At 64.1% G+C, this 56,137-nt stretch carries 62 protein-coding genes (1 of these 62 cut by a window edge); 39 read left to right on the top strand and 23 right to left on the bottom strand.

The window, feature by feature from the left end; all coding sequences use genetic code 11:
* The 4 genes from F600_RS29960 to F600_RS0101275 form a co-directional block, all read right to left on the bottom strand.
* Positions 1-423, bottom strand: partial view of a DUF2510 domain-containing protein gene (locus tag F600_RS29960; RefSeq protein ID WP_018158768.1) — the 5' portion only. The gene continues 174 nt to the left of window position 1, outside the view; 423 of the gene's 597 nt are visible here — the first part of the coding sequence; the start codon lies at positions 421-423; the stop codon falls past the left edge of the window.
* Between the two features lie 56 nt (positions 424-479).
* Positions 480-1,100 (bottom strand): hypothetical protein, encoded by a 621-nt coding sequence (locus F600_RS0101285; RefSeq protein ID WP_040629958.1) that lies wholly within the window; start codon positions 1,098-1,100, stop codon positions 480-482.
* Positions 1,101-1,330: 230 nt separating this feature from the next.
* Positions 1,331-2,161 (bottom strand): ABC-2 transporter permease, encoded by an 831-nt coding sequence (locus F600_RS0101280; RefSeq protein WP_018158766.1) that lies wholly within the window; start codon positions 2,159-2,161, stop codon positions 1,331-1,333.
* Positions 2,158-3,063 (bottom strand): ABC transporter ATP-binding protein, encoded by a 906-nt coding sequence (locus F600_RS0101275; RefSeq protein WP_026306039.1) that lies wholly within the window; start codon positions 3,061-3,063, stop codon positions 2,158-2,160. The genes F600_RS0101280 and F600_RS0101275 overlap by 4 nt, the downstream gene beginning before the upstream one ends.
* A gap of 119 nt (positions 3,064-3,182) precedes the next feature.
* Between F600_RS0101275 and F600_RS0101270 the strand changes: the two genes are divergently transcribed.
* Complete coding sequence (locus tag F600_RS0101270; RefSeq protein ID WP_156024349.1) at positions 3,183-4,346, top strand: sensor histidine kinase; 1,164 nt, start codon at positions 3,183-3,185, stop codon at positions 4,344-4,346.
* Positions 4,343-4,993: a response regulator gene (locus F600_RS0101265; RefSeq protein ID WP_040629980.1), complete on the top strand. Its 651-nt coding sequence runs from the start codon at positions 4,343-4,345 to the stop codon at positions 4,991-4,993. Before F600_RS0101270 ends, F600_RS0101265 begins: the two co-directional genes overlap by 4 nt.
* Positions 4,994-5,000: 7 nt before the next feature.
* On the opposite strand, the gene F600_RS0101260 is transcribed toward F600_RS0101265, so the two are convergent.
* Both F600_RS0101260 and F600_RS29955 read right to left on the bottom strand, forming a co-directional pair.
* On the bottom strand, positions 5,001-5,591 hold the full coding sequence (locus F600_RS0101260) for a DUF2510 domain-containing protein (protein WP_060934598.1): 591 nt from the start codon (positions 5,589-5,591) through the stop codon (positions 5,001-5,003).
* Positions 5,592-5,644: 53 nt separating this feature from the next.
* Complete coding sequence (locus F600_RS29955; protein WP_156024348.1) at positions 5,645-6,466, bottom strand: amidohydrolase family protein; 822 nt, start codon at positions 6,464-6,466, stop codon at positions 5,645-5,647.
* 568 nt (positions 6,467-7,034) lie between these two features.
* On the opposite strand from F600_RS29955, the gene aceA reads away from it, so the two are divergent.
* The 4 genes from aceA (at position 7,035) to F600_RS0101235 (ending at position 12,771) form a co-directional block, all read left to right on the top strand.
* Positions 7,035-8,324 (top strand): isocitrate lyase, encoded by a 1,290-nt coding sequence (aceA, locus tag F600_RS0101250; protein WP_018158760.1) that lies wholly within the window; start codon positions 7,035-7,037, stop codon positions 8,322-8,324.
* A 125-nt stretch (positions 8,325-8,449) separates the two neighbouring features.
* Positions 8,450-9,340 (top strand): 3-hydroxybutyryl-CoA dehydrogenase, encoded by an 891-nt coding sequence (locus F600_RS0101245; RefSeq protein WP_018158759.1) that lies wholly within the window; start codon positions 8,450-8,452, stop codon positions 9,338-9,340.
* A 75-nt stretch (positions 9,341-9,415) separates the two neighbouring features.
* Entirely contained in the window at positions 9,416-11,737 is a 2,322-nt protein-coding gene (gene metE / locus F600_RS0101240) for a 5-methyltetrahydropteroyltriglutamate--homocysteine S-methyltransferase (RefSeq protein ID WP_018158758.1), read from the top strand.
* Positions 11,734-12,771 carry an NAD(P)-dependent alcohol dehydrogenase gene (locus F600_RS0101235; protein ID WP_018158757.1) on the top strand — a complete coding sequence of 346 codons (1,038 nt, stop codon included), beginning with the start codon at positions 11,734-11,736 and terminating at the stop codon, positions 12,769-12,771. The genes metE and F600_RS0101235 overlap by 4 nt, the downstream gene beginning before the upstream one ends.
* Here the strand turns inward: F600_RS0101235 and F600_RS0101230 are convergent.
* Positions 12,764-13,561, bottom strand: coding sequence for an ABC transporter substrate-binding protein (locus F600_RS0101230; RefSeq protein ID WP_018158756.1), 798 nt, complete (start codon positions 13,559-13,561; stop codon positions 12,764-12,766). The genes F600_RS0101235 and F600_RS0101230 overlap by 8 nt on opposite strands.
* Positions 13,562-13,673: 112 nt before the next feature.
* On the opposite strand from F600_RS0101230, the gene F600_RS0101225 reads away from it, so the two are divergent.
* Together F600_RS0101225 and F600_RS0101220 are read left to right on the top strand one after the other, a co-directional pair.
* Complete coding sequence (locus F600_RS0101225) at positions 13,674-13,895, top strand: hypothetical protein (protein WP_018158755.1); 222 nt, start codon at positions 13,674-13,676, stop codon at positions 13,893-13,895.
* 101 nt (positions 13,896-13,996) lie between these two features.
* Positions 13,997-14,221: a hypothetical protein gene (locus F600_RS0101220; RefSeq protein WP_018158754.1), complete on the top strand. Its 225-nt coding sequence runs from the start codon at positions 13,997-13,999 to the stop codon at positions 14,219-14,221.
* 62 nt (positions 14,222-14,283) lie between these two features.
* On the opposite strand, the gene F600_RS0101215 is transcribed toward F600_RS0101220, so the two are convergent.
* A complete protein-coding gene (locus F600_RS0101215) occupies positions 14,284-15,543 on the bottom strand; it encodes a saccharopine dehydrogenase family protein (protein ID WP_040629955.1) in 1,260 nt (419 codons plus the stop codon).
* A complete protein-coding gene (locus F600_RS0101210) occupies positions 15,513-16,895 on the bottom strand; it encodes an ABC1 kinase family protein (RefSeq protein ID WP_026306037.1) in 1,383 nt (460 codons plus the stop codon). Before F600_RS0101210 ends, F600_RS0101215 begins: the two co-directional genes overlap by 31 nt.
* 113 nt (positions 16,896-17,008) lie before the next feature.
* On the opposite strand from F600_RS0101210, the gene F600_RS0101205 reads away from it, so the two are divergent.
* The 5 genes from F600_RS0101205 (at position 17,009) to F600_RS0101185 (ending at position 21,178) form a co-directional block, all read left to right on the top strand.
* Positions 17,009-18,274 (top strand): DUF445 domain-containing protein, encoded by a 1,266-nt coding sequence (locus F600_RS0101205; RefSeq protein WP_018158751.1) that lies wholly within the window; start codon positions 17,009-17,011, stop codon positions 18,272-18,274.
* 141 nt (positions 18,275-18,415) lie between these two features.
* Entirely contained in the window at positions 18,416-18,850 is a 435-nt protein-coding gene (locus F600_RS26345) for a helix-turn-helix domain-containing protein (protein WP_081628658.1), read from the top strand.
* Between the two features lie 90 nt (positions 18,851-18,940).
* Positions 18,941-19,708, top strand: coding sequence for a hypothetical protein (locus F600_RS0101195; protein WP_018158749.1), 768 nt, complete (start codon positions 18,941-18,943; stop codon positions 19,706-19,708).
* Positions 19,709-19,801: 93 nt separating this feature from the next.
* Complete coding sequence (locus F600_RS0101190; protein WP_018158748.1) at positions 19,802-20,104, top strand: DUF2516 family protein; 303 nt, start codon at positions 19,802-19,804, stop codon at positions 20,102-20,104.
* Between the two features lie 105 nt (positions 20,105-20,209).
* Positions 20,210-21,178, top strand: coding sequence for an alpha/beta fold hydrolase (locus F600_RS0101185; RefSeq protein ID WP_018158747.1), 969 nt, complete (start codon positions 20,210-20,212; stop codon positions 21,176-21,178).
* A 69-nt stretch (positions 21,179-21,247) separates the two neighbouring features.
* On the opposite strand, the gene purU is transcribed toward F600_RS0101185, so the two are convergent.
* Positions 21,248-22,138: a formyltetrahydrofolate deformylase gene (gene purU / locus F600_RS0101180; protein ID WP_026306036.1), complete on the bottom strand. Its 891-nt coding sequence runs from the start codon at positions 22,136-22,138 to the stop codon at positions 21,248-21,250.
* Positions 22,139-22,214: 76 nt separating this feature from the next.
* On the opposite strand from purU, the gene deoC reads away from it, so the two are divergent.
* Positions 22,215-22,859, top strand: coding sequence for a deoxyribose-phosphate aldolase (deoC, locus tag F600_RS0101170; protein ID WP_018158744.1), 645 nt, complete (start codon positions 22,215-22,217; stop codon positions 22,857-22,859).
* Positions 22,860-22,925: 66 nt separating this feature from the next.
* Here the strand turns inward: deoC and F600_RS0101165 are convergent, their stop codons facing one another.
* Genes F600_RS0101165 through F600_RS0101140 form a run of 6 tightly spaced genes read right to left on the bottom strand, consistent with a single transcriptional unit; the run spans position 22,926 to position 28,319 of the window.
* Entirely contained in the window at positions 22,926-23,768 is an 843-nt protein-coding gene (locus F600_RS0101165) for an LmeA family phospholipid-binding protein (protein WP_156024347.1), read from the bottom strand.
* A 37-nt stretch (positions 23,769-23,805) separates the two neighbouring features.
* Complete coding sequence (locus F600_RS0101160; protein ID WP_245541448.1) at positions 23,806-24,606, bottom strand: class I SAM-dependent methyltransferase; 801 nt, start codon at positions 24,604-24,606, stop codon at positions 23,806-23,808.
* 7 nt (positions 24,607-24,613) lie between these two features.
* Positions 24,614-25,159, bottom strand: a complete 546-nt coding sequence (locus F600_RS0101155; RefSeq protein WP_245541447.1) for a DUF2505 domain-containing protein — start codon at positions 25,157-25,159, stop codon at positions 24,614-24,616.
* Between the two features lie 37 nt (positions 25,160-25,196).
* Positions 25,197-25,697, bottom strand: a complete 501-nt coding sequence (locus F600_RS0101150; RefSeq protein ID WP_018158740.1) for a DUF2505 domain-containing protein — start codon at positions 25,695-25,697, stop codon at positions 25,197-25,199.
* A gap of 36 nt (positions 25,698-25,733) precedes the next feature.
* Entirely contained in the window at positions 25,734-26,741 is a 1,008-nt protein-coding gene (locus F600_RS0101145; RefSeq protein ID WP_018158739.1) for a UDP-N-acetylmuramate dehydrogenase, read from the bottom strand.
* Positions 26,742-26,750: 9 nt separating this feature from the next.
* Positions 26,751-28,319, bottom strand: coding sequence for an MBL fold metallo-hydrolase (locus F600_RS0101140; protein ID WP_018158738.1), 1,569 nt, complete (start codon positions 28,317-28,319; stop codon positions 26,751-26,753).
* A gap of 151 nt (positions 28,320-28,470) precedes the next feature.
* Here F600_RS0101140 and F600_RS32530 point away from each other — a divergent pair, with 151 nt between their 5' ends.
* The 3 genes from F600_RS32530 to F600_RS0101125 all read left to right on the top strand — a co-directional run bounded on the left by F600_RS32530 (position 28,471) and on the right by F600_RS0101125 (position 31,541).
* On the top strand, positions 28,471-29,217 hold the full coding sequence (locus F600_RS32530) for a peptidylprolyl isomerase (RefSeq protein WP_018158737.1): 747 nt from the start codon (positions 28,471-28,473) through the stop codon (positions 29,215-29,217).
* A 192-nt stretch (positions 29,218-29,409) separates the two neighbouring features.
* Positions 29,410-30,615, top strand: a complete 1,206-nt coding sequence (locus F600_RS0101130) for a L,D-transpeptidase (RefSeq protein WP_040629952.1) — start codon at positions 29,410-29,412, stop codon at positions 30,613-30,615.
* A 116-nt stretch (positions 30,616-30,731) separates the two neighbouring features.
* Positions 30,732-31,541: a MerR family transcriptional regulator gene (locus tag F600_RS0101125; protein WP_018158735.1), complete on the top strand. Its 810-nt coding sequence runs from the start codon at positions 30,732-30,734 to the stop codon at positions 31,539-31,541.
* A gap of 59 nt (positions 31,542-31,600) precedes the next feature.
* Here F600_RS0101125 and F600_RS0101120 read toward each other — a convergent pair whose 3' ends face one another.
* Together F600_RS0101120 and F600_RS0101115 are read right to left on the bottom strand one after the other, a co-directional pair.
* Complete coding sequence (locus F600_RS0101120; RefSeq protein WP_018158734.1) at positions 31,601-31,828, bottom strand: hypothetical protein; 228 nt, start codon at positions 31,826-31,828, stop codon at positions 31,601-31,603.
* Between the two features lie 123 nt (positions 31,829-31,951).
* Positions 31,952-32,731: an SDR family NAD(P)-dependent oxidoreductase gene (locus F600_RS0101115; protein ID WP_051090701.1), complete on the bottom strand. Its 780-nt coding sequence runs from the start codon at positions 32,729-32,731 to the stop codon at positions 31,952-31,954.
* Between the two features lie 130 nt (positions 32,732-32,861).
* On the opposite strand from F600_RS0101115, the gene mshA reads away from it, so the two are divergent.
* The 5 genes from mshA to F600_RS0101090 all read left to right on the top strand — a co-directional run bounded on the left by mshA (position 32,862) and on the right by F600_RS0101090 (position 37,586).
* On the top strand, positions 32,862-34,148 hold the full coding sequence (mshA, locus tag F600_RS26335) for a D-inositol-3-phosphate glycosyltransferase (protein ID WP_051090700.1): 1,287 nt from the start codon (positions 32,862-32,864) through the stop codon (positions 34,146-34,148).
* A 2-nt stretch (positions 34,149-34,150) separates the two neighbouring features.
* On the top strand, positions 34,151-34,666 hold the full coding sequence (locus F600_RS0101105) for a type III secretion system chaperone family protein (protein ID WP_018158731.1): 516 nt from the start codon (positions 34,151-34,153) through the stop codon (positions 34,664-34,666).
* Positions 34,667-34,671: 5 nt separating this feature from the next.
* On the top strand, positions 34,672-35,424 hold the full coding sequence (locus tag F600_RS0101100; RefSeq protein WP_026306035.1) for a phosphoglyceromutase: 753 nt from the start codon (positions 34,672-34,674) through the stop codon (positions 35,422-35,424).
* A 189-nt stretch (positions 35,425-35,613) separates the two neighbouring features.
* Positions 35,614-36,900: a sensor histidine kinase gene (locus F600_RS0101095; RefSeq protein WP_026306034.1), complete on the top strand. Its 1,287-nt coding sequence runs from the start codon at positions 35,614-35,616 to the stop codon at positions 36,898-36,900.
* A complete protein-coding gene (locus F600_RS0101090; RefSeq protein WP_018158728.1) occupies positions 36,897-37,586 on the top strand; it encodes a response regulator transcription factor in 690 nt (229 codons plus the stop codon). The genes F600_RS0101095 and F600_RS0101090 overlap by 4 nt, the downstream gene beginning before the upstream one ends.
* Before the next feature lie 33 nt (positions 37,587-37,619).
* On the opposite strand, the gene F600_RS0101085 is transcribed toward F600_RS0101090, so the two are convergent.
* Positions 37,620-38,435 (bottom strand): DUF3109 family protein, encoded by an 816-nt coding sequence (locus tag F600_RS0101085; RefSeq protein ID WP_018158727.1) that lies wholly within the window; start codon positions 38,433-38,435, stop codon positions 37,620-37,622.
* Between the two features lie 32 nt (positions 38,436-38,467).
* Here F600_RS0101085 and F600_RS0101080 point away from each other — a divergent pair, with 32 nt between their 5' ends.
* From F600_RS0101080 to F600_RS0101040, 9 genes are all read left to right on the top strand, one after another.
* Complete coding sequence (locus F600_RS0101080) at positions 38,468-39,421, top strand: Ppx/GppA family phosphatase (protein ID WP_026306033.1); 954 nt, start codon at positions 38,468-38,470, stop codon at positions 39,419-39,421.
* 93 nt (positions 39,422-39,514) lie between these two features.
* A complete protein-coding gene (locus F600_RS0101075; protein WP_051090699.1) occupies positions 39,515-40,426 on the top strand; it encodes a sugar phosphate isomerase/epimerase family protein in 912 nt (303 codons plus the stop codon).
* Positions 40,419-41,255 (top strand): thioesterase family protein, encoded by an 837-nt coding sequence (locus F600_RS0101070; protein WP_018158724.1) that lies wholly within the window; start codon positions 40,419-40,421, stop codon positions 41,253-41,255. The genes F600_RS0101075 and F600_RS0101070 overlap by 8 nt, the downstream gene beginning before the upstream one ends.
* 25 nt (positions 41,256-41,280) lie before the next feature.
* A complete protein-coding gene (gene proC / locus F600_RS0101065; protein WP_018158723.1) occupies positions 41,281-42,096 on the top strand; it encodes a pyrroline-5-carboxylate reductase in 816 nt (271 codons plus the stop codon).
* A 120-nt stretch (positions 42,097-42,216) separates the two neighbouring features.
* The gene (locus tag F600_RS0101060) at positions 42,217-42,444 is read left to right on the top strand and encodes a helix-turn-helix domain-containing protein (protein ID WP_051090707.1); all 228 of its coding nucleotides are present in this window, start codon (positions 42,217-42,219) and stop codon (positions 42,442-42,444) included.
* 149 nt (positions 42,445-42,593) lie between these two features.
* A complete protein-coding gene (locus F600_RS30965) occupies positions 42,594-42,695 on the top strand; it encodes a 30S ribosomal protein bS22 (RefSeq protein WP_003402602.1) in 102 nt (33 codons plus the stop codon).
* A 111-nt stretch (positions 42,696-42,806) separates the two neighbouring features.
* Complete coding sequence (locus F600_RS0101050) at positions 42,807-43,877, top strand: NAD-dependent epimerase/dehydratase family protein (RefSeq protein WP_018158721.1); 1,071 nt, start codon at positions 42,807-42,809, stop codon at positions 43,875-43,877.
* Positions 43,874-44,896 (top strand): lysophospholipid acyltransferase family protein, encoded by a 1,023-nt coding sequence (locus F600_RS0101045; protein ID WP_018158720.1) that lies wholly within the window; start codon positions 43,874-43,876, stop codon positions 44,894-44,896. Before F600_RS0101050 ends, F600_RS0101045 begins: the two co-directional genes overlap by 4 nt.
* 23 nt (positions 44,897-44,919) lie before the next feature.
* Positions 44,920-45,420: an SRPBCC family protein gene (locus tag F600_RS0101040; protein WP_018158719.1), complete on the top strand. Its 501-nt coding sequence runs from the start codon at positions 44,920-44,922 to the stop codon at positions 45,418-45,420.
* Here F600_RS0101040 and F600_RS0101035 read toward each other — a convergent pair.
* On the bottom strand, positions 45,417-46,319 hold the full coding sequence (locus F600_RS0101035) for an HAD family hydrolase (RefSeq protein ID WP_081628657.1): 903 nt from the start codon (positions 46,317-46,319) through the stop codon (positions 45,417-45,419). The two genes, F600_RS0101040 and F600_RS0101035, sit on opposite strands and share 4 nt — an antisense overlap.
* A 284-nt stretch (positions 46,320-46,603) precedes the next feature.
* Between F600_RS0101035 and F600_RS0101030 the strand changes: the two genes are divergently transcribed.
* The 7 genes from F600_RS0101030 (at position 46,604) to F600_RS0100995 (ending at position 53,223) form a co-directional block, all read left to right on the top strand.
* Positions 46,604-46,864: a glutaredoxin family protein gene (locus F600_RS0101030; RefSeq protein WP_018158717.1), complete on the top strand. Its 261-nt coding sequence runs from the start codon at positions 46,604-46,606 to the stop codon at positions 46,862-46,864.
* 146 nt (positions 46,865-47,010) lie between these two features.
* Positions 47,011-47,712: a redox-sensing transcriptional repressor Rex gene (locus F600_RS0101025; protein WP_018158716.1), complete on the top strand. Its 702-nt coding sequence runs from the start codon at positions 47,011-47,013 to the stop codon at positions 47,710-47,712.
* Positions 47,709-49,094 carry a glutamyl-tRNA reductase gene (locus tag F600_RS0101020; protein ID WP_018158715.1) on the top strand — a complete coding sequence of 462 codons (1,386 nt, stop codon included), beginning with the start codon at positions 47,709-47,711 and terminating at the stop codon, positions 49,092-49,094. Before F600_RS0101025 ends, F600_RS0101020 begins: the two co-directional genes overlap by 4 nt.
* Positions 49,091-50,032, top strand: a complete 942-nt coding sequence (gene hemC / locus F600_RS0101015; RefSeq protein ID WP_018158714.1) for a hydroxymethylbilane synthase — start codon at positions 49,091-49,093, stop codon at positions 50,030-50,032. The genes F600_RS0101020 and hemC overlap by 4 nt, the downstream gene beginning before the upstream one ends.
* Before the next feature lie 56 nt (positions 50,033-50,088).
* Complete coding sequence (locus tag F600_RS0101010) at positions 50,089-51,630, top strand: bifunctional uroporphyrinogen-III C-methyltransferase/uroporphyrinogen-III synthase (protein ID WP_026306031.1); 1,542 nt, start codon at positions 50,089-50,091, stop codon at positions 51,628-51,630.
* Positions 51,631-51,681: 51 nt separating this feature from the next.
* A complete protein-coding gene (gene hemB, locus F600_RS0101005; protein ID WP_018158712.1) occupies positions 51,682-52,656 on the top strand; it encodes a porphobilinogen synthase in 975 nt (324 codons plus the stop codon).
* A gap of 282 nt (positions 52,657-52,938) precedes the next feature.
* Complete coding sequence (locus tag F600_RS0100995; protein WP_026306030.1) at positions 52,939-53,223, top strand: metal-sensitive transcriptional regulator; 285 nt, start codon at positions 52,939-52,941, stop codon at positions 53,221-53,223.
* Here the strand turns inward: F600_RS0100995 and F600_RS0100990 are convergent.
* Positions 53,220-53,798: a DUF4126 domain-containing protein gene (locus F600_RS0100990; RefSeq protein ID WP_018158709.1), complete on the bottom strand. Its 579-nt coding sequence runs from the start codon at positions 53,796-53,798 to the stop codon at positions 53,220-53,222. The two genes, F600_RS0100995 and F600_RS0100990, sit on opposite strands and share 4 nt — an antisense overlap.
* A 106-nt stretch (positions 53,799-53,904) precedes the next feature.
* Here F600_RS0100990 and F600_RS0100985 point away from each other — a divergent pair, with 106 nt between their 5' ends.
* A complete protein-coding gene (locus F600_RS0100985; RefSeq protein WP_156024345.1) occupies positions 53,905-54,192 on the top strand; it encodes a hypothetical protein in 288 nt (95 codons plus the stop codon).
* Here F600_RS0100985 and F600_RS0100980 read toward each other — a convergent pair whose 3' ends face one another.
* Both F600_RS0100980 and F600_RS0100975 read right to left on the bottom strand, forming a co-directional pair.
* Positions 54,193-54,603 (bottom strand): NAD(P)/FAD-dependent oxidoreductase, encoded by a 411-nt coding sequence (locus F600_RS0100980; protein ID WP_018158707.1) that lies wholly within the window; start codon positions 54,601-54,603, stop codon positions 54,193-54,195.
* A gap of 30 nt (positions 54,604-54,633) precedes the next feature.
* Positions 54,634-55,866 carry an IS110 family RNA-guided transposase gene (locus F600_RS0100975; RefSeq protein ID WP_018158706.1) on the bottom strand — a complete coding sequence of 411 codons (1,233 nt, stop codon included), beginning with the start codon at positions 55,864-55,866 and terminating at the stop codon, positions 54,634-54,636.
* Positions 55,867-56,137: the final 271 nt, after the last annotated feature.

Here is a 56,137-nt window from a genome sequence, read left to right as displayed (position 1 = left end):
GTCGGAACCGTCGATGTTCGAGGAGTCCACCGTGTAGTCCGAATAGTCCCAATCGGAGTAGTCGCAGGTGATCTCGTCGTCGTGCGAATTGAGGTTTGCCTGCACGCGATCGAGTTCTTTACCGGTGACGAGTTTCTTCTCTTCTTCGCAGGTCTTCGCGACGAGCCATTGCTGGACGACGTCCTCGGGGGACGGGCCGCGCGTCAAGAGATACGCGGCCGCGCCGCCGCCGATGCCGACCATCGCCACGACCGCTGCGACGAGTCCCAGGATGAGCGGCAGACGACGCGGGCGTTTGGGCTGCGGAACGAACTGAGTCTGGGCCTGAACGTGGTCGGTCCAGGCGTATCCGTCCCACCAGCGCTGCTGGCCGTACTGGTCCGGGTACCAACCGGGAGGCGTTGTTCCGCCGGCAAAAGTCACGCAAGGAGCGTAGCGGCAGTGCCCGATTTGTTCCGAACGGCCGGAAACTGGACCGGCTAGCTCTTTCCCTGCTCTAGTTCGGTAATGGCATTGCGAACATGTTCGGCGAGGCCTACATCTGGATTGGTTTCGAAAGCTGCTCTCGCCTTGTTGAGAACTCTGTTGACGGTGGCAACGCTCCGTTGAAGTCTGAGACTGCGGCGTAACGGCGGAACCTTGAGTAGGGGTGGGTCAGCCGGACAATCCAGTTCGATATATAGGCGCCGATTCCACAGCACTGTCCGATGTCGCACCAATCCGCGCAGCGTGAACCACAAACCGGCGTAGACCAAGACCCAGTAGAACGGACTGTGTCCTCCGTGGTGTTCAAAATCCCGGACCACGATCGGCAGCAGCGCCGCCCCGATCACCAGCCACGTAATGCCCAGGGAGAGGTCGACCATCGCGCGGGGGTCCGACGGAACTGCGTAGACGGATGCGAGCTGTTTGCCTAGATCGGCGCCCTTGTCGAGAAGTACCTGTCTTGGCCCGTCGGCTGCCTTGTCCGCGATTCGCTGGATGCCTTCAAACTTTCTCTGAATGCGCGCCGTATTCGTCACGTCGTCCAGAATTTTTGGAAGCCCGAGAAAACCGGCTGCGGCGCTTATGCAAATTCCGATGCTCTGGTAGACCGGCATCGACACGTCTGTCTCGACCCACCTTCCTGAGCACGAACAGCCCGGACCTGGCTCAACGTTTCGGACGGCGCAGGTCCATAGGGAAACACTACCGAGTAGATGGATTTATGGTCTAGATCACATCGTTGGGCGGATCGGGACTCTGGGCTCTTGAAAATGAGCACAAGCAGACACCGGAAACCGGCGGCCGTCAAACGGCCGCCGGTTTCCTCCACACCCCCCGGGGTGGCTTATTTCACTTCGGCGCGAAGCACCCGCCAGAGTCCGATGACCAGCGGCAGAACAAGCCAGATCAAGCCGGCAACGGCCAGGTGAGCCCAGTCCGCGCCGTGCATCGTGCCCGCGGCCAGCGGCGCCTGCGCACCACCGAAGTCGATCCACTTCGCAACGTCGGCGAACCAGCTCAGGAACTGTGCGCCAATGGCGAACAGGGCCGGCAGGACGAAGCTGTAGACGAAGTACACGACGATCGCGGCCGGCGTGCTGAGCAGCAGCGTCGCCAGGCCGAAGCCCGTGATCATGCCGAGAACCTGGATGGCGACGAAGCCGAAGAACATCGCGGCGCCGAACTCCCATGACGCGGGGGTTCCTTCGATTGCGGCGTAGATCAGGTTCGCAATCGCGCCCGTCACGACTGCGTACAGCGATGCGGCGAATGCCAGGATCAACCCGGCGACGAGCTTGGCACCGATCACACGGCTGCGGTTCGGCTCGAGAGTGAACGACACCATCGCGGTGCGCTGACCCCATTCGCTCGTCACGACCAGGATGCCGAGGATCGGCAGCAGGATCGACGTCGTGTACGCCGTCGTCGCGATGAACGTGCCGTAGTTCATGTCGATGTTCTGAACGGTGCTGACCGCGAGGGCGATGCCCATGACGACCGTCGTCAGGATGCCGATCGTGATGAGGAGCCAGCGGCCCGCGGCGGTGTCGTAGGTCTTGCGGACCTCGACGCTCACGAGTCGCTCGAACGGGGTCCGCTTGGTGCCGGAGATGTCGATGACACCGAGTCCGGGGTTCTCAACGGGAGGATTCTGCGTGATGACTGCGGTGGTCATGCCGCCGCTCCTTTCAGAACGGTTTCGCGCTGCGTGTCAGCGGTGAGCTCGAGGAACAGGTCCTCGAGGCCGCCGTCGGCGGGGCGCAATTCGAGAAGTGGGATCTGAGCGGACGCGGTGATCCGGCCGATCTTCGCGGCGTTAGCGTCGGCGCGGAAGCCGTCGCCCACCGGGTTGGCGGAGATGTCGTGCTTGGCGAGCGCCTGGAGCAGAACGGCGTTGTCGGCAGCGCGGACGAACGTGCCGGTGGTCTGCATGAGCTCGGCGGGAGTGCCCTGCGCGACGATCTTGCCGCGGCCGATCATGATGATGTCGTCCGCGACCTGCTGGACTTCGGTGAGCAGGTGGCTCGACAGCAGAACCGCACCGCCGCGGTCGGCGTATTCGCGCAGGAGGCCGCGCATCCACCGGATACCGGCGGGGTCGAGGCCGTTTGCCGGTTCGTCGAGGATCAACACCGACGGGTCGCCGAGCAGCGCGTGGGCGATGCCCAGACGCTGGCGCATGCCGAGCGAGTAGTTGCGGATTCGGCGGTCGCCCTCCTTGCCGGACAGGCTCACGAGTTCGAGCATCTCGTCGACGCGGGACAGTGGCAGGCCCATCGTCTTCGCGCCAAGCGTCAGCACCTCGCGGCCGGTGCGGCCGGCGTGCTGGGCGGAGGCGTCGAGCAGGATGCCGACGTGACGTCCCGGGTTCGGGATGTCTTGGTACAGGTGGCCACCGATGGTGACGCGACCGCTCGTGGGTGTCGTGAGTCCGACCATCATGCGCATCGTGGTCGTCTTGCCGGCACCGTTGGGTCCGAGGAATCCAGTGACGCGTCCCGGCCGGCAGACGAAGTTCACGTTGTCGACAGCAGTGAACCCGTCATAGGACTTTGTGAGTGCTTCGACGTTGATCATGTTCTCAACCCTGCCGGTCGGGCCCGTGGTCACGCATCGGTCACGAGTAGGGAAATCGATAGACGAAAGTCGGGGTCGCGACAGCCGTGGGACTGCACGCGGCCGTTTACGCTGGTCAGGTGTCCGAATCTGTGGCTCCCGACCGCTATCAGCCGGTCCTGACCTGGCGGTTGCAGGCTGCGCGGTACGTGACGTGCGTCGCCATTTCGGCCTTCGTCTTCCTGACGACGTGGCACGACCGGGGGTCAGCCGCGCCCGTGGCGCTGTCGGTCGACTTCGTTTTCGGTCTCGCCGCCTATGCTGCAGTGCCCTTCCGCCGCCGCTGGCCGCTGTCCGTCGCCGTGTTCACCACGGCGGCGAATGCCGTCTCGAGCATTGCGAGCGGACCGTCCTCCCTGGCGTCCGTGTCGTTGGCGACGCGTCGGGTGTGGTGGCAGGTCTTTCTCATCGGTGTGCTCGGCATCGGCAGCAGCCTGATCTTCGTTTCGAGTCTTGCGGTGCAGAACTCTCCGTTCTGGCTGGTCGTGATGTGGAACGCAGGTGTCACGGCCGCGATGCTCGGGTGGGGAATGTTCATCGGCTCGCGCCGAGAGCTCATCTTCACGCTGCACGAACGCGCCCTGAAGGCCGAACAAGAGCGCGATCTGCGGGTCGACTCGGCGAAGTCCACGGAGCGGGCACGCATCGCACGCGAAATGCATGACGTTCTCGCACACCGCATCTCGCAGGTTTCGATGTTCGCTGGCGCGCTCGCCTTCCGCGACAACCTGACGGTTCGGGAGATGCGCGACAGCGCCGCGGTCATTCAGGCCCAGGCGAACGAGGCCCTCGCTGACCTACGCAGTGTTCTCGGCGTCCTTCGGGACGCGGACGGACAGATCTTGGACAAGCCGCAGCCCACGATCGCCGACCTCGAGGAGCTCGTCGAGTCCACGGCGAAGGGCGGACTGAATGTCGCGTTCGACAACTCGATCACCGATCCCGGTGACCTGTCGCAGAGTGCGGGCCGCGCGATCTACCGAATCGTTCAAGAAGGCCTCACGAATGCGCGCAAACATGCGCCCGGCGCCAAGGTGACCGTCCAGATCACCGGCTCCGAATCGTACGGAGTCGATATCTACGTTCGAAACAAGACGGGATTCGCCTCGACCCCGGGGGCGCCTGGATCGGGTCTCGGACTGGTTGGAATGGAAGAACGGGCGCAATTGGCGGGAGGTCGTCTCGAACACCATGTCCAGAAGGGCGAATTTGTTCTGCACGCCTGGATACCGTGGTCCTCATGATTCGGGTGCTGCTCGTCGATGACGATCCTCTGGTGCGTTCCGCACTCGCGCTGATGCTCGGCGGCGACAGCGATCTGACGGTCGTCGGGCAGGCGAGCGATGGCCGCGAGGCCATAGCGATGGTCGAGACCGAACGTCCCGACGTCGTCCTCATGGACATTCGCATGCCGCACATGAATGGGCTGGAAGCGACCAAGGTATTGCACTCGCAGGCGTCTCCGCCGCGCGTCATCGTGCTGACGACCTTCGACGCCGACGACTACGTGATCGGGGCGATTGCCGCCGGTGCGGATGGTTTTCTCCTTAAGGACACCCCTCCTGCGGAGATCGTCGAGGCCGTCAAGAAGGTCTCCTCGGGAGAGCCGATGCTGTCACCATCGGCGGCCGGGATTCTCATCAAGCAGATCCGCGAGAACCGCGGCGACAGTCGCGGAGCGGACGCCGCTAGACGCCTCGAGATCCTCACCGAGCGGGAGCTCGAAGTTGCGGTCGCGATCGGGCGTGGACTGAGCAATGCCGACATCGCGACCGATTTGTACATGTCGGTGCCGACGGTGAAAGCGCACGTTTCGCGGCTGTTCGACAAGCTCGGTGCAACCAACCGCGTGCAGATCGCCATCACCGTGCATGACGGCGGGCTGATTTAGCTCCTGGTCAGGCGGTGCGCGCGATCCACCGGTGTGTACGCGGACCGCATGCCAAGCAGAGCGTGACGAGCGGAAAGACCAGCAGCGCGAGCCCGATGCCTGTTCCCGCAGTCAACGCAGTGTTGTTCACGTGATTGCCCGCCGTGGCGGCCGGCAGGACTACCGCGGCATCGACCAGCCGGAACACGACAAAGCTCACACATCCGATCGCGGTGAGCACCGGTCCGCTGCGCCGTCGCTTGAGGAGAGCCAGCCCACCGAGGAGAAGCAACACCGCTACCGCCAGGCAGAAGACGACGGTGAAGGTCTCGTAGGCCATGAACCAGCTGGGAAGCAGGCGGCGCCGAGACGCGGGCGCGGCGCCGACGACCGCCAGCGATATGCCGTTTACGGCAGCCGCAACGCCCGTCGACAGCACGCCCCCGAACGCGAGGATCGCGGCCACCGTGGTGAGAGCAGGCCGAGCATTGCGCGGGTCGACAGGCGGGAACGATGCGATGGGCATCTGTTGCACGTGCGCGGTCCAGGTGTTGCCGTCCCACCAGCGCATCTGGGCGTAGTCGTCGAGATACCAGCCCGGAGGGGTAGGGGCAGTCATCCTGCAACGGTAGACGTCGGTCCTACCAGCGAACTATCAGTTAAGCGAAGGACCTATAGCCCGACGGCTTCCGACCAGCTTCCCGATGCGGGCTCGTCGAGCCAGACCCCGTCGCGCATGACGCGCTCGAGTGAGATGTCTTCGTCCACGATAAGAATGTCCGCGCGGCGACCCGCCACGATCGACCCCACGTGAGCATCGATGCCGGCGTCGACCGCTGGGCGAAGACTGGCTGCCCGGACGGCTTCGATCAGGCTGATGGGAGACCCGGTCACCTGTTCGCGGACCTTCTCCAGGAGGCTGGGGCCGTCTTCCGAGAGGGTGGCCCGGGTTTCGATGCACACCCTGCTCAGATCGAGAAGGTGCACGATCTCGGTGAAGTGCTCCGAGTTTTGATCGAGGGTGACCAAGCAGACCGTGCCTTCACCCTGCTCGACGAGCATGCGTGCGGTCGGCAGGCTGTCGAGCCCAGGCAGGTCCAAATGGATGCCCGCGATGTCGCCACTGAGGGCCAGGGGATAGAGCGTCGCGATCTGCTGCAGCAGGAGACCGAGCGGCGCGGGGGTGAGGCTTGCGACGACGGACGTTGTGCCCTGCGCGTGGTGGAAAGCGGCGGCCCGCTCAGCTTCAGCGACATCGGTGGTCGCGAAGGAGTTCCGAGCGGTCCCGTGGCAGTGGCTGTCGACCATGCCGGGGAGAAGCGTCCCGGAGAACCGGGGAAGCGTGGCGCCGGGATGTTTTGCCCGCCACTCATGTGGTGTTGCGACGGCGGTGATGAGGCCGTCGCGGATGGTGACGACGGCGTCGTCATGAATATGGTCGGGTCCTACGACTCGTCCCCGGAGGAATTGCGCTGGACCGGGTGCGTTGGTCACGTTCTCAGAATGCTCGGTCACGAGGACATAACCGGGGAGGCGAGGCGGTCGGCACGCCGATGAGTTCCGAAAGCCGTTCACATCCGCACCCCAAACGCACCGATGCACCCCGGCTGGCGCGCGGAAGGGGGCGCGGCTGACCAAAAAGGGTGCGGCTGCGGACCGTCAGCGCGCTGTGAATGCGCTCACAACCTGACGGCAAGTTAAACGCCAGTTGAACCGTGAGTGCTTTGGGACACGTTGTACCGCTTGAGGCGGGCCGCAGGAATGTCCGATAACGAACTTCCCAGGTCAACTCCACAATCCCCAGTCGTCGGGGTAGCATGCAAACCGGACGATTGTACTGTTTATTCAGGACCTCGGACGAGCGGCTTCGCAAAGTTAGCAATGAAGCGTCCCAATGTGGCGAATCTTGGCATTTGCAAAGGCTGGACGTGCGATTTCTGTTGTGCAATCGTTTCAACGTACACACGAAGTGCCTCGCAAAATTGCGAAGGCCAAGTCGGCGACGAGGCTGACCGGATGGTCTCCTCGCCCGACTCACTTCAATAAGGGAGAGAACCAGAGCATGTCGACTGTCGGCACTCCGAAGACCGCGGAAGAGATCCAGAAGGATTGGGACACCAACCCGCGCTGGAAGGGCATCACCCGTGACTACACGGCTGATCAGGTCGTTGCGCTCCAGGGCAACGTTGTCGAGGAGCACACGCTCGCTCGCCGCGGCGCCGAAATCCTCTGGGAAGGTGTCAACCGCCCGGATGACTACATCCACTCGCTCGGTGCCCTGACCGGTAACCAGGCCGTCCAGTACGTCCGCGCTGGTCTGCGCGCCATCTACCTGTCGGGTTGGCAGGTCGCTGGTGACGCGAACCTCTCGGGTCACACCTACCCGGACCAGAGCCTCTACCCGGCCAACTCGGTGCCGAACGTCGTTCGCCGCATCAACAACGCGCTGCTCCGCGCGGACGAGATCTCCAAGGTCGAGGGCGACACGTCGGTCCCGAACTGGCTCGTCCCGATCGTCGCTGACGGTGAGGCCGGCTTCGGTGGTGCGCTCAACGTCTACGAGCTCCAGAAGGCCATGATTGCCGCTGGTGCCGCTGGCACCCACTGGGAAGACCAGCTCGCATCGGAAAAGAAGTGCGGCCACCTCGGTGGAAAGGTCCTCATCCCGACCCAGCAGCACATCCGCACCCTGACCTCGGCTCGTCTCGCAGCTGACGTCGCCGGTGTGCCGACCGTCGTCATCGCACGTACCGACGCTGAGGCTGCCACGCTCCTCACCACCGACGTCGACGAGCGCGACAAGCCGTTCCTCGATGGCACCCGCACCGCGGAAGGCTTCTTCGGCATCAAGAACGGCCTCGAGCCCTGCATCGCTCGTGCCAAGGCCTACGCGCCGTACTCGGACCTGATCTGGATGGAGACCGGCAAGCCGGACCTCGAGCTCGCCAAGGCGTTCGCCGATGGCGTTCACTCTGAGTTCCCGGACCAGCTCCTGGCCTACAACTGCTCGCCTTCCTTCAACTGGAAGCAGCACCTGGACGACGACACCATCGCCAAGTTCCAGAAGGAACTGTCGGCCATGGGCTTCAAGTTCCAGTTCATCACGCTGGCCGGCTTCCACTCGCTCAACTACTCGGCGTTCGACCTGGCACACGGCTACGCTCGCGAGGGCATGACCGCCTACGTCGACCTCCAGGAGCGCGAGTTCGCTGCCGAGGCGCGTGGCTACACCGCCACCAAGCACCAGCGTGAGGTCGGTGCCGGCTACTTCGACACCATCGCCACCACCGTCGACCCGAACACCAGCACCGCTGCGCTCAAGGGTTCGACCGAAGAGGGCCAGTTCCACTAGGAACTGGGCTGACCGCCGTACCGCGCCGCCGCGGGATTCGATTCGGGTCCCGCGGCGTCGTATTTCCCACCACAAGTGGAAGCCCCACCAATTTCCCACCACGGAAGTAACGAGCAGGAGCGTAAGTGTCCGAGAAGATTCAGCGAGTCGGCATCATCGGTGCAGGCCAGATGGGCGCCGGTATTGCGGAGGTGTGTGCCCGTGCGCACGTCGACGTGCTCGTGTACGAAACCACTCGTGAGCTCGCAGCTGCCGGTCGCGCGCGCGTTATGCGCTCGCTGGATCGCGGTGTGAGCAGCGGAAAGATCACTTCCCGTGAGCGCGAGCAGGCTGCCTGGCGCTTGCGGTTCACCTCCGACCTCGGAGACTTCGCCGACCGTCAGCTCGTCGTCGAGGCCATCCTCGAGAGCGAAGAGATCAAGACCAAGGTCTTCCGTGAGCTCGACAAGGTCGTCAACGACGCCGATGCCGTGCTCGCCTCCAACACGTCTTCGATTCCGATCATGAAGCTCGCGATGGCCACCACCCGGCCCGAGCGCGTCGTCGGAATGCACTTCTTCAACCCGGTCCCGGTGCTGCCGCTCACCGAGCTCATCACGACGCTGCGCACGAGCCCCGAGGTTTCCGCGCGCGCCGAGCACTTCGCGAGCGAGGTCTTGGGCAAGCAGGTCGTTCGCTCGGCCGACCGCTCCGGATTCGTCGTCAACGCCCTGCTTGTTCCGTACCTGCTCTCGGCCATCCGCATGGTCGAGTCGGGCTTTGCGAGCAAGGAGGACATCGACAAGGCGATGGTCCTCGGTTGTGCGCACCCGATGGGCCCGCTGGCCCTCACCGACCTCGTCGGCCTGGACACCGTGAAGTCCATCGCAGACTCGATGTACGCCGAGTTCAAGGAGCCGCTGTACTCGGCGCCGCCGCTGCTTCTTCGAATGGTTGAAGCCGGACTCGTCGGGAAGAAGGCTGGTTCGGGCTTCTACCAGTACCCTGACAAGAGCGCGGCCAAGCCCAAGTCGTAGGGCCCGGCGCACTGGCTCCGCTTTCGAGCGGATTGCACTGTCAGGACTGGTGTTTGACAGGAAGGTCGAACGCGAATGGCGAACGTCGCCGACGGTTTCGGATCGAGCATTCTGGGCTATCCCCGGATCGGTTCCCGTCGCGAACTGAAGTGGGCTCTCGAGCACTACTGGCACGGGACGGGAACGCGCGAGGACCTCGAACGCGTAGCCCGGGAGATCGTGGACGATCAGATCAACGAGCTACACGCCGCTGGTCTGACGCAGGTGCCGGGCAACACCTTCAGCTACTACGACCACATCCTCGACAACGCGCTGCTGTTCGGCGCGGTGCCGCAGCGATTCAAAAGTATTCAGGCGGACATGCATCCGCTCGACTTCTACTTCGCGATGTGCCGTGGTTCCGGCGATTTGCCGCCGCTCGAACTCGTGCGTTTCTGCAGCACGCCGTACCACTACCGGCAGCCCGAACTCGATCCGAACACGGAGTTCTCGCTGCACGCGGAAGCACTCCTCGACGAGTTCGATCGTTCGCTGGCCCGGGGCATCGAACTGCGTCCGGTCGTGGTCGGACCGGTGTCGCTGTTGCTGCTGTCGAAGAAGGGCCCGTCGACATCCGACCAGGATTACTCCCGCCTCGATCTCCTCGATCGTCTGCTGCCCGTCTACGAGGAACTGTTCGAAATCCTCGCCAAGCGTGGTGCCACGTGCGTGCAACTCGATGAGCCGATGTTCACGCAGGATCGCCGGGACGTCGACCTCGAGGCATTCAAGCGTGCCTACGAGCGGCTGACCAACGCTCCCATGCGCCCGCGCATGCTCGTGACCGGCCAATACGACGACTTCGGCGAGGCGCTCCGCATCCTCGCTGCGACCAAGGTCGAAGCGATCGGTCTCGACCTTGCGTCGTTCCGGATGAAGCCGGACAAGCTCGCCGAGATTCCGGGAATCAAGCGCAAGCGTCTTTACGCCGGTGTCATCAACGGGCGCAACGTGTGGAAGTCGGACCGGTACGTCACGCTGAAGTACCTCAGCGAACTCGCCGAAGTCTGCCCCGACATGGTTGTCTCGACCGGCTGCTCGCTGCTGCACGTTCCGTACGACACGCTCATCGAGTACGAGATCGACGGAAACCTCGCAGACCGTCTGTCCTTTGCGAAGCAGAAGGTCGGCGAGGTCGTCTCGTTGGCGCGTGCACTCACCGAGGGGCCGTCGGAGAACTGGCGCCGGAGGCCGTCCTCGGTGCACTTCAAGCAGAAGCACGACGTACGCCAACGCGTCTACGCGGTCACCCCGATCATGCGCGAACGCGAGCCCTACGCCGAGCGACAGGCGGCGCAGCAGGAGCGCCTGAACCTGCCTCTCGTGCCGTCGACCACCCTGGGCTCGTTCCCGCAGACCAATGAAATCCGGCATCTGCGCTACGAACTCGGTCAAGGTCGTCTCGACTACGACACGTACGTCGCGAAGATCAAGGAAGAGATCGAGCGCACGATTCGCCTGCAGGAAGACATCGGCCTCGATGTCTTGGTGCACGGCGAGCACGAGCGCAACGACATGATCCAGTACTTCGCGGAGTTGCTCGAGGGCTTCGCGACAACGCATCAGGGCTGGGTCCAGGTCTACGGCTCGCGCTGCGTGCGTCCGCCGATTCTCTACGGTGACGTGCGCCGACCCAAGCCGATGACGGTCGAGTGGATCACCTACGCGCAGTCGCTCACCGACAAGCCCGTCAAGGGCATGGTCACTGGTCCGGTGACGATGATCGCCCGGTCGTTCGTACGCCAGGACCAACCGCTGTTCGACACAGCGGACCAGGTCGCGCTCGCGATTCGCGACGAGGTGACCGATCTCGACCGCGCCGGGATCGCGATCATCCAGGTCGACGAACCATCAATCCGCGAACTCATGCCGTTGCGTGAGGGCAAGGAACGCGACGAGTATCTGCGCTGGTCAGTCGATGCGTTCAAGCTCGCGACGTCGAGTGTGCGTAAAGAAACCCAGATTCACACGCACATCAATTATTCGAGCAAGCACTCGGTGGTCGACGCGATCGAGCGCCTCGACGCGGACGTCACGGCGCTGGTCGCGACCCGCTCGATCAAGTGGGTGCTCGAAGCGCTGGAGGAAGATGCCAGCCACGGCGAGGGACTGACGCACGGCGTTGGACCGGGCGTCTACGAAAGCCGTTCGGCACGCATCCCGGACATTGATGAGTTCGACGACCTTCTCACGCTGGCGTCGAAGTCGATCGCCATCGACCGCCTGTGGGCGAACCCGGACGGCGGTCTCAAGACGCGTCACCAGTGGCAACTCGAGCCTTCCCTCCGGAACCTGGTTGCGGCCGCCCGCCGCTTGCGTCGACGAGCAGCTCAGCAGCAGGAGCAGGAGCAGCAGTGAATGCAGTAGCGGCACGTGGGATGACCGCGTCGGATTCGGACTTCGAGAAGTTGACGATCGACCGGCGAGAACCCGCCGGCCGCGATGTCGTCATCGACGTGAAGTTCGCCGGCATCTGCCACTCGGACATTCACACCGCGCGCAACGAATGGCCGGGAACGGTCTACCCCTGCGTACCGGGACACGAGATCGCGGGCATCGTCTCCGCGGTCGGCCCGGAGGTCACCAAGTACCGGGTCGGCGACCGCGTCGGCGTCGGTTGCCTGGTGAACTCGTGCGGCAAGTGCGAGCCCTGCGTCGCGGGCGAGGAACAGTTCTGCAAGAACGCCGTCTGGACCTACAACTCGCGCGACGTCGACGGCACGATCACGTACGGCGGTTACTCGCAGCAGGTCGTCGTCAATGAGGGCTTCGTTCTTCGCATCCCGGACGCACTCGAACTCGACGTCGCGGCTCCGCTGCTCTGCGCGGGCGTCACGCTGTACTCACCGCTGCGGCACTGGAATGCCGGGCCCGGCAAACGCGTCGCCATCGTCGGCATGGGCGGTCTCGGGCACGTCGGTGTGCAGATCGCGGCGGCGCTGGGTGCCGAGGTTTCGGTGCTGAGCCAGACGCTGTCAAAGCAGGAAGACGGACTCAAGCTCGGTGCTTCGGCGTACTACGCGACGTCCGACCCGGCCACGTTCAGCGCGCTCCGCGGAAAATTCGACCTGATCCTCAACACGGTGTCGGCGGATCTGAACATCGATCGATACATGTCGCTGCTCCGGCTCGACGGCTCGCTCGTGATGCTCGGTCTGCCGACCAAGCCGCTCAGTATCCGCGCCGGAGTGCTCACGAGTCAGCGCCGCAGCCTCAGCGGCTCGTCGATCGGTGGCATCCGCGAAACCCAGGAGATGCTCGACTTCTGCGCCGAGCACAAGATCGCGCCGTTGATCGAACTCATCACCGGCGACGACATCACGGGTGCCTATGATCGCGTGCTGCGCAGCGATGTGCGGTACCGCTTCGTGATCGATGCCGGGACTATTTAGGGTTCTGATCCAGTTCGCGTGATCCGAGCCAACGTTCGCGTAGCTCAGACAGGCGTCCGTCGCGTTCCAGCGACGCCTGCGCGGCATTGATTTGTGCGAGCAATGCGCGATTCGAGCGGCTTACTGCGATGGCGATTTTCTCGGTATCGAGTCCGCGTTGCACGATCTCGACGCCGGGGACGGGCTTGACGAGTTCGGCCAACACCGGCGCCAGCTTCATGAATGCATCGCATCTGCCGGTCGTCAGGTCTGTAATAGCCGTGCGAACGTCGCCATAGTCGTACACGCGTACTGATTTCGCCTTGCCCTGGGCGACGAGATCGTTGGCGATCGGTTGGCTGGTATTTCCGCTCTGGACGCCAATCGTCAAACCTTGCAGGTCATTGACGCTTCGGACCGCAGGAAGCCGACGGACGTCGACGGCGAGGGCTTGGCCCGAAATCAGGTACGGCTCGCCGAAGGCCGCCTGCTGGGAGCGTGCCTCAGTGATCGTCGTTCCCGAAGTGATGCAGTCATATGCTCCGTTGTCGAGTTGGTCGAAAATATCGTTGAAGTCGTGTCCGGCAAATGGAACGAATTCCACGGTCTTGCCGAGAATTGTGCCGATCGCGTCCATCAGTGAAACGTCGAACCCGCGGTTACCGGCAACGCCATTGAATGGTGGGTCCGGGAAAGCTGCACCTACCCGAAGATGCGGTTGGACCGACTCCGCCCTGGTGCAGGACACGGTGCCGAATGCAATTGCGATCTGTGCCGTCCCGGTGAGCAGGCGTCGTCGCGAAATCTGCATAGTTCGAGGGTATCGAGCAGGTCTGCGCAGGCATTGATTTCTCGGCGACAGAGCCGTCCGCGAAACCGGCGTAACCTCGATATATAAGACATTCGTCTTGAGGTGACCACAAATGAAGCTCAATATTTTCGTGGGCTGGCTCGGTTACGTCCTGGTTCTGGCGTCCGCGTTTTGTGTTCCGGCAGGTGTTGTTGCAGCGGCAACAGGGCATTTGGGCTGGGCCGCCGTCGCATTCTTGATCGTGGGAATCGCCGCGATTGTCGGTATCCCGACCGTCGCCGAAACGATCCACTACGACCACAAGATGCACCGCGACATTCCGCATCCGTTCTGACGGCTTCGTGCGGACGGGAAGATCAGATGGGGTCTCGCATACTGGGATCCCACCGGCGTAACGTTGTGCCTATCAGCGGCTCTATTCCTTTGGAGGCCTTGATGAAGCTCAACATTTTCGCAGGCTGGGTTGGTTACCTGGCAGTTCTGGGTTCGTTCTTCTCGCTCGCTGCCGGTCTCGTAGCGGCTGGTACGGGACACACGAACTTCGCGATCCTGGCGGCGGCCGCGTTCGTCATCTTCGCGGTCGCGGGAATCTCGGTTGTGGGTTCGACCGTCCATTACGATCACGCCCACCATCGGGACGTACCGCACTTGATCGAGTGACGTAGTGGGAAGGATCTGGATCGCTGGGCGATCCGAATCCTTCCCAGTCAGTGATCAGCGGGTCAGGCTGACCGCTTGATCTCGATCGTGAAGCCCGCCTTCCGCAACCGGTCGGTGAGCGATGAGCCCATGGCCGTTGCCGGGGTGAGGATGCCGGCGGCGCCGGACAGGGCGTCAAAGGCGAGGCTGAGTCCGGATTCGCCGAGCATCACCGAGGTGGCTTTGTATCCGGGGTCGCCCTGGGCGGACATTGTGGCGACATACTTCGCGCCGGACGACGTCCGGGCGAAGGTCTGACTCGTGAACCAGCCATTCTCGCGGGACTCGGCCGACGGACCGGTTCCGGGCTTCGGCGCGACCTTCTCCATGAGCTTCCGCCCGACGCCGAACTTCGCGAGGATCGGGCCGCCGAGGAATCCGGCGACCATTCCGCCGGTGATTCCCGCTGCGATCAGGGGAGACGCGAGAGATTCGCCGGTGCTCATGACCTCGTAGTAGCGCAGGTGCTTTCCGTACGCCCACCCGAGGAGTCCGTTGCTTCGCCGCACGATCTTCGAGTTGCCCGGGCCCATCATGAACGTCGCCACCCAGCCCTTGAGGCTGGGGTCGATCGACGAGGCGGGAGCGAGGGTGGCTCGTGGTTCCGGCAGGTCGGCTTCGAGCGAACGGTCCGCGGACAACGAATAGGGATCGCCCATGACTTTGCGAACTTTGGGGTCGTCGGCCATATCGGCCATGAGCTCCCGCATCGAGGCGACTGTTCCGCCGCTCAGACCGCCCTTGATCGATGCGACGAGGGTGGCCGACTCGAGTTCGCCGGTCTGGTCGGCGATCGACTTCCGGTAGATCTCGTAGACATTCAGGTCCGACGGAACAGAGTCATACCCGCAGGCATTGACGATCTTCGCGCCGGTGGAGACCGCGACGTCGTGGAACTTGTCGATGCACTCCTTGATGAACTGCGGCTCGCCGGTGAGGTCGGCGTAGTGCGTTCCGGCTTCCGCGCATGCTTTCACCAGCGGCAACCCGTACTTCGCGTACGGTCCGACCGTCGTCACGACGACCTTGGCACGCTTGGCGAGTTCTTCGGGAGCGCTCGCATCCACGACGATCACCTGCCAATCGCGGCCCGCGCCGGGGAGTGCGTCTCGAACCGCGGCGAGCTTGTCCGCGGAACGGCCGGCGAGCGCGATGCGCGCACCCGCGGGCGCTGATCGGGCGATGTATTCGGCGGTCAGCCCCCCGACGAAACCGGTGGCGCCGAAGAGAACGAGATCGAATTCGCGTGCAGTCACTGCTGTCCTTCCAAAGACTTCAGCCATTGTTGATGCTGCTCGCCAAGCTTCGTCGCCGGCGGCTCACCGTAGATCCATTCCCGCGCGATGCGGTGCCAATTCGCGCTCACTCCGAGTTGCCCCAGGATGCCGAACGTGAAGAAGTCGGCGCGACGGGAAAACAGGTGCTCGGGCGGCAGGTTCTGATGCTTCATGCCCTGGAACTCCGACGCCCGTGGGTCGATCGCGAGGAGGAACGCCCCACCGGCGACGTCGGGCGTCACCTCGAGTTCGGCGTCGATGAGGTTCCACTCGGACGCGGCCAGGACGTAATCGAGGCACTCTTCGGCGGAAACTTCGACGTCCTTGTCGAGGAACCCGCGCTTGTCCAGGAGTGCATACAGGTCGTCGGCGCGGCCTTCCGACGCCGCTCGAAGGCATTCGAGCTCGAATTCGACGTGCTCTTCGGACATGGCGTTGAACAGTCCGAAGTCGAGGAACGCGACTCGGCCGTCCTTGGCCAGCAGGACGTTGCCCGGATGCGGGTCGCCGCAGAACTCGTTGAACTGATAGAGCGAACCGATGTAGAAGCGGTACATGATCTCGCCGACGCGGTTGCGCTCGTCCTGGTCGAGCTCGCAGATCTGCTCGAAATTCATGCCCTCGACGAACTCGGTGACGAGTACCCGCCGGCCGCTGAGCTCCGGGAAGCTGTCCGGCACCGTGATGAACGGGTGGTTCCGGAACGTGTCCGCGACCCGCCGCTGAGTCTGCGCCTCGCGGTGGTAGTCGAGTTCGAGCTCCATGTTCGCCGCAAGCTCGTCAATGACGCCCGGACCGATCAACGGGAACACCGACTGCACGAAGCGGCGGAGCATCACGAGGTTCTGCAGGTCGGCTCGCACCGCCCGATCGATGCCGGGGTACTGCACCTTCACCGCGACGTCGGTTCCGTCGGGCAACGTCGCGCGATACACCTGGCCGATCGACGCGCTGCCGATCGCGGTTTCGTCGAACGTGGCAAAGGCCTGTTCGATCGGCATTCTCAGGTCGCGTTCGATGACCCGAACCATGCGGTCGAACGGGACGGTCGGTGCGCTGTCGCGGAGAACGGCGAGTTTGCGCTGGAATGATTCGCGGTGATCGGCCGGGACGAGGTCCATATCGAGGATCGACATCATCTGGCCGAGCTTCATCGCGACGCCCTTCATGCCGCCGAGCACCGTGACGATCTGCTCCGCGGCGCGCATCGTCGACTCTTCGCTGAGCCGCTCGCGGACCTCCGCGGACCGCCCGAGCATCGACAGACGCGCTTTACTGCGGATCAAAACCTGACCGGCAGCGGCCGCACCCAGTTTCGTCCCGCGGGCCAGACGCGAGGTGGGCACGTGTTCCGACACGGCTTCGATCATGCTGGATTCTTCGCGCTCATGGCAGCCATTCAAGTCCTGCTCCCCGGGATTGGCACAATATGGCTGTGGAGCGAAGATCGCGGACAGCGAGTCAGCAGCTGATGGACGAAGCGGATCGGGCGCTCGCCGAGAAGCGACGCCAGTTGCTCCGGATGAAAACCGTGGCGACCGGTTTCCTCGTCGTCGCGACGATCGTCTATGTGCTGTGTACGTGGGCGGAATCAGGCGGCGACGCGGCTGGCTGGGTGGGCTATCTCAAGGCTGCGTCCGAGGCCGGAATGGTCGGCGCGATGGCCGACTGGTTCGCGGTGACCGCGCTTTTCCGCCATCCGATGCGCATCCCGATTCCGCACACGGCCATCATCCCGAAGAAGAAGGACCAGCTCGGTGAGAGCCTGAGTTCCTTTGTCAGCCAGAACTTCCTGCACCCGGACGTGGTGGAGGAGAAGGTGCTGTCCGCCGAGATCCCATTCCGCGTCGGACGCTGGATGGCGCAACCGGAAAACGCGGCTCGCGTGGCGAAGGAATCGTCGACGATGCTGCACGCACTCGTCGGCATCCTGCGTGACGAGGATGTCCAGCAGGTCATCGACGCGACGATCGTGCGACGCCTGGCCGAGCCGAAGTGGGGTCCGCCGATCGGCAAGGTCCTCGCCGAGCTCATCACCGAGAACCGCCAGGGGCCCCTGCTCGATCTTCTGGCCGAACGTGCGCATCAATGGGCACTCGCGAGCCAGGAGACCCTGGACACGATCGTCATGCGCGATGCGCCGCAGTGGGCACCCCGCTGGGCGAACATCATGATCTCGGAGAAGATCTATCGCGAGCTCGTCGAATTCACCTGGAAGGTGCGCTCGAACCCGAACCACGAAGTCCGGCTCGCGGCCAATCGCTTCCTCAACGACTTCGCGCACGACCTTCAGTTCGACGAGACGACCATTCGCAAGGCCGAACGGATCAAGGCCGAGGTCATGGGCCGCGAGGAGATCACCGGCCTCGCCGAGGCGACCTGGCGGGTCGCCAAGCGCCTCATCCTCGATTCGGTCGAGGACGAGAACAGCACTCTTCGCCGCAAGGTGAAGGAGAACGTCGTTCATCTCGGCACGAAATTGCGGGACGACGCAGCCTTGAACGCAAAAGTCAACCGGTGGCTGGTCGGTGGAGCGCGTTATATCGCGGGCAACTACGCACGCGAAATCACCGGAATCATCACCGACACGATCGCTCGGTGGGACGCCGAAGAGGCCTCGAAGAAGATAGAACTGCAGGTCGGACGGGATCTTCAGTTCATTCGCATCAACGGAACGGTCGTCGGATCGCTCGCCGGACTGGTGATCTACGCAATATCTCACCTGATGTTCGGCTAGCGCCGAAAGGATCTGTGTACAGGGCTTTTGCGCATTCTGGTTAGCTAGATCACAATCCGGACACGCTAGCTGGGTGCTTGCAACTGCTAGCGCGTCGTCCTAACCTCGGGGTCAGCACAATTCCCCTGGAAAGTGGAGCGAATGGACTTGAACCGTGGTGCCGCCCAGAGCGGTGCCGACGATTCGGCGGGCAATGATGCCCAGTCGAAAGAGGGTGGCCACTCGATTGGTGCCTTCATTCGATCCCAGCGCGAAGCCGCCCAGGTTTCCCTGCGCCAACTGGCGCAGATGGCAGGTGTAAGCAATCCGTACCTCAGCCAGATCGAGCGCGGTTTGCGGAAACCATCCGCCGAGGTGCTAGCGCAGATCGCCAGAGGCCTTCGACTTTCGTCCGAGGCACTCTATGTACGAGCGGGGTATCTGGAACCGCACAACTACGGTCCGGTTCGAGACGCTCTCCTCGGCGACACGGCGATCACCGAGCGGCAACGTCAGGTGCTGCTGGATATCTACGAATCCTTCTGTCGCGAGAACCTCAAAGAGGCTTCTCTCGAGGAATCCCCGGCGGACGAGTAGAGATTCGATCGGGCTCAGCGGTTCGGGGCGCATCGCACAGTGCTGTGGGTGCCGTCGGCGCGGAATTACGAACTCACAAGGAGAAAAAGAATGACTGAACCCCAGAAGGGCGCACAGAACGTGGTCAAGCCGCTTTACGCAACTGTTGGTGCTGGTGACGCTCTCGTCCAGGCCGTGACCGACCTCGTCGCCAAGGCTCGCACCCGCGCTGCCTCGGTTGCCGAGATCGATGTGAACGCTCGCGTCGAAGAGGCCAAGGAGCGTGCTGCTGCGCTTCCGGCCGACATCCAGGAGCAGGTCCTCGCTCTCCGTGAGCGTCTCGCCGGCCTGCCGTCTTCGCTGCCGGAGGACATCGCCGAGCTGCGCGAGAAGTTCACCGTCGACCAGCTGCGTTCGATCGCAGAGACCTACCTCAAGCTGGCCACCGACATCTTCGCCGACCTGGTCGCGCGTGGTGAGGGTGCAGTCGAGCGCATCAAGACCCGTGGTGGCGTCGAAGAGCGTGTCGAGAAGGCCCGCGGCGCCGTCGAGGGCCAGGTCGAGAAGGCTCGCGGAGCCGTCGAGGACGCCCGCGAAGCCGTCGAGGAGAACATCGCCAAGGCCACCGAGGCTGCCAAGACCCTGACCGCCAAGGTCAAGGAAGTTGCCACCAAGGCGTCGGAGAAGGCTGAGGAGGCCGCTGAGGCCGCCGCCGCTGACGTTCAGGAGGCTGCTGCCGAGGTCGTCGCCGAGGTCAAGGAAGCCGTCGAAGAGGTCAAGAAGGTTGCGAAGAAGGCTCCGGCCAAGCGCGCACCGCGTAAGACCGCTGCCAAGAAGGCTGCCGCTCCGGCCGCTGCCGAGGCTCCGGCTGCTGAGTAAGCACCCCGCTTACTGATCAAACTCAATAACAACTGCCCCCATGCTTTTGCATGGGGGCAGTTGCGCGTTTGGGAATCTCTTTATCATCGGGGGGTGACCCTTGTTGCCGTGAACACGATCCTGTTCTGGATCATGACCGCTCTGCAGATCTTCGGCATTGGCCTGACGGTGTACGCCATCGTTCACGCCGTCCGCCAGCGGAGCGACGCCTTCACGGCGGTGGACAAGCTCACCAAGCCGATCTGGCTCGGAATCCTGCTCGTCTCGCTGCTGGTGATCCTGGCGATGGGTGTTCTTGGGCTGCTTGGATTCATCGCCATCATCGCCGTCGGCATCTACTTGGCCGACGTCAAACCGCGTGTCGACGACATCCAGCACGGCGGTTCTCGCTGGTAGTGGCCCTGTCAACATTTGCGTAGCTAACACGTAGGTTTTTTGGGCGCTAACACTTGCAAGCACGTAAATTTGAGGTAACGTGACCGGCAACACAAAGGAGTGTTGATGACCACCTCACGCGCTGTTGCGTCAGTTGACTCCGACGACGACCTGCTCCTCGAGCCGAGCGTCGCACCGGATGTCATCCCCGTCGTCACTTCCGACGGCGGCTCCCTCCGGGTCCATGCCTATGGACCGGAAGATGGGGACCCAATCGTCCTCATACACGGCTGGACTTGCCGTATCGAGTACTGGTACCCCCAGATCAACGCCTTTGCGAAGCGTCAGCGCGTCATCGCGTACGACCACCGCGGTCACGGCGAGAGCAAGCTTGGCCGGAACCGCGTCTCGGTCGAGATGCTTGCCGACGACCTGCAGGCCGTCCTTGACGCCACTGTTCGCCCGGGCAAGAAGGCCCTTCTCGTGGGCCACAGCATGGGCGGCATGACGATCATGGAGTGGGCAAGCCGCTACCCGGGCAATGTCAATCGCCTGGTCTCCGGCATCGTGCTCGCCAGCACTGGTGCCGACCGCATCCTCAAGGACACTGCGGCGCTGCCGATTCTCGGCAAGGTCAACGGTGTTCGCGGCGTGCTGACCAAGGCGGTCGTCGCCGCGCCGGTTCCGCTGCCGCCGCTCGGCGCAGTGAAGAAGATCTTCCAGTACCGGGCGCTGTCGCCGCGCGCGACCAATGCTCAGGTCGACTTCTGCTTCGACATCGTTGCGGCCTGCTCGCCGATCTCGCGCGCACGCTGGGGTCTCGCCCTGGGCCGCGTCGACGTCACGCGCGGTCTCGAGAACATGAACGTTCCGGTCACCGTCGTCGCCGGAACCTATGACCGCCTCACCCCGATGAGCCACTCGCACAAGCTGGTCGCACAGCTCGAGGACGCGGGTGTTCCGGTCCGTCTGGCATCGCTCCCGGGCGTCGGTCACATGAGCAACGTCGAAGCCGCCACCGCCTTCAACGAAGAGGTCGCCCGACTGCGCGTCGCCGGCCGCCAGCAGAGCCGTTACGGCGCTGCCGCGGGTTAAACATCCACACAGTCATCCGCCCGCTTCCCGAAGAGTTTCCGGGGAGCGGGCGGTTTTCATTTTCTGGGGCTAGGTGAACACGACCGTCTTGCGCCCGTGGACGAGAACACGATCCTCCAGGTGCCAGCGCAGGCCGCGGGCCAACACCTGCTTCTCCGCATCCCGGCCCTGGCGCACGATGTCGCGCACGGTGAATGAGTGGTCGATCCGGCTGACGTCCTGCTCGATGATCGGGCCGGCGTCGAGCTCGGCGGTCACGTAGTGGCACGTGGCTCCGATGAGCTTCACGCCGCGCGCATACGCCTGGTGGTACGGGCGTGCGCCGACGAAGGACGGCAGGAAGCTGTGGTGGATGTTGATCGCGCGACCCGCCCAGTGACGGCACAGGTCCTCCGGCAGGACCTGCATGAAGCGAGCGAGAACGATCGCATCCGGGAGGTAGGAGTCCGCGAGGTCCCGGACCTGTTCGAACGCGGGGCCGCGCTCGTCGGGATTCGCGGGGAACGGCACGTGGTGAAACTTCACGCCGTGCGCCTCCGCAACTCCACGAAGGTCCTCATGGTTGCCGATGACGGCTTCGATCGTCGCGGGGAAGTCGCCTGCGGCAGTACGGCCGAGAAGGTCGTGGAGGCAGTGCGGCTCCTTGCTGACGAGCAGCACGACCCGCTTCCGTTCGGTGGTGTCATGCACGGCCCACTCGACATCCGGTCCGAGGGTTTCGGCGATTGGGGCGAACCGTTCGGCGAACACCTCGGGGGTGCACTCGGGATCGGCCGGGAGGACGGCCTGCCGGGTGAAGAACCAGCTGGTGTCCTCGTCGGAGTGATAACCGGCTTCGTGGATCGAGCTGCCGTCTTCGGCGATGAATCGGGTGATCTCCGCGATGATGCCGGGGCGGTCAGGACATCCCAAAGTCAGGACAAGTCGACGTTTGGCCTCGGAGTTCACTGCTCTGCTCACCCCGAGAGATTATCGGAGAAGGCTGTGGACCGGCATGTTCTGTCCCTCCGAGTACGCTGACCGGGTGACAGCCGGAATGACGCGCGCCGCGGTCGCGGCCATGATCGATCACACTCTTCTCAAGCCCGAGGCGACGCGCGACGATGTGCGAGCCCTGGTGGCCGAAGCCCAGGAACTGGGTGTCTATGCGATCTGCGTTTCGCCGTCGATGCTCCCGGTGACCGCGGATGGCCTCGCGGTGGCAACGGTCGCCGGCTTCCCCTCCGGCAAGCATCACTCGCTCGTCAAAGCCGCCGAAGCGCGCCTGGCGGTCGAAAGCGGTGCGAATGAGGTCGACATGGTGATCGACATCGGAGCGGCCAAGGCGAACGACTTCAACGCAGTACTGGCCGACGTACTCACGGTCTACGAGGCGATCAAGAGTCGCGCACTGCTGAAGGTCATCATCGAATCGGCGGCGCTCACCGACGAGCAGATCGTCGGGGCGTGCGAGGCGGCCGTTCAGGCCGGTGCGGCCTTCGTGAAGACGTCGACCGGGTTCCACCCCGCCGGTGGCGCGTCGGCGCACGCGGTGGCACTCATGGCGAAAACGGTGGCCGGGCGGGCGAAGGTCAAGGCGAGTGGCGGAATTCGAACCGCGGAATCCGCCCTGGAGATGATCGCGGCGGGCGCCGATCGGCTCGGCCTATCGAACAGCCGAGCCGTTCTCGACGGCATCTGACAGACGATCGGCCACGATTCTCCGCGGTGAGCGCGGATTATCGTGGCCGATCGAAAGCGCAGGGGCCTACCCGCAGCTGGTGACCTTCCGCGGAGCGTCAGGAGACAGGGCTCCCGAGTTCGTCGGGCCGGCCGTCGTGGTGGTCGGCGTGGTCGATGCCGGAGGCTGATCCGACGGCGTCCAGTTCTTCCCCTCCAGGCCGAGAGTCAGACCCTTGGAGTCGAGGGCCACAGCCTTGGCCTTGAGGCCGAACGGCATGTTTCCGCTGCTCAGGTTCTCGTTGATCGTCGACAGGATGTTGTCGACGACGCTGTTGTCGATTCCCATGCCGAAGAAGCTCGCGTCCACCGTCTGCAGTTTCAGCGTGTCGTTTTCGACGAAGACTCGGACGGTCGCGGTCGCGATATCTCCGACGAAGGAGATCTTGATGGTCCCGTCGTTGTTCGTCTCCAACGAGGAGATCAGCTGGCCGAAGGACTGCTGTTGCAGGGTCTGCAGCATGCCCTCAGCGCTCCACGTGACGACGGCCTTCGCGCTGTCCGTCGCGCCGTTATCGGTCTTGATGCCGTTGATCTTCGCGTCGATCCCGAGGCCGTTGACAGTCCCGGTGCTCGATTCTTTGCTCTCGATCGTGACGTAGTCGAGCTTGCCGGTCAGAAGTTGAAGCAGAACCGGCTTCGCGCTCAGGCCCACATCGACATTGCTGCCGATCTGGCTGAACGACGACGTGATGCATTCTTTGATCTTGTGCCGCATGTACACCTCGCCGCCCGCGACACCCACCACGATGAGGGACAGCACGAGGGAGACCACCAAGATGATGATCCCTCGGCGATTGAGGGACTTACGCGGAGGGCTCGGCTGGTATTCGGGCTGGGGCGGAGGCGGGGGCGGGGGCTGGTAGACCACGATTCCGATTGTTCACGATTTACCTGAAGGTTGGCTGTTAATCCGCCGGGGCAACCCATTCCCAGTTGATCGTGAGCACGCAATCGCGCATGCGACGGCGATACCGCTGCACCGGAATTCCCGTTTCGGCAAGCAGGTCCAGGGTTGCTCGCCACCGCGCGCGGGGTCCGAACGTCGACACTGGTGCGCACGTCGCCCAGGCTCGGTCCGCGGACTGAAGCAGATCGTGAATTCGTTCACCGGGGACGTTCCGATGGATCAGTGCCTTGGGCAGTCGCTCGGCGATATCGGACGGGCGCTCGGTCGTAAAGGGGTCCCACGCGAGCGTGAACGTCAGCGGACCCGTCTTATCGAGAAGAATCCACGCGCAACGCCGACCGAGTTCGTCGCAGGTTCCCTCGATGATGAGGCCGCCCGGGGCGAGTTGATCCTGCATCCGGCGCCACGCTGCCGAGACCGCATCCTCCGGATACTGGCGCAGCACGTTGAACGTCCGAACGAGCACCGGATTCAGGCCGGCCAGTTCAAAACCGCCCCGCATGAACGAGACCCCGGGTTCGGACTCGGCGATGCGGGCGGGATCGATCTCGAGACCGACAACGCGGACGTCGTGCCGAACCTTGCGGAGTCGGTGTGCGAGTTCGAACGTCGTGAACGGCCGAGCGCCGTACCCGAGATCGACGACCAGGGGATCGGAAGCATCGTGCAGAACCTGGCGAACCAGTGGGTGATGGACAAGCCAGCGATCACTGCGGCGCAGCCGGTTGACTCCCGTCGTGCCGCGCGTGATCGAACCGACCGGAGCTCCCACGGGGCGGGAACTCGGGGCGGGCTTCACCTCGCTATTAGACGACTGCCCGACTGTTGGCGTCCAACCAGTTTCCGGTCGCGCCCCACTCCTTGTCGAGCAGTTCGAGCAGGTGGGTCAGCATGACCCGCTCGAGCTGACCGCCCACGATCGGGATGTTGACCTGAGCCTCGAAGGTGACGCGCAGGACCGCGCCACGACCATCAGCCGCGACGAGGGTGCGGGCGCTCAGGCTGCCCGGTCCGCCCGGGATCGAGGCCGAGGAGTGACCGGTGATGGACTTCCCGTCGTAGTCGAAGTGCTCGCGACGGGTGATGACCATGTCCTTGCGCAGCACGGCACGGGCCAGTTCCGGCATCAGTTCGCGCGGGATGATGTGGTTGAAGGTGGCGTCGATCTTCGACTTCTCGACCTCGAGCGATGTGAGCTCGTTGGGGGAGAAAACACGCAGCTCGTCGAGACGAGTCTCCCAGTGGTCAGTGTTCTGCAGGGCAGCCCACACCTGAGGAACGGTGTGGCTGACAAACCGTGCGCTGTAGTCGAGTCGACGAGCCATGAGCAGCGACTTTACCGGCGAAGACATGTGGACCGATGACCTTGATCTGATCGTTTCCGAGTGGTTAGTGGCTTGCGACCCAGGCTTTGGAGAATGCGTCCTCCACCTTGAACAGTCGCGGAAGTTGATCGGCGACGACGGCCTCGACAGCACGTCCCACAATGGGAACGCCTATTTCGACGACGCCGGCGAAGGTGACTTTGCTGCCATTCTCAGACGACTCCAATGTCGTCGATCCGGCCATGTGAGCTCGACGGCCTTCGACCACCGAGGTGAATTTGCCCGTGGACTCCCGGTCGACCAACGGCCCCCAGGTCTCCGTCCGGCTGATCCGGATGTTCGTCGCCATAACCCGCTGAATCAGGGCAGGCAGATGGTGGCTGCGGATCGTCTGTTCGAGGTGGACGGTGAAGCGACCACCCTCGCGTGAACTACTCAGCAGCTTGCCGAGACTTCCGCCGACTTCCTTGATCCGGGCAGCCCAGTACTCGTCGCTGGTGAGGGCCGCATAGACGGCCTCGACCGGAGCGTCGAAGTGCACCGAATGGTTGATCTCGCGGGCCATATGCAGACGGTACCTGCTCACCCTGACAAGCGGCCGTCAGGCAAGCGCGCAATTAACGAAATCGCACTCGGGATAAAGGGTTACGCCGTACTTGGCGTGTACGCCGGCGCGGATGTGGCCCGCCAGCACCATGAGGTCCTGTGCCGTGGCGCCGCCGCGGTTCGTGAGCGCGAGCGTGTGCTTGGTGGACAGGGTCGCGCGACCGGTTCCGACCTCTTTGCCGTAGCCCTTCGGGAACCCGGCGTGCTCGATGAGCCAGGCCGCCGACAGCTTGAAGCCGTGTTCATCCGGCCAGCGCTGCGCGTCGACCGCGAGCTCGGGGACGTGCGGTACCACCGGATTGACGAAGAACGACCCGACGCTCCAGGTGTCGTTGTCGTCCGGGTTCAGCACCATGCCGCGCATGCTGCGCAGTTCGATGACGGCTTGCCGAACATCGGCGACGGGTGCGGAGTCGGTGACCGACATGTTCATGTGGTTGGCCAAGGCTGCGTAGCGCAGCGGCGGTGACATCGTCTCGCGCTGGAGGCGGTAGGCGACGTCGAGAACGACGTAGCGCCGATTGCGCTTGAAGATCGACGTCCGGTTGCCGAATTCGAGATCGTCTCGGAGCCACCGCGCGACCGCGCCGGATTCGCGGTCGTATGCCGTGACGTACTCGAGCGTGTCCGACGTCAAGGCGCCGTAGGCCCCGACGTTCTGGATCGGGGTGCCACCGACGAGCCCGGGAATTCCGGAAAGCTGCTCGATGCCCGAGAGGCCCGCCTCGATGGTCTGCGCGACCACTGAGTCCCATTCGACGCCGGCATCGACCGTCACGAGGTCGTCGGCGATCGTGAACTGGTTGTTCGCGACCTTGATCACGAGACCGTCGAAGCCGACGTCGCCGACGACAAGGTTCGAACCCCCGCCGACGATGAGCAGTTCCGTGCCGGCGGCGTCCGCGTCCTTGACGAGCGACACCAGTTCCTCGGTCGTCTCGGCCACGGCGTATTCGCGCGCTGGACCGCCGACTCGGATCGTGGTGAGCTCGCTGAGATTCATAGGTGCAGGTTATTCGGTGTTGCCAGTTCCGACTTTGCTACTACGCAATTGGTGACCCTTCGAGGTCAGGCAGGCGCCGGTCTTGAGATTCCAGTCCCAACCGTGCAGGTTGCAGGTGAGCTTGTCGCCCTCGATGATGCCGAACTTCGTGAGGTCGGCCTTGAGGTGTGGGCACCGGCGCTGAATCTCCCAGCCGTCCTTGATGATCGTCGCGCTGTCGTCGTGCGACTCGGCGAACCAGCCGTCGGCGTACGCGATGCGCTCGTCGGTGAGGCACTTGAAGAACGTGTACAGATACTCGTTGAAGCCACCGACACGATGCGCGGTGAACCGCAACGACAGAAAGATCGTGTTGACCCAGTCGGGCTCGTTGTCGCGGAGAACCGTCCGAACGATGTTCGGCGCGATCGCGAAGCCATAGCGGAACTTCTCGTCGGCGATCGGCTCGCGCACGATTCGCTTCGGGAAGTCCAGCACGACCTTCTCGGCGCCCATGTCCAACTCGACGGGGTAACCGATGCCGTCGCAGATCTGGTCGGTCTGAACCATGATCGGCTCGAACAGTGCGCGGAGCGGCTCGAGCAGCGGCTCGCCTTCGGCCGGGGCCCACGTCGCCTTGATGGCGGCGATGGTCGGAGCCATTCGTTGGGCGAAGGACTCGATGTAGTCCGCCTTGCCGGTGGTGAAGATCTTCTCGACCTCGTCCGCCGGAATCGGGTGTTCGAGAGCGTTGAGGTTGGACCCCGAGAAGTCGGCGGCGCTGCCCGGAATCATGAGCAGGCCTTTGTCGTGCCCGTGCTGCCGCATCTGGTCGATGAAGACGACCTGGTCCGGGAAGATGTTCGCCGGGTTGTCGGTGTCGTCGTTGAGGTAGCGGAGTTCGTCGTCGAGGAAGCATGGCGGCCCGGCGGACGGGATGACCCACGTCGCGTCGACCTGAGAGATGTATTGACGGCAACGGTCCATTCCGCGCTGGCGTTTCTGGATCGCGAAGGCGTCCTTGGCGCGCTGCGGCATGTCGTAAACCCAGGGGAACCAGATGGCGCCGGAGAACTGCAGCATGTGGACGTCGATGTGCCCGAATGCGGTGTGCATGACGTCAAGGTCGATCGGACGCGCGTCGTTCATGTTGAAGGCGACCGTCTCGCCGTCTGAAACGACGAGGCCCGAGTCGCCGAGCGGGCCGTCGGCGGGTGCCCGCATCGCGATGATCATGATGTCCAGGTCACCCTTGGGGCCGGTCACCGTGTGCTTGACCGAGTCTTCGGTTTCGAAGAACTTGTGGAAGCCCAGTCCTTCGAGTTCGCGCTGCAGGTCCGGCACCGGGTAGTCCGGGAGCAGCACGACGGCGTCCTTGTTGACGTGCTTGAGCAGGTGCGCGGCGTCGAAGTGGTCACGGTGCAAGTGCGAGACATAGAGGTAGTCGACGTCGCCGAGCGCATCCCAGTCGAGCTGGGTGTTGTCCGGAAACGGAACCCATGCGGCGAAATACGCCGGGTTCACCCACGGGTCGCACAGGATCGACCCGGCCTTCGTCTCGATGTGAAAACCTGCATGGCCGACGCTGGTGATGCGCACAGTTAAAGCCCCTTCCGGTCATCTCCAGACCCGGCTTCAAGGATGCCTGCTCAATGCGTAAGGCAACAACCCGGGCGCGCCCGGGCGCGGCGTGCTCTGTGACCGGCGTGTCGGGCCTACCGTGACGCACGCGGGGCAAAGGAGAGATGCAGTGACGCGATTTGGGGTTTTCGGGGCGATTGCCGTCCTGACCGCGGTTGCCGCCTGTGGCAGCAACACGGTGAGCGGTTCCTCACAGGGCGAGGACGCGGGCTCGAGCACGAGTTCGGTTGCGACGCTGGACCGTGGACCGCTCGGCAAGCTGCCGACCCGAAAGTCGCCGCTGCCTCCGACTGTCTCCTGCACCTACGACTCCGACGGTTCCCCGGCAAAGCCGGCGAAGAAGCCCCCGGCGACCGCGTCGACCGAGGGGACCGCGGTGGTGACGCTGGCGCTCGGACAGGGGACCGTCACGCTCGATCTCGATCGATCGTTGGCGCCGTGCACGGTGAACAGTTTTGTCAGCCTCGCGCAGCAGGGCTACTTCAACAGCACGACCTGCCATCGACTGACGACCGACGGAATCTACGTCCTGCAGTGCGGCGACCCGTCCGGGACCGGAGCGGGCGGACCGGGTTACAAATTCGCCGACGAATATCCGACGGATGAAGTCAAGGCATCGAGCTTTGGCTATTCCCGCGGATTCATCGCGATGGCCAACGCGGGACCCGCTACCAACGGGAGCCAGTTCTTCATCGTTTACGGCGATTCGGAGCTGCCGCCGGCCTACACGATTTTCGGCCGGATCGGCGACGGAATCAAAGTCATCGATGGCATTGCTGACGGAGGCGTAAAAGATGGTGGCCAAGACGGCGCTCCGGCGAATAAGGTCGAGATCGTGACCGCTTCCGTGGCCTGAGCGGGTGACACATCACATAGCAGTCTGGGGAATAGCTGTGAGGCTGCCCACTGCTGCGTGCGACGACCAGCACTGATCTTTTGGCTGATGTCGAAAGCCGCCTATTGCGGCCAATTCCACAGTAACGTGGGGGTTGTGGATGACATCACTTCGTCGTTACCAAAATGATCATTCAAGGTTAGCGTTTTCTCCATGTTTGCTACCAAGGTTCGTGCGCGTCTTGCGCTCGTAGCGTCAGTGCTGTTTCTGGCGCTCGTCGGCGCAACCGGCTGCAGCAGTTCGCTTTTTGCGGAATTCAAGCTCGACTACTCGCCCGGCGATGGGTCGACCGACGTCAGTCCGGCAGACGACATCTTCGTCAAGGCTGAGCACGGCAAGCTCGAGAGCGTCACGCTCACGAGTCCGGCAGGCCACCAACTCGACGGCCGTCTCAACGCGTCGAAGGACGAGTATCACGTCACCGAGCCGCTCGGGTTCGGCAAGACCTACACCTGGTCCGGCACCGCCAAAGACGGCAGCAAGAGCGTCAAGATCGAGGGCACGTTCACCACGATCAACCCGGAGACTCTGACCTACGGATCGCTCAACATCGGTGACGACCAGACGGTTGGTATCGCCGCACCGATCATCATTCAGTTCGACAGCCATGTCGAAGACAAGGCCGCAGTCGAACGTGCCATCACCGTCAAGACCAGCACGCCTACGGAGGGCGCGTGGGCTTGGCTGCCGGACGACAACGGTTCGCGTCTGCACTGGCGTCCGCGGGAGTACTGGAAGCCCGGCACCAAGGTAGAGGTCAACGCCAAGCTCTACGGCGTCAACATGGGTGATGGTGCCTACGGCGGCCAGGACCTGTCCCTCGAGTTCCAGATCGGACGCAGCCAGATCGTCAAGGCTGACGCGACCACGCACCGTATGCAGGTCATTCGAGACGGCCAGGTCGTCAGCGATTACGCGGTGAGCTACGGAGCGGGCACTGAAGAACGCAATACGACCCGTAGCGGAACGCACATCGTGCAGGAGAAGCACGAGCACTTCAAGATGACGAACGAGCCCTACTACCGGGACGTCGACGAGTATTACGCGGTCCGTATCTCGAACAACGGTGAGTTCATCCATGAAAACCCGAACACCGTCGGTTCGCAGGGCTCGGCCAATGTCTCCAACGGGTGCATCAATCTGAACCCGCAGGACGCACAGGAGTATTTCAACTCCGCGCTCTACGGTGACCCCGTCGAGGTGACCGGAACGGATGTGGACCTGTCGGCTGCCGATGGCGACATCTACGACTGGACGATCGACTGGGCGACCTGGAAGTCGATGTCGGCGCTCGACGGCAGTGCGAAGCAGGTTGTGTCGGCGTCGGCGAAGAAGCCGGCACCGATCGGCGGAAACTGACCTTCGATCAAGGCATGCCGGGCTCCCGTTGGGGCCCGGCATTCTTTTTTTGGCAGGCTTGACCCTGACACCGTGTGAGGCCATAGACCAGTGTCACCTCTTCAAAGGAGGAGCCATTGTTCACCATCGGAGACTTCGCCAGACACGGCCGGGTTTCGGTGCGGATGTTGCGGCACTACGACGAGCTCGGTCTCTTGCAGCCGGCTCGCGTCGACCCACACAGCTCGTACCGCTACTACGAGGCAGCACAGCTGTCGCAGCTCAATCGGATCGTCGCGCTCAAGGAGCTCGGGTTCAACCTCGCCGAGGTCGGCTCGATTCTCGACGAGCACATCGATGCCGAAAAATTCCGGGAGATGCTGGAACAGCGGCGATCTGAGCTGCGGGCCCAGATCGCGGCAGACACCGCCCGGTTGCGCCAGGTCGACGTTCGTCTTCGAGTCATCGATAGCGAGGAAATCATGCCCACCACCACGGAAATCGTCGTCAAGTCCCTCCCGGCCGTTCGCGTCGCCGAACTGACCGCCCATGCCGAGGGGTACAACCCCGATGCCATCTCGCCGGTCATCCAGCCGCTCTTCGGCCAGCTTGCCGACCGCATGAGTGCGGCGAAGATCGAGTTCATCGGCCCGGCCGTCGCGTACTACGAAGACAGCATGGACGGCGGCGTCATCGTTCACGCGGCGATGCCGGTCAATCTCGAACCGGGCGACCACGGATTCGACATCGTGGATCTCCCGGCGGTTCCGCGGGCCGCGACCCTGATCCACCGCGGCAGCATGGACACCGTGCTCGGGTCGTGGCAGACGCTCGCGCGCTGGATCTCCGACCACGAGAACCAGCAGGCCGGCTATGCCCGCGAGGTGACTCTGCATTGGTCCGAAAACCCGGACGAGTGGGTCACCGAGCTGCAGGTCCCGATCTAGCCAAATGCAAACAGCGCCGGAGCTCAGGCTCCGGCGCTGTTGCGGTCAGGGCGTGGTCATCACTCGATGACGCAGGTCGTTGTCGTCTTGACGCCGATGATGAAGCCTTTGCTGTCCACGATCGGGGTCTTGGTGGTGGTGCAGGTCTTCTTCACCGTCGGCGCGGTCGTGCCGGCGGGGGAAACGGGCTTTGCGGTGTCCGCATTGGCCAGCCCGCTGGCTCCGAGCATGAGAAACGATGCGGCGGCAAAGGATGCTGCGATCTTGGCGGCAATTGTGTTCTTCATCAGGGTGTTCCTTCTCCGTTGGCGGCGCAATCTCTTCGCTATCCAGAGTGCTGATCTTGACCGGTCTGAAGAAGGTGCCCAAGGGGGTCGGCAGACCTCACCGGGGTGGCGGGTTTTCGCCACCTAGGTGGCGCGATTGACCCGTCCGGCCTCCGCCTGGTCGCGCGGTTTGACGACGATTTGGTCGATGTTGACGTGCGGTGGCCGCGACGCGACGAACCCGACGATGTCGGCGATATCTTGCGCGACAAGCGGTTCCATCCCGCGGTAGACCGCGTCGGATCGGTCGGCGTCACCATCGAACCGGACGAGCGAGAACTCCGTCTCGACCGCTCCCGGCGCAACCTCGGTGAGCCGGACCGGCTTGCCGAGGAGTTCGCCGCGAAGCGTCCGGTGGAGGACTGCCTCCGCGTGCTTCGCTGACGTGTAGCCAGAACCGTTGTCGTACGGGCTGAGTGCGGCGATCGACGTGATCGTCACGATGAGGCCGTCGCCGGACGCGATGAGACCCGGAATGAGGGCCTTCGTCATTCGGAGCGTGCCGAGGACGTTCGTCTCCCACATCCAGCGCCAGTGGTCGAGGTTGGCCTCCGTGACGGGCGCCAGGCCCTTCGCACCGCCGGCGTTGTTGACGAGGACGTCGACGCGGGGCAGTGATGAGCAGAAGGCGTCGACCGATTCCTGATCGGTGACGTCGAGAAAATGTGCGACGGCGCCGGTCTCGGCGGCGATTGACTCGAGGCGGTCGATCCGCCGGGCGCCGGCGTGAACCGTGTATCCCTGGGCCGCGAGAACGCGAACACAAGCCTCTCCGATCCCTGAACTTGCCCCGGTGACTACTGCGACTTTTCCGCTATTCACCCGTCCATTGTGTATTCCGGCGCAAGGAGGACGAGGGAGCATCGCAGTGAGTACCGGAGTGCAGCGAGGAACGGAGCGAGGAGCGGATGGAGGACGGTGCGCCCATGTCGGGAAGGAAATGTGTGTGCAGACGGTTGAGGTGGTTGCAGGGGTCTGACGTCGGGAAGGCAATATGGGGACCGTGAGAGCAAACGAAGGCTTCTGGCCGCGTCGCGTTGCGGTGCTTTCTGTTCACACTTCTCCCTTGGCGCAGCCAGGTACCGGCGATGCCGGTGGGCTCAACGTTTACGTCCTCAAAACCGCCGAACGGCTTGCCGAGCACGGGGTCGAAGTCGAGATCTTCACGCGGGCAACGTCTTCTGCCGACGCTCCGGTCGTCGAAGCGGCGCCGGGAGTGCTCGTCCGAAACATCGTCGCGGGTCCGTTCGAGGGCATGGACAAGGCCGAACTGCCGACTCAGTTGTGTGCGTTCACCTCGGGCGTCCTGCGCGAACAAGCACTTCATCCGGTCGGACACTACGACGTCCTGCATTCGCACTACTGGCTGTCCGGCCAGGTCGGATGGCTGGTCCGGGATCGCTGGCGGGTGCCGCTCGTGCACACGGCGCACACGCTCGCCGCGGTCAAGAACCTGTCGATCGCCGATGGTGATTCGCCCGAACCCGCATCGCGTGAGATCAGTGAGAAGCAGATCGTTGCGGAGGCGGACCGGCTCGTCGCGAACACCTCTCTCGAAGCGCGCCACCTGATCGAGCTGTACGGCGCGAGTCCGGAGCGCATCGATGTCGTCGCTCCCGGCGCTGACCTGCGCACCTACACCCCGGGCGACCGGATCGCGGCCCGTGCCCGCCTGGGCATCGCACCCCATGAGCAGGTTGTCGCGTTCGTCGGCCGCATCCAGCCGCTCAAGGCCCCGGACGTGCTCGTTCGCGCGGTCGCCGAGCTCGCGGCTCGCGGTGCGGCGCCCATTCGCGTCCTCATCGTCGGCGGACCCTCCGGGACCGGCCTGGCGCGCCCGCAGGCGCTCGAAGAACTGGCCACGTCGTTGGGTGTCGCGGCGCAGATGACGTTCCTGCCGCCGATGCCGCCGCAGCAGTTGGTGAATGTCTACCGCGCCGCGGATGTTGTTGCCGTACCGAGCTATTCGGAGTCTTTCGGCCTCGTGGCGATCGAGGCTCAGGCCTGCGGAACTCCGGTGCTCGCCGCTGATGTGGGCGGGCTCGGCACCGCGGTTTCCGACGGGATCACCGGGGTACTCGTCGATGGCCACCGGACGACGGACTGGGCAGATGCGCTGCAGAAGATGCTGTCCGAGCCGGAACGCCTGGCGAAAATGGGCGACCGCGGGCACCGGCATGCGGCTCGCTTCTCCTGGCGCCAGACCGCGGACGGCTTGCTCTCGAGCTACGCCAAGGCGCGCGCCGGTGACGTGGTGCCGATGGCGGTAGGAGGGTGGTAGCCGTGGACCTGGCGCAAGCACTTGAGGATGCGCTCAATGAACTCGGCATCGAATTCACCCGAGCCGGCGAGCGGAACTACATCGTCGATCTCCCGGGCGAGAAAAAGCTCAAGACCACGTGCATGTTCACGGCGGAACGCACGGGCGTGCTGATCGAAGCGTTCGTCTGCCGCCATCCGGACGAGAACGAGCCGAAGGTGCACGAATTCCTGCTGCATCGAAACCGCCGGATTTTCGGCGTCGCCTACACGATCGACAACAATCGCGACATCTACCTCGTCGGCCGCCTCACCCCGGAGTCGGTTTCGACCGTGGAGGTCGACCGAATCCTCGGTCAGGTACTCGAAGCGGCGGACCGCGACTTCAACATTCTTCTCGAACTCGGCTTCGCCGAATCCATTCGCCGCGAGTGGAAGTGGCGGGTTTCGCGAGGCGAATCGCTGGCCAATCTGCAGGCCTTCAAGCACCTTGTAAATGAGCATGACGATCACGCGCCGGAAGGTGACGTGGAAGGATAACGCCCATGACTGACACAGTGGGCACGCTGATTTTGGTCCGCCACGGCGAGAGCGAATGGAATGCCATGAACCTCTTCACCGGTTGGGTGGATGTTCACCTCACCGACAAGGGGATCGGCCAGGCCAAGCGGTCCGGCGAGCTTCTCGTGGAGAAGGACATCCTCCCGGACATCGTGTTCACGTCGGTCCTGCGGCGCGCGATCTCGACTGCGAACATCGCACTCGATGCAGCGGACCGCCACTGGATTCCGGTCGTTCGCAACTGGCGCCTCAACGAGCGTCACTACGGTGCCCTGCAGGGCAAGAACAAGGCCCAGATCCGCGACGAGTACGGCGACGACCAGTTCATGCTGTGGCGCCGTAGCTACGACACCCCGCCGCCCCCGATCGAGGACGACAACAAGTACACGCAGGTAGGCGACCCGCGCTACGACGCCAGCGACATGCCGGCGACCGAGTGCCTCCTCGACGTCGTGAAGCGGATGGTTCCGTACTGGGAGTCGGAGATCGTGCCCGAACTCCGGGCCGGCAAGAACGTCCTGGTGGCCGCACACGGTAACTCGCTGCGCGCGCTCGTCAAGCATCTCGACGGCATCTCCGACACCGACATCGCCGAGCTCAACATCCCGACTGGAATCCCGCTCGTCTACGAGCTCGACGACGACCTCAAGCCGAAGAACCCCGGCGGCACGTACCTCGATCCAGAGGCTGCGGCAGCGGGCGCGGCCGCCGTCGCCAACCAGGGCGCTCAGCACTAAAACACCACGATTTCGAACGCGAACTCCACCAGCGTCGGAGAGACGGCCATCACGTCACTCCCTCTCTGGTGGAGTTCTGCATAACGGTGAGTGAACGGCGAACAAACCTTGCCCGACAATCTGACGCGCTACCAGCAGAAATGCTTCACGAAGCACGGATGAACGTTCGCTGAAACGTACGATTCGAGTGTGGGTATTGTTCAGGCGGTAGTGCTCGCAGTCATTGCGGCACTGATCGGCCTCGCGATCGGCGGGCTGACCATCCCGTATCTCAATGCCCGAAACGCCCGGCGCGTGCAGGCACAGTCCGGTCTGACGATGTCGCAGGTCCTCGACCTCATCATTCTCGCGTCCGACAGCGGCATCGCGGTCGTCGACAAATACCACGACGTGGTGCTGTTCAATCCCCGCGCCGAACAACTTGGTCTCGTGCGCAATCGCCTTCTCGATCCGCGCGCCTGGGCAGCCGCGCAGCAGGTGTTGGACACCGGTCGTTCGACCGAATGCGATCTCAGCGACGTCAAGGACCCGCACCAGCGGGAGCGCATTGCGGTCCGTTGCGTCGCCCGGTCGCTCAGCAAGACCGAGACGTCGTTCGTGGTGTTGTTCGCCGACGATGATTCCGAGCAGGTCCGCATGGAGGCCACTCGTCGAGACTTCGTCGCGAACGTTTCCCACGAGCTCAAGACTCCGGTCGGCGCGATGAGCCTGCTCGCCGAGGCCCTCCTCGAATCCGCCGACGACCCGGAGTCGGTCCGGAACTTCGGTGAGCGACTTTTCGCCGAAGCGACCCGGATGGGCGTGATGGTGGGCGAGCTGATCGAACTTTCGCGCCTGCAAGGCGCCGAGAAGCGGCCAGACATGGGCGTGGTCGACGTCGATGAGATCGTCGCCGCCGCCGTCGACCGGTCGCGCACCGCCGCCGAGGCCGCCGACATCACCGTCATCCCGGACAGTCCGAACGGGCTCGAGGTCGTGGGCAACAGCACGCTGTTGGTGACGGCACTATCGAACCTGGTGGAGAACGCCATCCACTACTCGCCGCCGGGCTCGCGGGTGTCGATCAGCCGCACGTTGCGCGGCGGCATGGTGTCGATCGCCGTGACCGATCGCGGCATGGGTATCGCCAAGGAAGACCAGCAGCGCGTGTTCGAGCGGTTCTTCCGCGTCGACAAGGCGCGTTCCCGGCAGACCGGTGGAACTGGTCTCGGACTCGCGATCGTCAAGCACGTCGCGGCTAACCACAACGGTGAGATCACCCTGTGGAGCCGGCCTGGCACGGGGTCGACGTTCACGTTGCGCATTCCGGCGCACATCGAAATCGACTCGCACGAAACGCACGTTCCGGGAGCCGCTATCAGCGGTTCTCACACATCGCGGGGTGAAATCGCCCCAGGGAGAGAAGCAGGAGTTCGGTCTGTGGCTAGTTCAAGTAAGGGTGCTGACTCGATGAAGACTGCAGGGACCAGCCGATGACGAGTGTGCTGATTGTCGAGGACGAGAGCTCGCTGGCGGATCCGCTGGCGTTCCTGCTCCGCAAGGAAGGCTTCGAGACGACCGTCGTGAATGACGGGCCTTCTGCGCTCGCGGAGTTCGAGCGCTCCGGCGCCGACATCGTTCTGTTGGACCTGATGCTGCCGGGGATGAGCGGCACGGACGTCTGCAAGCAACTGCGGTCGAAGTCGAGCGTTCCGGTCATCATGGTCACCGCGCGGGACTCGGAGATCGACAAGGTCGTGGGGCTCGAACTCGGAGCCGACGACTACGTCACCAAGCCCTACTCCTCGCGCGAGCTGATCGCCCGCATTCGGGCCGTGCTCCGCCGGGGCGCGGACAACGAGGCAGAGCCGGTGAGCGAGACGGGCGTACTGTCCGCGGGGCCGGTGAAGATGGACGTCGAACGACACATCGTCACCGTTGAGGGTCACCCGGTCACGTTGCCGCTCAAGGAATTCGACCTTCTCGAATACCTCCTGCGGAACTGCGGCCGCGTGCTCACGCGAGGCCAGTTGATCGACCGCGTGTGGGGTGCCGACTACGTCGGTGACACCAAGACGCTGGACGTTCACGTCAAGCGACTGCGCTCCAAGATCGAGGCCGACCCGGCGAAGCCGGAACTCCTCGTCACGGTGCGCGGACTGGGCTACAAGCTCGAGGCCTGACACAAACCGGACGGTCCTGACGCCGCGAAGGAACTATTTCCTTTGCTCAGCCGTGCCGCACCGATTTGCGCGTGCGGTCGCGGGATGGATCGCGATGAGTCCGATTCCCTCGCGCCGTTTGCAGTAACTCGCGAGTTCGTCGTACGCGGCGGTGCCGATGAGTTCGCGTAGTTCTGCCGCGTTCGACTGCCATACCGCGACCTGGCCGACGTGCGCGTCGGGCGAGCTCGTGCAGTACCAATCGAGGTCCTCGCCGCCCTCGCCCCAACCCCGGCGGTCGTACTCGGTGATCGTCGTGCGCAAGACGTCGGCGCCGTCGGGGCGCTTGGTCCATTCCTGCGTGCGCCGCATCGGCAGCTGCCAGCAGACGTCGGGCTTGACAGTGTGCGGCTCGAGTCCCTTGCGCACCGCCATCTGGTGCAATGAGCAGCCGATTCCACCCGCGAAGCCGGGCCGGTTCAAGAAGATGCAAGCTCCGTCGTAGACGCGGGTCTTGTGGGCTGGTTCGTCTTCGAGTTCGTCATCGTCCACATATCCGGTTTCGAGACCGATATCCCGGAACTGCCAATCGGCGGCCGTCAACTGCGCGGCACCGGCGTCGAGCCGGTCCCGGTCGTCGGCGTCGGTGAGGTAGGCACCGTGCGAACAGCAGCCGTCGTCGGGCCGGCCCTTCTCGATTCCCTGACAGTTCGCGGTCCCGAACACGCACGTCCACCGCGACATCAGCCACGTCAAATCCGCTGTGATGACGTGAGATTCGTTTTCCGGATCGGTGAATTCGTACCACTCCCGAGGAAAGTCCAAATCGACTTCCGGGGCGGGATCAACCTTCGATGCGCCAGCAACCACGCACAAAACGCTAAACCAGTACGGTTAGGGCTGTGCGCCTTGGTGTCCTCGATGTCGGCAGTAATACCGTTCACCTGTTGGTGGTCGACGCGCATCGTGGTGCGCACCCGACTCCCATGAGTTCGACGAAGCATGCTCTCAAGCTGTCCGAGAACATGGACGAAAAGGGGAAGATCACCAAGGCCGGTTCCGACCTGCTGACGTCCCTCGTGTCTGACTTCTCGGAAATCGCGAAGTCGTCCGGGTGCGGCGACCTGATGGCGTTTGCGACCTCGGCCATTCGGGAAGCCGGCAATGGTGACGAGGTGCTCAAGCGCGTCAAGGACGAAGCCGGCGTCGCGCTCCAGGTGCTCACCGGCCAGGACGAGGCTCGGCTCACGTTCCTCGCGGTGCGTCGCTGGTTCGGGTGGAGCGCCGGCCGGATCATGAACTTCGATATCGGTGGCGGCTCGCTCGAAATGAGCGTCGGCGGCGATGAGGAGCCCGACGTCGCACTGTCGGTCCCGCTGGGCGCGGGTCGCGTCACGCGTCAGTGGCTGACCGAGGATCCGCCGGACAAACGCCGTATTTCGATGCTGCGCGACTGGCTCGACGCCGAACTCGCAGACTCGGTCGAACTTCTTCGCGAGGTCGGGTCGGCGGACCTCACCGTCGGAACCTCGAAGACCTTCCGATCGCTGGCTCGTCTCACGGGCGCAGCTCCGTCGAGCGCCGGACCCCGGACGAAGCGCTATCTGACGCGCGCAGGCCTTCGCCAGGTCATCGCCTTCATCACCCGCATGACGACCTCCGACCGGGCCGAACTCGAAGGAGTCAGTTCGGATCGCGCAAAGCAGCTTGTGGCGGGCGCTCTGGTCGCCGAAGCGACGATGCGCGCGCTCAGCGTCGACCAGCTCGAGATCTGCCCGTGGGCCTTGCGAGAAGGCCTGATTCTGCGCCGCCTCGATGCCGAGGTGGAGGGGACACCACTGGTGGCCGCCCCGTGAGCGGGAGGAGCGCGGGAGCATCGCAGCGAGTACCGGAGCGCAGCGAGGAACGGAGCGAGGAACGGACCGTGCGACGGAGCGAACGGACGAGCCATGAGTGATTTGTTGGTGGGGCTCTCGACCGCTTCGGTGTACCCGGAGAACACCGAGGCCGCGTTCCGTTACGCCGCCGAGATCGGCTACGACGGCGTCGAGCTGATGATCTGGGCCGAATCGATCAGTCAAGACACCGATGGTGTGCGCGAACTGTCGCGCAAGTACGGCGTCCCGGTCATGGCCGTCCACGCGCCGTGTCTGCTCATCTCGCAGCGCGTCATGGGCTCGGACCCGATCATGAAGCTCGAGCGCAGCACCCAGATGGCGGTCGACCTCGGTGCGAAGACGGTCGTCGTCCATCCGCCGTTCCGGTGGCAGCGGCGCTATGCCGAAGGATTTCTCGACCAGGTCGTCGATCTGGAGATGAAGTACGAGGTCCAGCTCGCGGTCGAGAACATGTTCCCGTTGCGGGCCGACGGGATCTTCATCGGTCGCAAAGAGGGCCCGGCCGCGCGGCTGCTGCGTCGCGGTGGACCGGGATTGTCGGTCTCGGCCTTTGCGCCGTCGTACGACCCCACGCGGTCCGACTTCGCGCACTACACGCTCGACCTGTCCCACACGGCGACCGCCGGCATGGATGCCCTTGCGCTGGCGTTGCGGATGGGTTCACGGCTGTGCCACCTGCATCTGGCCGATGGCACCGGCGAGGCGCACGACGAGCATCTGATCCCGGGGGAGGGCACCCAGCCCTGCGCCGAGGTGTGTCAGCAGCTCGTTCGTCGCGGCGTCGACTTCCAGACCGTGCTCGAGATCAACACGCAGTCGGCGCGGACGCCGGAACAGCGGGCGGTCAAGCTCGCCAAGGCTCTCGACTTCGCGCGCGTGAATGTCAACGGCTTGCCGAGCCAACTCCCCGAACCCGAGCCGGAGCCCGCCGAACTCCCGACCGAGGAATCGCTTGATGAGTGATCCGGCACCATTCCAGACTCTGACCACGCTCACTTCGATCAGCGACTGGGAGTATGGCGCAACCATCGGGCCACTCTGGACGATCGGACCCAAGGTCCACGGTGGTGCACTGCTCGCCGTCGCGGCGGCCGCCGCTCGCCAGGCGGTGCGCGACCACGATTCGGCGCTGCTGTGGATGCAGCCGGTGGCGGCGAGCGCGGACTTCCTTTCCGCACCGGTTCCGGGTGAGGTCATCCTGCGGGTCATCACGCGCAAGATCGGCCGGCAGATCGCCACGCTCGACACCGAGGTCTGGCAGGGCACCAAGCTGTGCGCACGCGCGGTGGTCACGATGGGTGCCCTCGACGATGCCCCGGTCCGCCAGATGGTCGACGGGTCGCACATGCCGGCGGAGCCGGACGAGTCGGCGCTGAAGTACGACGGACCGATGTCCGACATCGTCCACCTGTCCCAGGTGACGCACATGCGGATGGACTCGACGTCCGCGCACTTCCTCAAGGGCGAGACGGGCGACCCGACGATTCGCTTGTGGGCGCGGCTGTTCGAGGCCGACGAACACGATGAGGACAACGCCGTTCTGTTCGGCTTCGTGCTGGGTGACATGAGCCCGCCGGTGGTCTTCAACCTCGGCGAATTCGGTTGGAGTCCAACCGTTCAGCTGACTGCATTCATCCGTCGGCACCCCGCGAAGGGATGGTTCCGGGTCGTCTCATCGACGCAGAGCGTCGGTTCCGCGTTGTTTGACGAGGACCATCTCGTGTTTGATTCGACGGGGGCTGTCGTAGCCCAGAGCCGGCAACTCGCGCTCTGGCCGCGCCGCCAAGGTTGAGACTGGACTGCCGGGAGAGAACTCGATGACTCGAATCGCCGTAATCGGTGGCGGAAAGATCGGCGAAGCGTTGCTTGCCGGACTGTTGGATGCCGGCCACGAGGTCAAGGATCTCGTCGTCTCCGAACCCCACCCGCCGCGCGCTGAGTACCTGGCAGAGGAGTTCGGCGTTCACGTCACCGGAGTCATCGAGGCTGCCGAGCACGCGGACGTCATCATCGTGGCGGTCAAGCCGCACGATATCGACACCGTCGTGGGCCAGATTGCGACCCTCGACCTCGATCGGGATCGTGAGCAGATGCTCGTTTCGGTAGCTGCAGGAGTGCCGACGCAGCGCCTTGAGGCCAAATTGCCTGCTGGGTTTCCTGTGGTGCGTGTGATGCCTAACACCCCGATGCTCGTGGGTGAGGGCATGACCGTCGTCTCCGCGGGCCGCTACGCGAAGCAGAAGCACCTCGATCTGGTGAGCGAGATCTTCCGCGCGGTCGGCAAGGTGCTGACGCTGAAGGAGTCGCAACTCGACGCCGTGACTGCAGTTTCGGGTTCGGGTCCGGCCTACTTTTTCCTCGTTGTCGAGGCGATGGTCGACGGCGGTGTGGCTCTTGGTCTTTCGCGACAAACCGCCACTGAGCTGGTCGTTCAGACGCTCATCGGGTCAGGAGCGATGCTGGCGAAGTCGCCCGAGCGAGCGGTCGAGATGCGGGCTGCGGTCACCTCTCCGGGAGGGACCACGGCGGCGGCACTGCGGAGCTTCGAGCAGGCAGGTCTGCGCTCAGCGTTCATCGAGGGATTGTTCGCTGCGCACGACCGGTCGGTCCAGCAGGGACGCACAAAAGAATAACGATTCGATTTCGCGCAGACGTCGCTATAACACCAATTGTCCCGCTAAGCTCGATACAGCACGCACGTGTCTGTTTGTCGGAGTGGACGCCGACGGCGCGGGGTGTTGGAGGTGCATTACATGGCTGGGAGCAAGCCGTCAGTTCACGGCGATGGGCAGATTGGTCTCTCGAGCACACAGTTTTTAACTGTGGCTGAGGTCGCGAACCTCATGCGAGTGTCAAAGATGACCGTTTACCGACTCGTGCACGGCGGCGAGTTGCCGGCGGTGCGTGTGGGTCGTTCCTTCCGCGTACACGCGAAGGCGGTTCACGACTATCTCGAGACCTCGTATTTCGACGCGGGCTAAGTGGGTGGGAACGGAGCGACCCCAGGGGCCGTTTTCGTTCTTCCCTGCTCGCCGGGTACGATTCCCAGTTGTCGCGCTGTAGCGCCCGTGCATCACGATGCGTTGCGCGGTAGGACTCGAGACTCGAATTGTGAAAAGGGGCGCCCAGTATGGGTTCGGTTATCAAGAAGCGCCGCAAGCGCATGTCGAAGAAGAAGCACCGCAAGCTCCTTCGCCGGACTCGGGTGCAGCGCCGTAAACTCGGCAAGTAAGCACTTGACGTCGATGCCCGTCACCAACGGTGGCGGGCATCGGTGTATTCATTGCCAGGTAGATGGGGCGGACGGTACGGTCGCGGGAAGACTTTCTCGGGGGAGAAGCAGATGAGTGCGATCGATCGCGGGTTCCGTGGCCAGGTGGTCATGGTGACTGGTGGCGCGCGCCATTTCGGCGGCTCGCTCGTCGCACGTCTCGCTGCCGACAAACGAATCTCCCGCGTCATCGCCGTCGACACCAAGTCTCCGTCGCGCGATCTGATGCGCCGGATGGGCCGCGCCGAGTTCGTCCGTGCCGACATCCAGAATCCCTTGATCGGCAGAGTGATCGACGCCAACGAGGTCGACACGGTCGTGCACGCCTCGGTCATGGCTCGGCCGCCGCGTGGTGGTTCGCGGATCGCGATGCACGACGTCAACGTCTTCGGCGCCATGCAACTGTTCGCGGTGTGCCAGAAGGCACCGTCTGTGCGCCGCATCGTCCTTCGTTCGTCGTCGGCGGTGTACGGATCGAGCCCGCGCGACCCGGTGCAGTTCACCGAACAGATGGGCGCGAAGAGCGCACCGAAGGGTGGATTCGGCGAGGACCTTCTCGACGTCGAGGGCTTTGCGCGCAGTCTCGCCCGGCGCCGGCCCGACATGGCGGTGACGAACCTCCGGTTCGCGCCCATCATCGGACCGCAACTTCAGGGCGTGATTCCGACCTATGTCGGCGCTCCGCTCGTGCCGAAAGTCATGGGGCGAGATGCCCGAATGCAGGTGATTCACGAAGAGGATGCGTTCGCCGCAGTGGCGCACGCCATTCATGGAGGTCCCGCCGGGACATTCAATATTGCGGGCGACGGCGTTATCATGATGTCGCAAGCAATCAGACGGGCCGGGCGCATTGAAGCGCCGATGCCGAGCGCGCTGTTCCGAACGTTGGGACGCGCGATCATGGGGCCCGTAATGCGTGAGTTCACCAGGGAGCAGCTGGATTATTTCCAGTACGGCTGCGGCTTGGATACCACACGCATGAGGACAGTTTTCGGGTTCGAACCTCGTTGGACGACCGTTCAGGCGTTCGACGATTTCGTCCGCGGTGCAGCGCTGCGCCCGGTGGTCGATATCAGATGGATCGACTTCGCCGAGAAGGGGCTGCTGGCACTTGTCGGCACAGGATCTGGAGCCAAGGGATGAATGAAGTAGCTGAGTCGGTGGCCAAGGTCATCCAGCTGCCGACTGACACGGCGGAGCGGGTCGCCAGGCGGAGACGGGTGTCGACCGAGATCGACACCATCGGTACGAACGCGGTCACGTTCATCACGCCGCGTATTCAAGAAGCAAATCCTCCGGCCACGATCGGCGAAGCAGTTCGCCGCTCGCTGTCGAACCGTGTCACGGGAGCCGCGAGCTTCCTGCGGAAGCGACTGACCGGTGACTATCTGGTCGACGACTTCGGTTTCGACCCGCAGTTCCTCGAGTCGGTGTTCCTGCCGGTGTTGCGGCCAGTCTTCGACCGGTGGTTCCGCGTCGACGTGAGCGGTACCGAGCACTTGCCGGCTCATGGTGCGGCACTGATCGTCGCCAACCACTCGGGCGTCCTTCCGCTCGACGCGTTGATGGCGTCGGTTGCGGTTCACGACCACTCGAACGGTCGTCCGCTGCGTATCCTCGCCGCAGATCTGGTCTTCGACCTGCCGTTCGTCGGTTCGATCGCGCGCAAGGCCGGTCACACGCTCGCCTGCACGCACGATGCGGACCGTCTGCTGCGCGACGGAGAGATCGTCGGGGTGTTCCCCGAGGGCTTCAAGGGCATCGGAAAGCCGTACTCGGATCGCTACAAGCTGCAGCGTTTCGGCCGTGGCGGGTTCGTCTCGGCGGCCATCAAGTCCGGTGCGCCGATCATTCCGTGCTCGATCGTGGGCGCGGAGGAGACCTATCCGAAGATCGCCGACCTGCCGCTCCTCGCGCGCCTGCTCGGCATGCCGTACTTCCCGGTGACGCCGCTGTTCCCGGTGCTGGGACCGCTCGGCATGATTCCGCTGCCGACAAAGTGGCACATCGAGTTCGGCGAGCCGATCTACACGAACTCGTACGACCCAAGCGACGCCGAAGACCCGGTGGCGACCTTCGAGCTGACCGACACGGTGCGTGAGCGCATCCAGCTGTCGCTGTACCGTCAGCTCGCCAAGCGCCGGAGCGTCTTCCTCGGCTGAGCCGACGGCCTACTGTGGGTCTCATGGCTCGCACGAAGCAGGTCCACGACAGCATCATCATCGCCACGGATCCGCTGACCGCGTACGACGCGGTCAGCCATCCGGAGCGGATTCCGGCGTTCAGTCCAGAGAACACGCGCGGCGTGGTGGCGTCCGAGGGTGCACCCGCCTACGTCGGCATGCGGTTCTCGGGATGGAACAATCGCCGCGGATTCGTGTGGACCACGGGGTGTGAAGTGACCGCCGCCGACCGGGGTCGGCACTTTGCGTTCAAGGTTCGCCGCTATGGATTGGGGCCGGCGATGCTTCCGGTCGCCGTCGCCAGTTGGGACTATCGCTTCGATCCGGTCGAGGGTGGCACTCGCGTGACCGAAACGTGGACCGATGACCGCCGCGGCTGGCCGGACACGCCTACTCGCGCATTCGACTGGCTTGCCACAGGCAAGACTGGTGGCTTCGCCGAATTCCAGCGCGGCAACATCGCGCGCAGTCTCGCCGGACTAAAAAAACTGCTCGAGAGTTAGGCCCCGCGCCGCCGCGTCACCACGGCGGCCACGGCGCCGCCGACGGCGCCGAGTCCGAGTGCGGTCGGCACACCGACCTTCGCGACCTTCCGCGCGGTCCGGAAGTCGCGGATCTCCCAACCGCGGTTCTTGGCGACTTCCTGCAGATCCGAGTCCGGGTTGATAGCCACTGCAGTGCCCACGAGCGACAACATCGGGACGTCGTTGTGGCTGTCCGAGTACGCGGTGCAGCGCTTGAGGTTGAGGCCTTCGCGGGCCGCGAGGTGACGCACCGCCTGCGCCTTGCCGAGCCCGTGCAGAATGTCGCCGACCAGCCGGCCGGTGAAGATTCCGTCCTTGCTTTCGGCGACGGTGCCCAATGCACCGGTCAATCCGAGGCGCTTCGCAATGACGTTCGCCAATTCGACGGGAGTCGCGGTGACGAGCCAAACCTGTTGTCCGGCTTCGATATGCATCTGCGCGAGCGCGTACGTTCCGGGCCAGATCTTGTCCGCGATGTATTCGTCGTAGATCTCTTCACCGAGGGTGGCGAGTTCTGCCGTCGGTCGCCCCGCGATGAAGGCAAGTGCCTTTTCTCGACCGCTTTTCACGTCGTCGCTGTTCTCTTTGCCGGTGATTCGGAATTTGATCTGAATCCACAGCGCGGAAGCGATGTCGGAATAGCGGAAGTAGTTGCGAGCGGCCAGACCTCGCGCAAAATGCACGATCGACGCGCCCTGGACCATCGTGTTGTCGACGTCGAAGAAGGCGGCGGCGGTGAGGTCGCGTGGCGGGGCTTCGTGCGGCGGTTCGGACTCGGTCGTCTCGACGTGCTCGGCCGCTTCCGCGGAGGCCGCCGCGCCGGCGAACTGGAGCGCGATGGCGGCGTCGGCGCTCGCCTCACCGGTGACGTGAGCCATGACCTCAGCCTCGGCTGGTGCGCGTTTGATCTTCTTCCGCAGCTCGAACTCGGCTGCGCCGATCTTGGCGGCTGTGTTTCGGAAGAACCCGGTCACCTACAGCTCCTTGTTGCCCAAAGTCGATGGTGGAACGGCACTCAGCGATGCGTTCTCGCCATTCGTTCACCATAACCGGGCGGTCCAGCGCAGTGGTGCGACTGTTACGCAAGCGAATCAAGCAACTGCCGCGCGCAGTGTGAGAAATTCCCCGTCGCTTCGCTCGCCCCAACTGGCACAGTGGTTGCGTGAGCGCAGCCGACCACGACGTGACGTTCCTGACCCGGAGCGGATGCCATCTGTGCCATGTGGCGCACGAGATCCTCACCGAACTTCAATCCGAATTCGGATTCGCGGTGGAAGTGATCGATATCGACGCCGTGGCTGGTGAGCGACCGGAATTGCGGGCGGAATACGGGGACCGTGTTCCCGTTGTGCTTCTTGATGGACGTGAGCACAGCTACTGGGAGGTCGACGTCCCGCGTTTTCGTCGCGATATCACTGCCTGATTCGGCGCGGTCGCAGTATAGGAGAGAGGCGTGCGATTTTGAGCGTTTTTGTACCTGCACACGCGAAGGGCTACCTTTATCTACACGACCGCTGTTTTACCCCAACATTCGGGGTCGTCAACAGGTCGGAAAGAGGAGCAAACCACGTGACCGAACAGCCGTCGGCGCCGGGCGATTCCGGTGCGGTTCGGTCGGCGGATATCCCGCAAGCGACCGTTGCCCGGCTGGCCATGTACCTGCGCGCCCTCTCGGCTCTCGTCGAGGACGGGACACTCATCGTATCCAGCGATGAATTGGCACTTGCAGCGGGGGTCGGTTCGGCGAAGCTCCGAAAAGATCTTTCTTTCCTCGGCCCGACCGGTGTTCGTGGCGTCGGCTATGACGTCGCTCGCCTGCGGGAACGCATCGAACTTGCCCTCGGCCTTGACCAGGGACATCGCGTGGTCATGGTCGGAGTGGGAAGTCTCGGTCGCGCGTTGGCCTGCTACCCGGGATTCGCCAGCCGCGGCTTTACGATCGTCGGTCTTTTCGACGCCGACCCGGCTGTGATCGGCACTGTGGTCGGCGGGCTGACGGTGGAAGACATGGCGACGTTCGAGTCCCGGTGCCTTGACCTCGACCCGACCATCGGTGTCATCGCCGTGCCCGAGGCGGAAGCGCAGTCGATCTGCGATCGCCTCGTCGGTGTTGACGTCCGCTGCATCCTGAGCTTCGCCCCGCAGTTCCTCACCGCGCCCGAGAACGTCGAGGTGCGACGTGTCGACCTCGCGATCGAGATGCAGATGCTGTCGTTCACCGGTGCTCGCAATAGCGAGGATCTGGCCCTGGCTGGGGCGGTGCAGGCATGAGCGTTCTTCTGGTCGGTATCTCGCACCGCAGTGCACCGGTCCCGGTGCTCGAGAAGGTCGCGGTCACGGACGGCGATCGCCCGAAGCTCATCGATCGACTGCTCGGCTCCGCACACGTCTCGGAGGCGATGATCGTCTCGACGTGCAACCGCGTCGAGATCTACGCGGTCGTCGACGCCTTCCACGCGGCATTGTCCGAGGTCAGCGGCCTGATGTCGGAGCACTCCGGCCTCGATCTTCACGACCTGACTAAGCACGCCTACGTCCGCTACAGCGAGTCGGCGGTCGAGCATCTGTTTGCCGTCGCCAGTGGCCTCGACTCGATGGTCGTCGGCGAGCAGCAGATTCTCGGCCAGATCCGGGCTGCCTACGCGGCCGCTGACGAGCGTCAGGCCGTCGGACGGGTTCTGCACGAGCTCTCCCAGCAGGCGCTGCGCGTCGGCAAGCGGGTGCACACCGAGACCCGGATCGACGCGGCCGGTGCCTCGGTCGTCTCGGTCGCGCTCGAACATGCGAAGTCGGTTCTGGCGATCGACGGCCAGGAGCGTGCAAACCTTTCGGGCTGCACGGCAACGGTCGTCGGTGCGGGTGCGATGGGCGGCCTCGCGGTTGCGCACCTGACGCGAGCAGGAATCGGCCGACTCATCGTGGTGAACCGTACGAAGGAACGCGGCGAGCGCCTTGCGGCGTCGGCCGAGTCCGCCGGGGTGATCTCGTCGGCGGTTGACCTGTCGGAGCTGACGAAGGCGATTTCCCAGTCCGACATCCTCGTGACCTGCACGGGAGCGGTCGGCGCGGTCGTGCGCCTCGCCGATGTGCACCGCGCGATGTCTTCTCGCGATGAGCAGAAGCAGCCGCTCGTAGTGTGCGACCTCGGTCTGCCGCGCGACGTCGAGCACGCCGTTGCCGGACTGCCGGGCGTCACGGTCATCGACATGGAGACGCTGCAGCACGACCCGGCTGCCGGTGCCGCCAAGGACGACACGGTCGCTGCGCGCGACATCGTCGCCAACGAACTGTCGGCCTACCTCTACGGCCAGCGCCTCGCCGAAGTCACCCCGACAGTGACCGCCCTGCGTCAGCGCGCTGCTGAGGTCGTCGAAGCCGAGCTCATGCGCCTCGAATCGCGGCTGCCTGACCTCGAGGACCCGCAGCGTGACGAGGTTGCGAACACCGTTCGCCGCGTCGTCGAGAAGTTGCTGCATGCGCCAACCGTGCGTGTCAAGCAGTTGGCTGCGACGCCGGGCGGCGACTCGTACGCCGAGGCATTGCGCGAACTCTTCGAACTCAAGCCTGGCGCAGCTCAGGCCGTTGCCGCGCCGACGGAGATCCTCCGTAAGGACGGCACGGTCGATTCAGATGAAACGGGTGCGGCTTCGTGACCGAGAAAGTGTGGCGGATCGGGACCCGCGGCAGCCTGTTGGCGCTGACGCAGTCGGGTCACGTTCGCGACGCCATCATCGCTGCTGGCTATCAGGCAGAACTGGTGGTCGTGAAGACCGCGGGCGACGGCACGACGAACCCGGTCGAGGAGATCGGCGTCGGTGTGTTCACGACCGCGCTGCGTGAGCAGTTGGCGGCCGGAAATGTCGACATCGCGGTGCACTCCTTCAAGGACCTGCCGACGGCGCCGGACGAGCGGTTCACGCTTGCGGCGGTCCCTTCGCGGGAAGACCCGCGGGACGCTGTCGTGGCCCGTGACGGTCTCGTGCTCGGCGAACTTCCGCCGGGCTCCAAGGTCGCGACGTCGGCGCCTCGGCGGATTGCGCAGCTCAAAGCGCTCGGCCTCGGTCTGGAGATCGTGCCGATCCGCGGCAACCTCGACACTCGGATCGGCAAGGTCACCAGCGGCGAGGTCGACGCGGTGATCGTCGCGCGTGCCGGACTCTCGCGCATCGGCCGTACTGAGGTCATCACCGAGAGCCTCGAGCCGGTCCAGATGCTGCCCGCACCCGCGCAGGGAGCGCTCGCGGTGGAGTGCCGATCGACCGACACCGACATCATCGAAGCCCTGTCGGCGCTCGATGACGCCGGGACCCGCGCCGCGGTGATCGCGGAGCGCACGCTCTTGTCTGTCCTCGAGGCCGGTTGCACTGCACCGGTCGGGGCGTTGGCGGAAATCGTCGAATCCCTCGACGACGACGGACACGTGATTGACGAACTGTCGCTGCGAGGCTGCGCTGCAGCCCCGGATGGTTCCGACGTCATTCGGGCCTCGATTGTGGGGCCTGTGGAGAAAGCCGCGGAGCTCGGTGCTGCGCTCGCGCGCGAATTGCTCGACCAAGGCGCAGGCCAACTTATGTGGAGTGTGAGTTCATGACCTCCATCGAAGACCTCGCCCCGAAGACCTCACTGTCAATGATCGCACTGGAGAACATGATGCGAGCAGCCACGAATAGCCCGGGACGGATTCAGTTCGTCGGATCGGGTCCCGGAGATCCCGCTCTGCTGACCATTGCCGCGCGGGAGGTGATCGCCGGCGCGACGCGGGCGTTCACCGATCCTGATGTCGACCCGGCAATCGTCGCGCTGGTGGGTACCAAGCACGACACCCAAGCTGAGGTACGCCCCGCCCTCGGCGAACCTGCCGAGGTCGCACGCATGCTACTGAGCGCGGCCGCGTCGGGTTCTGACGTCGTCCGCCTCGTCGCCGGCGATCCACTTGCGCACAACGCGGTCATCGCCGAGGTCAGCGAAGTCGCCGCCGCGAACGCCGTGTTCGAGGTTCTGCCTGGTCTGCCGCCGGCCTCTGCGGTGCCCACGTACGCGGGCATGGCGCTCGGCTCGACGCACACCACGGCGGATGTCCGGGGCGAGGTCGACTGGGCTGCGCTGGCCGCGGCGCCGGGCCCGCTCGTGCTGCACGCGACCGGAACCCACCTCGCCGAAACCGCGAGTTCGCTTGCCGAGCATGGCATCTCGCCGTCGACGCCGGTCGCCATCACGGCTCGCGGCACGACGCGTCAGCAGAAGACCATCGAGGCGACCCTCGCGACAATGGCGTCGGTGGCGTCCGACATGCCCGGTCCGCTCGTCGTGACGATCGGCCAGGTCGTGGGCGCCCGCACCGGAATGTCCTGGTGGGAGTCGCGGGCACTGTACGGCTGGACCGTGCTCGTTCCGCGCACGAAGGACCAGGCCGGCGAGATGAGCGAGCAGCTCGTCAGCCACGGTGCCATTCCGATCGAAGTTCCGACGATCGCCGTCGAGCCGCCGCGCAGTCCCGCGCAGATGGAGCGTGCGGTCAAGGGCCTCGTCGACGGTCGGTACCAGTGGGTCATCTTCACCTCGACCAACGCGGTCAAGGCCGTGTGGGAGAAGTTTGCCGAGTTCGGTCTCGACGCGCGTGCGTTCTCTGGTGTGAAGATCGCCTGCGTCGGTGAGGCGACCGCGGACAAGGTTCGATCGTTCGGCATCAGCCCGGAGCTCGTGCCGTCGGGTGAGCAGTCGAGCCTCGGCCTCCTCGAGGAGTTCGCTGAGTACGACGAGATCTTCGACCCGGTCAATCGCATTCTGTTGCCGCGCGCCGACATCGCGACCGAGACGCTCGCCGAGGGGCTTCGTGAACTCGGCTGGGAGATCGACGACGTCACCGCGTACCGGACCGTTCGCGCGGCTCCGCCGCCGGCCGACATCCGCGAGATGATCAAGACCGGTGGCTTCGACGCCGTGCTCTTCACCTCGTCGTCGACCGTGCGGAACCTGGTCGGCATCGCCGGTAAGCCGCACGCCCGCACGATCGTCGCCTGCATCGGTCCGAAGACGGCCGAGACGGCGATCGAGTTCGGGCTTCGGGTCGACGTCCAGCCGGAGGTCGCACAGGTCGGACCTCTCGTCGATGCGCTCGCGAACCATGCTGCTCGACTGCGTGCGGAAGGTGCCCTGCCTCCGCCGCGGAAGAAGAGCCGTCGCCGGTAAGTTTGAAGCCACGCCCACTGGAGCGTGGCTTCATCTTTAGGAAGGGTCCTGATGTTCCCGACTGACCGTCCTCGTCGTCTGCGCCGTACGCCCGCGATCCGGCGGCTGGTCGCGGAGACCTCACTCGAGCCACGTCATCTGGTCCTTCCGATGTTCGTGGCGGACGGTCTCAGCGAGGCGCGGGAGATCTCCTCGATGCCGGGCGTCTACCAACACACGCTGTCGTCGCTGCGCACGGCCGCCGAGGAAGCGGTGGCGGCGGGTGTCGGCGGACTGATGCTGTTCGGCGTCCCGAAACCGGAGGACAAGGACGCAGCCGGATCGTGCGGCGCGGACCCGGATGGCATCCTCAACCGCGGTCTGCGCGCGCTGGCGGACGATCTCGGCGACAGTACAGTGCTCATGGCGGACACGTGCCTCGATGAGTTCACCGATCACGGCCACTGCGGCGTGCTCGATGCTTCCGGAGCCGTCGACAACGATGCGACGCTCACGGCGTATGCCGATCTGGCGGTCGCGCAGGCGCGCGCGGGAGCTCAGGTGGTCGGCACGAGCGGAATGATGGACGGTCAGGTTGACGCCGTCCGGACCGCCCTCGACGACGCAGGTCACGCGGATGTGGCGATCCTGGCGTACGCCGCGAAGTACGCGTCTGCGCTGTACGGACCGTTCCGGGATGCGGTCGCATCGTCGCTGCAGGGTAACCGCCGCGCCTACCAACAGGACCCGGCAAACCGTCGGGAATCGTTGCGCGAGGTGTCGCTCGACCTGGCTGAAGGCGCGGACATCGTCATGGTCAAGCCGGCCATGCTTTACCTGGATATCGTGCGCGAAGTGGCCGCGATTTCGGACGTCCCGGTGGCCGCATACCAGGTGTCCGGCGAGTATTCGATGTTCTGTGCGGCGGGCGAGCGGGGCTGGATCGATCGCGACGCAGCGATCTTGGAATCGCTCCTGTCCATTCGGCGTGCAGGTGCGGACATTGTTCTCACGTACGCCGCAGCAGAGATTGCAGCTAAGCTCTAGCTAATCATGCGAAATGTGAGCTGAAACCATTTACTGCTGTACAGATTTCAATTGGAAACGATGGACGCTATCGTTCTGTTATCCAATCTGAGATTCGAATGAGAAAAGAGCGTGATTATGAGGGTCGTCATCGAGCCGCAGCGACGACCTCGGCGGGATTTCATTCTGTTTGGATTGCTGATTCTGGCACCGCTCGTCATGATCGCCCTTCTGGCTGTTCCGGCCTGGTTGTCCTGAGTTCTGCTTACCCCGCCAGGTACCCGTCGGGGGTATCCTGGCGGCATGAATTCGTACGGTCCGGAAAAAGACGCGCTTCTTAAACGACTGCGTCGAATTGAGGGCCAGGTCGCGGGCATTCACAAAATGGTCGAAGACGACCGGTACTGCATCGACGTCATCACCCAGGTGGCCGCCGTAACGAGTGCGCTGCAGGCGGTTTCGCTCAAGCTGCTGGACTCGCATCTGGCGGGTTGCGTGGTCGATGCCGCACGTAAGGGCGGTCCCGATGCTGACGAGAAGATGAAAGAAGCATCCGACGCAATTGCTCGGCTCGTTCGGCTTCTCTAAACCGCGACCGCTCGCCGCCGACGCAATCGGCGGATCAAGCGCCAGGCCACATACAGCAGGCCGGCGAGCATGATCGGAATCAGGATCGGCAGCAATATGGCGAGCAATGCCATGAAGAACGTCAGCGTTGATTCGATGACCGAAATGAACGGATTCGCGATACCGCCCGTGGTGGCGGTGCTCACAGCCCGGACTCCGGTTTGCGTCGCACTGAATGCCAACGCCGTCGGGGCGCCGACGATGATGCCGGCAATTGCCGCCGTCGACGGGTCGGCCGAGGCGAATACCGATCCCGCAGCAACCGCCCCGGCAACTGGTCCGGTGACGTTGCCGATGAGTGACACGAGGTTGTCGACGTACGGGATCACATCGGCCAGCAACTCCACGGCGGCCGCGATCGACAGTGCGACGAGTGCGTTCGTCGACCCGATCCAGGCGAAGGAATGGTTGACCGAAAGGCCCGCGAGATCGAAATGCACTGCCGCACTGAGCAACAGCAGTGGCAGGAACGCGCGGAAACCACACGCTGCCGCGAGTCCCACGCCAAGAAACAGTGGGAGCACCCAGGTACTCATGAGCTGAGTTTAGATTTCGCCTGGTCAATGCGGGCTGTGAGAGTGATCATGACCGAATTCGCCAATGGGGAATCCGCCGATACCGATCGCTGATACGTTCCCGGCTGTGACCGCCATGATCGCCGGCGACGGCTGGTATGCACAGATCAGCAAGATCACCCGGACTCGTCCGTTTGACGCGGATCCGGGGGAGCCTGACCTGGTCACGGAGTGGCCGCCCGTCATGGTGCGTGTCGCGTTCTGGGATGTCGCGACCTGGCCACCGGTGCCGCAGTACATGCTGGCGGGTCAACCGATCGGTCCACTGCCCGTCGACGACTACAAGTTCCTCAGCTTCCACCACGCGGCCAACACGGCAACGGCTGGGTGGAAGTGGGTCGACTCGCTGCCCTGATCAGACGGTTTCGTAGCTGCGGGGATCGAACTGAGTTCGCCGTTCGTACTCGGCCATTCGCCCCGGCCAATTCGTGGTGACGCGTCCACTCGCGTCGCGGTACCAGCTCATGCACTGGGTCCAGACGGTGTGGCTGAGGCGCTGCTGGATCTCGTCGTCGAACTGATCCGCGACCTCGGTCTTGATGGACACGTAGGCCGCGTTCTTTCGGGCGAGGTGTTCCACCGCCTGACGGATGTGGCGGGCCTGCTGCTCGTGCATGAACACAATCGAGCCCGCGCCGAGATTCGTGTTCGGGCCGTACATCACGAACATGTTCGGGAACTCCGGCACGGACATTCCGAGGTAGGCACGTGCGCCGCCCGTCCATTGCTCGTGGAGGTCTTTGCCGCCGATTCCACGGATCTTCATGGGCGCTAGACATCCCAGGTCCGTAGCTTGTCAAGCGACTGGAGCAAGTCTTTCGTTTTGCCCTGTTTGTCGGTGGTTCCAGGCGGTGTCTTCGTCATAAAGGGCTTTGTGGCGTAGGCAGCCGTGCAGAATCCCGACGAGCCGGTTGCCGACCGCGCGCAGGGCTTGATGGTGCAGGTCGCCGGCGGCGCGACGCTGGTCGTAGTAGGTGCGTACGCCGGTGCTTCTCGTGAGGGCGCAGAAGGCCCACAGGTCGATCGCGTCGTAGAGCCGTTTGTTGCGGATATGACGAGCAAGGACCGCACGTTTTCGCCCCGACGCGATCGTCAGTGGTGACGTTCCGGCGTAGTTCTTGCGAGACTTGGCGGTGGTGTACCGCTCGGGGTCGTCCCCGAATTCACCGAGCACCCGGGCGCCGAGGACAGTACCAAGTCCTGGCAGGGAACGAACGATCGCGGCGTCCGGGTGTTTCTCAAAATGGGTGGCCAGCGTGGTTTCGAGTTCGCTGATCTGGCGGTTGAGTTCACCGATGATCGCGGTCGCGGACCGGGTAGTGGCGGCGAAGGCGCCCACGACAGCGGTGGCGGTGGTGAGCTGTTCGGTGCGCAGTACGGCCTGTATCTCGTGCGCGCGCTGATCGGTATTACGTTGGCGCCCCGCGCGTTTGAGGGTCGCTGAGATCGCTGAGATTGACAGCCGGGCACCGAGATCAGGGGCTGGGGCACGGCTCAGGATCGCTAGCGCGTCCCGGTCGGTAAGGTCGTCGAACGCCTCGAGGGCGGCGGGGTAGTACTCGCGCAGTGCTGAGCGCAGCGCGTTGGCGTGCCGGGTTCGGGCCCAGATGAGGTTCTGGTGGGCGCGGGCGAGGACCTTAATCGCTTCGGCTTCGGCGCTGTCGCCGGCGATCGGGCGGTGGTTGTGTCGGTCGGTGCGGACCAGGTCAGCGAGTAGTTTTGCGTCGCCGGCGTCGGATTTAGCGCCGGAGACGGTGTGCCGGTCGCGGTATCGGGCGGCGGCGAGGGGGTTGATCGCGTACACCTGATACCCGGCGGCGACCATCGCGTTGACCCACAGGCCGCGGTCGGTTTCGATGCCGATCACGACCTGTGTCGGGTCGGTGGCGTGGGTGGCGATCAGTTCGTGCAGGGTTCGGATGCCGGGCAGGCCTTCGGGCAGTCGCCGTGCCGCGAGGCGGGTTCCGGTGGCGTTCATGATGTGGATGTCGTGGTGGTCTTCGGCCCAGTCGTCGCCGACGAAGATCATCGGCTACCTCCCTTGATGGTCTGCTCCTTGTTGGGGGTGGTGAACCTGGAGGACCCTGGCGGCGACCTAATGGATCAGTGCTCGTGATGGCACGACATCCCAGTAGCGCTACAGGAACCTCACCGGCTGGCTGGGGCACGATCTAGCGCTAGAAATCGAATATCGTTCCAGGAGGAACGGGTGCTCACCAGCCAGCGGTTCGGTGACCAGCCTGCGTCAGTCAGTTCTGGATCGGACCGTTAGACACGCAGCTGATCTGTTCCCATTAGGA

Origin of the sequence: Smaragdicoccus niigatensis DSM 44881 = NBRC 103563, assembly GCF_000380645.1 — a bacterium.
In the GTDB taxonomy this organism is placed as follows: Bacteria; Actinomycetota; Actinomycetes; order Mycobacteriales; family Mycobacteriaceae; genus Smaragdicoccus; species Smaragdicoccus niigatensis.
The sequence above is the reverse complement of the archived record's forward strand: the minus strand, read 5'-3'. Positions and strand labels throughout refer to the sequence as shown.

Coding starts and splice junctions, on each gene's coding strand:
- F600_RS0101285 (WP_040629958.1), bottom strand. CDS start 1,100: ATGCCGGTCTACCAGAGCATCGGAATTTGCATAAGCGCCGCAGCCGGT.
- F600_RS0101280 (WP_018158766.1), bottom strand. CDS start 2,161: ATGACCACCGCAGTCATCACGCAGAATCCTCCCGTTGAGAACCCCGGA.
- F600_RS0101275 (WP_026306039.1), bottom strand. CDS start 3,063: ATGATCAACGTCGAAGCACTCACAAAGTCCTATGACGGGTTCACTGCT.
- F600_RS0101265 (WP_040629980.1), top strand. CDS start 4,343: ATGATTCGGGTGCTGCTCGTCGATGACGATCCTCTGGTGCGTTCCGCA.
- F600_RS0101260 (WP_060934598.1), bottom strand. CDS start 5,591: ATGACTGCCCCTACCCCTCCGGGCTGGTATCTCGACGACTACGCCCAG.
- aceA (WP_018158760.1), top strand. CDS start 7,035: ATGTCGACTGTCGGCACTCCGAAGACCGCGGAAGAGATCCAGAAGGAT.
- metE (WP_018158758.1), top strand. CDS start 9,416: ATGGCGAACGTCGCCGACGGTTTCGGATCGAGCATTCTGGGCTATCCC.
- F600_RS0101230 (WP_018158756.1), bottom strand. CDS start 13,561: ATGCAGATTTCGCGACGACGCCTGCTCACCGGGACGGCACAGATCGCA.
- F600_RS0101225 (WP_018158755.1), top strand. CDS start 13,674: ATGAAGCTCAATATTTTCGTGGGCTGGCTCGGTTACGTCCTGGTTCTG.
- F600_RS0101220 (WP_018158754.1), top strand. CDS start 13,997: ATGAAGCTCAACATTTTCGCAGGCTGGGTTGGTTACCTGGCAGTTCTG.
- F600_RS0101215 (WP_040629955.1), bottom strand. CDS start 15,543: ATGGCTGAAGTCTTTGGAAGGACAGCAGTGACTGCACGCGAATTCGAT.
- F600_RS0101205 (WP_018158751.1), top strand. CDS start 17,009: ATGGACGAAGCGGATCGGGCGCTCGCCGAGAAGCGACGCCAGTTGCTC.
- F600_RS26345 (WP_081628658.1), top strand. CDS start 18,416: ATGGACTTGAACCGTGGTGCCGCCCAGAGCGGTGCCGACGATTCGGCG.
- F600_RS0101195 (WP_018158749.1), top strand. CDS start 18,941: ATGACTGAACCCCAGAAGGGCGCACAGAACGTGGTCAAGCCGCTTTAC.
- F600_RS0101185 (WP_018158747.1), top strand. CDS start 20,210: ATGACCACCTCACGCGCTGTTGCGTCAGTTGACTCCGACGACGACCTG.
- deoC (WP_018158744.1), top strand. CDS start 22,215: ATGACGCGCGCCGCGGTCGCGGCCATGATCGATCACACTCTTCTCAAG.
- F600_RS0101155 (WP_245541447.1), bottom strand. CDS start 25,159: ATGTCTTCGCCGGTAAAGTCGCTGCTCATGGCTCGTCGACTCGACTAC.
- F600_RS0101150 (WP_018158740.1), bottom strand. CDS start 25,697: ATGGCCCGCGAGATCAACCATTCGGTGCACTTCGACGCTCCGGTCGAG.
- F600_RS0101145 (WP_018158739.1), bottom strand. CDS start 26,741: ATGAATCTCAGCGAGCTCACCACGATCCGAGTCGGCGGTCCAGCGCGC.
- F600_RS0101130 (WP_040629952.1), top strand. CDS start 29,410: ATGTTTGCTACCAAGGTTCGTGCGCGTCTTGCGCTCGTAGCGTCAGTG.
- F600_RS0101120 (WP_018158734.1), bottom strand. CDS start 31,828: ATGAAGAACACAATTGCCGCCAAGATCGCAGCATCCTTTGCCGCCGCA.
- F600_RS0101115 (WP_051090701.1), bottom strand. CDS start 32,731: ATGCTCCCTCGTCCTCCTTGCGCCGGAATACACAATGGACGGGTGAAT.
- mshA (WP_051090700.1), top strand. CDS start 32,862: ATGGGGACCGTGAGAGCAAACGAAGGCTTCTGGCCGCGTCGCGTTGCG.
- F600_RS0101100 (WP_026306035.1), top strand. CDS start 34,672: ATGACTGACACAGTGGGCACGCTGATTTTGGTCCGCCACGGCGAGAGC.
- F600_RS0101090 (WP_018158728.1), top strand. CDS start 36,897: ATGACGAGTGTGCTGATTGTCGAGGACGAGAGCTCGCTGGCGGATCCG.
- F600_RS0101075 (WP_051090699.1), top strand. CDS start 39,515: ATGAGTGATTTGTTGGTGGGGCTCTCGACCGCTTCGGTGTACCCGGAG.
- F600_RS0101070 (WP_018158724.1), top strand. CDS start 40,419: ATGAGTGATCCGGCACCATTCCAGACTCTGACCACGCTCACTTCGATC.
- proC (WP_018158723.1), top strand. CDS start 41,281: ATGACTCGAATCGCCGTAATCGGTGGCGGAAAGATCGGCGAAGCGTTG.
- F600_RS0101060 (WP_051090707.1), top strand. CDS start 42,217: ATGGCTGGGAGCAAGCCGTCAGTTCACGGCGATGGGCAGATTGGTCTC.
- F600_RS30965 (WP_003402602.1), top strand. CDS start 42,594: ATGGGTTCGGTTATCAAGAAGCGCCGCAAGCGCATGTCGAAGAAGAAG.
- F600_RS0101050 (WP_018158721.1), top strand. CDS start 42,807: ATGAGTGCGATCGATCGCGGGTTCCGTGGCCAGGTGGTCATGGTGACT.
- F600_RS0101045 (WP_018158720.1), top strand. CDS start 43,874: ATGAATGAAGTAGCTGAGTCGGTGGCCAAGGTCATCCAGCTGCCGACT.
- F600_RS0101040 (WP_018158719.1), top strand. CDS start 44,920: ATGGCTCGCACGAAGCAGGTCCACGACAGCATCATCATCGCCACGGAT.
- F600_RS0101035 (WP_081628657.1), bottom strand. CDS start 46,319: ATGGCTCACGTCACCGGTGAGGCGAGCGCCGACGCCGCCATCGCGCTC.
- F600_RS0101020 (WP_018158715.1), top strand. CDS start 47,709: ATGAGCGTTCTTCTGGTCGGTATCTCGCACCGCAGTGCACCGGTCCCG.
- F600_RS0101010 (WP_026306031.1), top strand. CDS start 50,089: ATGATGCGAGCAGCCACGAATAGCCCGGGACGGATTCAGTTCGTCGGA.
- hemB (WP_018158712.1), top strand. CDS start 51,682: ATGTTCCCGACTGACCGTCCTCGTCGTCTGCGCCGTACGCCCGCGATC.
- F600_RS0100995 (WP_026306030.1), top strand. CDS start 52,939: ATGAATTCGTACGGTCCGGAAAAAGACGCGCTTCTTAAACGACTGCGT.
- F600_RS0100990 (WP_018158709.1), bottom strand. CDS start 53,798: ATGAGTACCTGGGTGCTCCCACTGTTTCTTGGCGTGGGACTCGCGGCA.
- F600_RS0100980 (WP_018158707.1), bottom strand. CDS start 54,603: ATGAAGATCCGTGGAATCGGCGGCAAAGACCTCCACGAGCAATGGACG.
- F600_RS0100975 (WP_018158706.1), bottom strand. CDS start 55,866: ATGATCTTCGTCGGCGACGACTGGGCCGAAGACCACCACGACATCCAC.